This is a genomic window from Corynebacterium lubricantis DSM 45231 (genome assembly GCF_000379425.1).
GTDB lineage: Bacteria > Actinomycetota > Actinomycetes > Mycobacteriales > Mycobacteriaceae > Corynebacterium > Corynebacterium lubricantis.
In genome coordinates, this window is the sequence record NZ_KB902184.1 from 1 (window position 1) to 57,671 (window position 57,671).

The 57,671-nt window shown below is 54.7% G+C and carries 51 protein-coding genes and 2 tRNA genes (1 of these 53 running past the window's edge); 14 read left to right on the plus strand and 39 right to left on the minus strand.

Annotated elements, in window-relative coordinates; all coding sequences use genetic code 11:
* The 3 genes from A37O_RS14525 to A37O_RS0103010 form a co-directional block, all read right to left on the minus strand.
* Positions 1-1,989: CgeB family protein (locus A37O_RS14525; RefSeq protein ID WP_018296014.1), on the minus strand; the 1,989-nt coding region annotated here is incomplete at its 3' end.
* 311 nt (positions 1,990-2,300) lie between these two features.
* A complete protein-coding gene (locus A37O_RS0103000; RefSeq protein WP_156802479.1) occupies positions 2,301-6,203 on the minus strand; it encodes a glycosyltransferase in 3,903 nt (1,300 codons plus the stop codon).
* 58 nt (positions 6,204-6,261) lie between these two features.
* Positions 6,262-6,624 (minus strand): hypothetical protein, encoded by a 363-nt coding sequence (locus A37O_RS0103010; protein WP_018296017.1) that lies wholly within the window; start codon positions 6,622-6,624, stop codon positions 6,262-6,264.
* A 286-nt stretch (positions 6,625-6,910) separates the two neighbouring features.
* On the opposite strand from A37O_RS0103010, the gene A37O_RS0103015 reads away from it, so the two are divergent.
* Positions 6,911-7,786, plus strand: coding sequence for an ABC transporter permease (locus A37O_RS0103015; protein ID WP_018296018.1), 876 nt, complete (start codon positions 6,911-6,913; stop codon positions 7,784-7,786).
* Positions 7,770-8,606, plus strand: a complete 837-nt coding sequence (locus A37O_RS16020) for an ABC transporter ATP-binding protein (RefSeq protein WP_083912571.1) — start codon at positions 7,770-7,772, stop codon at positions 8,604-8,606. Before A37O_RS0103015 ends, A37O_RS16020 begins: the two co-directional genes overlap by 17 nt.
* Before the next feature lie 55 nt (positions 8,607-8,661).
* On the opposite strand, the gene A37O_RS0103025 is transcribed toward A37O_RS16020, so the two are convergent.
* From A37O_RS0103025 to wecC, 6 genes are all read right to left on the minus strand, one after another.
* Positions 8,662-10,896 (minus strand): glycosyltransferase, encoded by a 2,235-nt coding sequence (locus tag A37O_RS0103025; protein ID WP_018296020.1) that lies wholly within the window; start codon positions 10,894-10,896, stop codon positions 8,662-8,664.
* A gap of 189 nt (positions 10,897-11,085) precedes the next feature.
* On the minus strand, positions 11,086-13,671 hold the full coding sequence (locus tag A37O_RS0103030; RefSeq protein WP_169332142.1) for a heparinase II/III domain-containing protein: 2,586 nt from the start codon (positions 13,669-13,671) through the stop codon (positions 11,086-11,088).
* 321 nt (positions 13,672-13,992) lie between these two features.
* Positions 13,993-15,390, minus strand: coding sequence for a glycosyltransferase family 4 protein (locus tag A37O_RS16025; protein WP_169332143.1), 1,398 nt, complete (start codon positions 15,388-15,390; stop codon positions 13,993-13,995).
* A gap of 137 nt (positions 15,391-15,527) precedes the next feature.
* Positions 15,528-16,817 (minus strand): glycosyltransferase family 4 protein, encoded by a 1,290-nt coding sequence (locus tag A37O_RS16030; RefSeq protein ID WP_245533776.1) that lies wholly within the window; start codon positions 16,815-16,817, stop codon positions 15,528-15,530.
* A gap of 101 nt (positions 16,818-16,918) precedes the next feature.
* Positions 16,919-16,995: transfer RNA gene (locus tag A37O_RS0103040), tRNA-Ile, on the minus strand.
* Positions 16,996-17,078: 83 nt separating this feature from the next.
* Entirely contained in the window at positions 17,079-18,305 is a 1,227-nt protein-coding gene (gene wecC / locus A37O_RS0103045; RefSeq protein WP_026196087.1) for a UDP-N-acetyl-D-mannosamine dehydrogenase, read from the minus strand.
* Between the two features lie 311 nt (positions 18,306-18,616).
* On the opposite strand from wecC, the gene A37O_RS0103050 reads away from it, so the two are divergent.
* Both A37O_RS0103050 and A37O_RS0103055 read left to right on the plus strand, forming a co-directional pair.
* Positions 18,617-18,692 (plus strand) — tRNA-Asn (locus A37O_RS0103050).
* Between the two features lie 52 nt (positions 18,693-18,744).
* Positions 18,745-19,944, plus strand: coding sequence for a multidrug effflux MFS transporter (locus A37O_RS0103055; RefSeq protein ID WP_018296024.1), 1,200 nt, complete (start codon positions 18,745-18,747; stop codon positions 19,942-19,944).
* A gap of 3 nt (positions 19,945-19,947) precedes the next feature.
* On the opposite strand, the gene wecB is transcribed toward A37O_RS0103055, so the two are convergent.
* Positions 19,948-21,120, minus strand: a complete 1,173-nt coding sequence (gene wecB / locus A37O_RS0103060; RefSeq protein WP_018296025.1) for a non-hydrolyzing UDP-N-acetylglucosamine 2-epimerase — start codon at positions 21,118-21,120, stop codon at positions 19,948-19,950.
* Between the two features lie 188 nt (positions 21,121-21,308).
* Here wecB and A37O_RS0103065 point away from each other — a divergent pair, with 188 nt between their 5' ends.
* Positions 21,309-21,569 (plus strand): hypothetical protein, encoded by a 261-nt coding sequence (locus tag A37O_RS0103065; RefSeq protein WP_026196088.1) that lies wholly within the window; start codon positions 21,309-21,311, stop codon positions 21,567-21,569.
* Positions 21,570-21,577: 8 nt separating this feature from the next.
* On the opposite strand, the gene A37O_RS0103070 is transcribed toward A37O_RS0103065, so the two are convergent.
* The 5 genes from A37O_RS0103070 to A37O_RS16395 form a co-directional block, all read right to left on the minus strand.
* A complete protein-coding gene (locus A37O_RS0103070) occupies positions 21,578-22,528 on the minus strand; it encodes a Ppx/GppA phosphatase family protein (protein ID WP_018296027.1) in 951 nt (316 codons plus the stop codon).
* The gene (locus tag A37O_RS0103075) at positions 22,525-23,094 is read right to left on the minus strand and encodes a DUF501 domain-containing protein (RefSeq protein ID WP_018296028.1); all 570 of its coding nucleotides are present in this window, start codon (positions 23,092-23,094) and stop codon (positions 22,525-22,527) included. The genes A37O_RS0103070 and A37O_RS0103075 overlap by 4 nt, the downstream gene beginning before the upstream one ends.
* Before the next feature lie 26 nt (positions 23,095-23,120).
* Positions 23,121-23,612 (minus strand): FtsB family cell division protein, encoded by a 492-nt coding sequence (locus A37O_RS0103080; protein WP_026196089.1) that lies wholly within the window; start codon positions 23,610-23,612, stop codon positions 23,121-23,123.
* 95 nt (positions 23,613-23,707) lie between these two features.
* A complete protein-coding gene (locus A37O_RS0103085; protein WP_018296030.1) occupies positions 23,708-24,442 on the minus strand; it encodes a DUF981 domain-containing protein in 735 nt (244 codons plus the stop codon).
* Positions 24,443-24,711: 269 nt separating this feature from the next.
* The gene (locus tag A37O_RS16395) at positions 24,712-24,867 is read right to left on the minus strand and encodes a hypothetical protein (protein ID WP_156802481.1); all 156 of its coding nucleotides are present in this window, start codon (positions 24,865-24,867) and stop codon (positions 24,712-24,714) included.
* A 169-nt stretch (positions 24,868-25,036) separates the two neighbouring features.
* Here A37O_RS16395 and A37O_RS0103090 point away from each other — a divergent pair, with 169 nt between their 5' ends.
* On the plus strand, positions 25,037-25,576 hold the full coding sequence (locus A37O_RS0103090) for a hypothetical protein (RefSeq protein ID WP_018296031.1): 540 nt from the start codon (positions 25,037-25,039) through the stop codon (positions 25,574-25,576).
* A gap of 67 nt (positions 25,577-25,643) precedes the next feature.
* On the opposite strand, the gene eno is transcribed toward A37O_RS0103090, so the two are convergent.
* Positions 25,644-26,921, minus strand: coding sequence for a phosphopyruvate hydratase (gene eno, locus A37O_RS0103095; protein WP_018296032.1), 1,278 nt, complete (start codon positions 26,919-26,921; stop codon positions 25,644-25,646).
* A gap of 124 nt (positions 26,922-27,045) precedes the next feature.
* Positions 27,046-27,855, minus strand: coding sequence for a lytic murein transglycosylase (locus A37O_RS0103100; protein ID WP_033377733.1), 810 nt, complete (start codon positions 27,853-27,855; stop codon positions 27,046-27,048).
* A 217-nt stretch (positions 27,856-28,072) separates the two neighbouring features.
* Between A37O_RS0103100 and A37O_RS0103105 the strand changes: the two genes are divergently transcribed.
* Complete coding sequence (locus A37O_RS0103105) at positions 28,073-28,504, plus strand: hypothetical protein (RefSeq protein WP_018296034.1); 432 nt, start codon at positions 28,073-28,075, stop codon at positions 28,502-28,504.
* On the opposite strand, the gene A37O_RS0103110 is transcribed toward A37O_RS0103105, so the two are convergent.
* Positions 28,501-29,142, minus strand: coding sequence for a MazG nucleotide pyrophosphohydrolase domain-containing protein (locus A37O_RS0103110; protein WP_033377730.1), 642 nt, complete (start codon positions 29,140-29,142; stop codon positions 28,501-28,503). The genes A37O_RS0103105 and A37O_RS0103110 overlap by 4 nt on opposite strands.
* A 33-nt stretch (positions 29,143-29,175) precedes the next feature.
* Positions 29,176-31,071, minus strand: a complete 1,896-nt coding sequence (gene dnaG / locus A37O_RS0103115) for a DNA primase (protein ID WP_018296036.1) — start codon at positions 31,069-31,071, stop codon at positions 29,176-29,178.
* A 187-nt stretch (positions 31,072-31,258) separates the two neighbouring features.
* Here dnaG and A37O_RS0103120 point away from each other — a divergent pair, with 187 nt between their 5' ends.
* Positions 31,259-31,723 carry a guanyl-specific ribonuclease gene (locus A37O_RS0103120; RefSeq protein WP_033377731.1) on the plus strand — a complete coding sequence of 155 codons (465 nt, stop codon included), beginning with the start codon at positions 31,259-31,261 and terminating at the stop codon, positions 31,721-31,723.
* Positions 31,716-31,979, plus strand: a complete 264-nt coding sequence (locus tag A37O_RS0103125; RefSeq protein ID WP_018296038.1) for a hypothetical protein — start codon at positions 31,716-31,718, stop codon at positions 31,977-31,979. The genes A37O_RS0103120 and A37O_RS0103125 overlap by 8 nt, the downstream gene beginning before the upstream one ends.
* Before the next feature lie 20 nt (positions 31,980-31,999).
* Here A37O_RS0103125 and A37O_RS0103130 read toward each other — a convergent pair whose 3' ends face one another.
* On the minus strand, positions 32,000-33,274 hold the full coding sequence (locus A37O_RS0103130; protein WP_018296039.1) for a deoxyguanosinetriphosphate triphosphohydrolase: 1,275 nt from the start codon (positions 33,272-33,274) through the stop codon (positions 32,000-32,002).
* 105 nt (positions 33,275-33,379) lie between these two features.
* On the opposite strand from A37O_RS0103130, the gene A37O_RS0103135 reads away from it, so the two are divergent.
* Positions 33,380-35,398, plus strand: a complete 2,019-nt coding sequence (locus A37O_RS0103135) for a TPM domain-containing protein (protein ID WP_018296040.1) — start codon at positions 33,380-33,382, stop codon at positions 35,396-35,398.
* A 9-nt stretch (positions 35,399-35,407) separates the two neighbouring features.
* On the opposite strand, the gene A37O_RS0103140 is transcribed toward A37O_RS0103135, so the two are convergent.
* The 3 genes from A37O_RS0103140 to A37O_RS0103150 are packed head-to-tail and all read right to left on the minus strand — an operon-like array spanning position 35,408 to position 37,766.
* On the minus strand, positions 35,408-35,884 hold the full coding sequence (locus tag A37O_RS0103140; RefSeq protein ID WP_018296041.1) for a hypothetical protein: 477 nt from the start codon (positions 35,882-35,884) through the stop codon (positions 35,408-35,410).
* Positions 35,881-36,384, minus strand: a complete 504-nt coding sequence (locus A37O_RS0103145) for a hypothetical protein (RefSeq protein WP_018296042.1) — start codon at positions 36,382-36,384, stop codon at positions 35,881-35,883. The genes A37O_RS0103140 and A37O_RS0103145 overlap by 4 nt, the downstream gene beginning before the upstream one ends.
* The gene (locus A37O_RS0103150) at positions 36,384-37,766 is read right to left on the minus strand and encodes a glycine--tRNA ligase (RefSeq protein ID WP_018296043.1); all 1,383 of its coding nucleotides are present in this window, start codon (positions 37,764-37,766) and stop codon (positions 36,384-36,386) included. Before A37O_RS0103150 ends, A37O_RS0103145 begins: the two co-directional genes overlap by 1 nt.
* Positions 37,767-38,064: 298 nt before the next feature.
* Between A37O_RS0103150 and A37O_RS14530 the strand changes: the two genes are divergently transcribed.
* Both A37O_RS14530 and A37O_RS0103160 read left to right on the plus strand, forming a co-directional pair.
* A complete protein-coding gene (locus A37O_RS14530; protein WP_018296044.1) occupies positions 38,065-38,562 on the plus strand; it encodes an ArsR/SmtB family transcription factor in 498 nt (165 codons plus the stop codon).
* A gap of 132 nt (positions 38,563-38,694) precedes the next feature.
* Complete coding sequence (locus A37O_RS0103160; RefSeq protein WP_018296045.1) at positions 38,695-39,123, plus strand: Fur family transcriptional regulator; 429 nt, start codon at positions 38,695-38,697, stop codon at positions 39,121-39,123.
* On the opposite strand, the gene A37O_RS0103165 is transcribed toward A37O_RS0103160, so the two are convergent.
* From A37O_RS0103165 to pdxY (A37O_RS0103190), 6 genes are all read right to left on the minus strand, one after another.
* Entirely contained in the window at positions 39,120-40,211 is a 1,092-nt protein-coding gene (locus tag A37O_RS0103165; RefSeq protein WP_018296046.1) for a VIT1/CCC1 transporter family protein, read from the minus strand. The genes A37O_RS0103160 and A37O_RS0103165 overlap by 4 nt on opposite strands.
* Positions 40,208-40,882, minus strand: coding sequence for an isoprenyl transferase (locus A37O_RS0103170; protein ID WP_245533781.1), 675 nt, complete (start codon positions 40,880-40,882; stop codon positions 40,208-40,210). Before A37O_RS0103170 ends, A37O_RS0103165 begins: the two co-directional genes overlap by 4 nt.
* Positions 40,883-40,952: 70 nt before the next feature.
* Complete coding sequence (recO, locus tag A37O_RS0103175; RefSeq protein WP_018296048.1) at positions 40,953-41,693, minus strand: DNA repair protein RecO; 741 nt, start codon at positions 41,691-41,693, stop codon at positions 40,953-40,955.
* Position 41,694: 1 nt separating this feature from the next.
* Positions 41,695-42,621, minus strand: coding sequence for a GTPase Era (gene era, locus A37O_RS0103180; protein ID WP_018296049.1), 927 nt, complete (start codon positions 42,619-42,621; stop codon positions 41,695-41,697).
* 15 nt (positions 42,622-42,636) lie between these two features.
* Positions 42,637-43,461 (minus strand): pyridoxal kinase PdxY, encoded by an 825-nt coding sequence (pdxY, locus tag A37O_RS0103185; protein WP_018296050.1) that lies wholly within the window; start codon positions 43,459-43,461, stop codon positions 42,637-42,639.
* Positions 43,461-44,321: a pyridoxal kinase PdxY gene (gene pdxY, locus A37O_RS0103190; RefSeq protein ID WP_026196093.1), complete on the minus strand. Its 861-nt coding sequence runs from the start codon at positions 44,319-44,321 to the stop codon at positions 43,461-43,463. Before pdxY (A37O_RS0103190) ends, pdxY (A37O_RS0103185) begins: the two co-directional genes overlap by 1 nt.
* Before the next feature lie 182 nt (positions 44,322-44,503).
* Here pdxY (A37O_RS0103190) and A37O_RS0103195 point away from each other — a divergent pair, with 182 nt between their 5' ends.
* The gene (locus A37O_RS0103195) at positions 44,504-45,568 is read left to right on the plus strand and encodes a 2,3-butanediol dehydrogenase (RefSeq protein ID WP_018296052.1); all 1,065 of its coding nucleotides are present in this window, start codon (positions 44,504-44,506) and stop codon (positions 45,566-45,568) included.
* Positions 45,569-45,695: 127 nt separating this feature from the next.
* Here A37O_RS0103195 and A37O_RS0103200 read toward each other — a convergent pair whose 3' ends face one another.
* The 9 genes from A37O_RS0103200 to A37O_RS0103240 form a co-directional block, all read right to left on the minus strand.
* Positions 45,696-47,030 (minus strand): hemolysin family protein, encoded by a 1,335-nt coding sequence (locus tag A37O_RS0103200; protein ID WP_018296053.1) that lies wholly within the window; start codon positions 47,028-47,030, stop codon positions 45,696-45,698.
* Positions 47,030-47,614 (minus strand): rRNA maturation RNase YbeY, encoded by a 585-nt coding sequence (gene ybeY, locus A37O_RS0103205; RefSeq protein WP_018296054.1) that lies wholly within the window; start codon positions 47,612-47,614, stop codon positions 47,030-47,032. Before ybeY ends, A37O_RS0103200 begins: the two co-directional genes overlap by 1 nt.
* Positions 47,611-48,618 carry a PhoH family protein gene (locus A37O_RS0103210; RefSeq protein ID WP_018296055.1) on the minus strand — a complete coding sequence of 336 codons (1,008 nt, stop codon included), beginning with the start codon at positions 48,616-48,618 and terminating at the stop codon, positions 47,611-47,613. The genes ybeY and A37O_RS0103210 overlap by 4 nt, the downstream gene beginning before the upstream one ends.
* A 10-nt stretch (positions 48,619-48,628) precedes the next feature.
* Complete coding sequence (locus tag A37O_RS0103215) at positions 48,629-49,333, minus strand: 16S rRNA (uracil(1498)-N(3))-methyltransferase (protein WP_018296056.1); 705 nt, start codon at positions 49,331-49,333, stop codon at positions 48,629-48,631.
* Positions 49,333-50,460, minus strand: coding sequence for a molecular chaperone DnaJ (dnaJ, locus tag A37O_RS0103220; RefSeq protein WP_018296057.1), 1,128 nt, complete (start codon positions 50,458-50,460; stop codon positions 49,333-49,335). Before dnaJ ends, A37O_RS0103215 begins: the two co-directional genes overlap by 1 nt.
* Positions 50,461-50,479: 19 nt before the next feature.
* Positions 50,480-51,496, minus strand: coding sequence for a heat-inducible transcriptional repressor HrcA (gene hrcA, locus A37O_RS0103225; RefSeq protein WP_018296058.1), 1,017 nt, complete (start codon positions 51,494-51,496; stop codon positions 50,480-50,482).
* 47 nt (positions 51,497-51,543) lie between these two features.
* Positions 51,544-52,650: a radical SAM family heme chaperone HemW gene (hemW, locus tag A37O_RS0103230; RefSeq protein ID WP_018296059.1), complete on the minus strand. Its 1,107-nt coding sequence runs from the start codon at positions 52,648-52,650 to the stop codon at positions 51,544-51,546.
* A 25-nt stretch (positions 52,651-52,675) separates the two neighbouring features.
* Entirely contained in the window at positions 52,676-53,347 is a 672-nt protein-coding gene (locus A37O_RS0103235; RefSeq protein ID WP_018296060.1) for a hypothetical protein, read from the minus strand.
* A gap of 128 nt (positions 53,348-53,475) precedes the next feature.
* Entirely contained in the window at positions 53,476-55,338 is a 1,863-nt protein-coding gene (locus A37O_RS0103240) for an AMP-dependent synthetase/ligase (RefSeq protein ID WP_018296061.1), read from the minus strand.
* Between the two features lie 164 nt (positions 55,339-55,502).
* Here A37O_RS0103240 and malQ point away from each other — a divergent pair, with 164 nt between their 5' ends.
* Positions 55,503-57,638 (plus strand): 4-alpha-glucanotransferase, encoded by a 2,136-nt coding sequence (gene malQ, locus A37O_RS0103245; protein ID WP_018296062.1) that lies wholly within the window; start codon positions 55,503-55,505, stop codon positions 57,636-57,638.
* Between the two features lie 6 nt (positions 57,639-57,644).
* On the opposite strand, the gene A37O_RS16640 is transcribed toward malQ, so the two are convergent.
* Positions 57,645-57,671 carry the final stretch of a hypothetical protein gene (locus A37O_RS16640; protein ID WP_018296063.1) on the minus strand. Its footprint extends 114 nt past the window's final position, so 27 of the gene's 141 nt are visible here — the last part of the coding sequence; its start codon lies beyond the right edge, outside the window; it ends in the stop codon at positions 57,645-57,647.

Consider the following 57,671-nt stretch of genomic DNA (forward strand, 5'->3'; position numbering starts at 1 on the left):
ATTATTCCGACCCGAGAACAACGTCGAATGTCCAACCCTGACATCCTGAACATCAAAATAAATAAACGTCAACATCGAATCGAGCCCAGGAGTCGAACCAACAAACACTTCACCTCCCTGCACCTCAGGAAGCATAAACGGATCCATCAGCACAGGGTTATACACATACTCATGCGCACCCTCACTCAACGAAGATTCAATCCGAACTGAACCATCACCCAACCCCGAAAAACGCACATTAGAAGTACTCCCCGAATCCCCCAAAAGTTCAGATACTGGGATTGCAGTTCGACCTTGAGCAACATGCTCTGAACTCAAGACCTCTAGGTTTTCACCGAATGATTCAATTTCATTAAGGCTTTTTCCTTTATAAAGGTTCAAATCTGTAACGAATTCCAGTTGTGCATCACTCGCATCGGCTGTCCCTTCGAGGTATTCAAGGGTAGAGACTGCAAGTGCGGTCGATGTGAACTTTGGGTCAAGTGAACGTTTAGAAAGGAACTCTAAAGGCGTGATCTGTTCGATCATCCTAAAATAAGGAACCTCGTCCACGACTTTCCAAGAATCAGTCGACCGTTCAATCACAGTGCTTCCAGCTTCTGCCCGGAAGTAGGCGCCATGCCCAACTCTCGCCACCTTAGCCCACTCGAACACGTCTAGTAAATCATTGACGTATTCAGGACCATACCAACTATTAGGGTCGAGAAAGCCGACGAAATCGAAAGCTAGGCCACGTACAATCTCTGCTGCTTCTTCGTTATCTCTTGCAAGATAGATTTCGGAATCTGTAGGAGCCTGGACTGAAGAATCTGCGATTAATAGCAATAGACATGACGGAGTATTCTGTCGCTTAAAGTTGGCGACCGCCATCAACGCTTCTTCATTATTAATCACGTTACTTATGAAAAGTACATCCTTAGTGGAACCAAGTTCGTTGGCAACTTTAGCTCTGCTCAATATTTCTTGAAGTCTGTGCTTGTAAGTATGCTGCCGCATTACTTTTCTTAAGCCCATTTGCCGGAATCGGTTCAATCCGTTAGGAACACTTTTTATCTTTTCAATCTGTTGTTTAAGCGCAACAGAATTATCCGTAGCGAACACCAATTCGCCAAAAAACAAATAGAGCCCTCGCGAATAATTGCTCACAACCGCAGTGTTCGAAGCTAGAAGTTCAAACACCCTTCTGGCAAACATAGATTGACTTTGTTTTACAGAATTAAGATTGAGGCCGAACTCGTAGCCCTTATAAGCGACATCAATGTCATTTGGATTAAGTGTGCCTACAATGGATGACTGGTACTTCTCTGGGAAGATTTGTTCTTCTGTGGCATCATTAAAATTCCTGTCGTAGATGTCAAACTCACCGATACTTGACATCGCGTCGAAGAGTTCCGAAAAGTCTCTATTTCTTTCCACGTATTTGGAGTAATACGCCCCAGCAAACGAGCATCCAGCAATTCGCTCGAACTTTTCAACAGGATTGTGCACACGAGGCTGCGCAGCAAAAGGAAGAAAATAGACTTCTTCTTTTCCTAGATTTGATTTATAGTTCGGGATGCTATCAGTATCAGTGGTGAAAATAATATCGAACATTTTCGCTGTGCCAAGAAACGTTGAGAAATGCACTGGGTCTTCTTTATTCCAAAAAACTGTGGGAATTCCCCGTGCATTACACCAAGCGACGATACCTTGGAGTTCTTTCCCAGCCCGCTGAACAGAATTCCACCACGACCCATTCGAGCCGCGCCAGGCAGATTCTACAAATAGCAGATCTGGCTCAGATTCCTCGAGTTCATTGAACCAATTCTCCATCGTGAGTGGCACGAAGTTAGCTTCTGGAGCATAGGATTGCATCGAAAATTCATCCAAAATGCACGCTATTGTTGGTACTCGGTCGATCTGATTGTTTCGCTTTACCCACACGCCCTTCGTAATTAATCGTTGTTCCTCAATGTGAGCGGGGATTACTGACTCTTTCAGATTCGACATAAAGGATCTTTCTACAAAGATGCACATGAGCTGTGGCTGCGGAAACTTAAATTAAAAGATTTTGGCTTTCGGGCTCAAATCAATATCTAGAGCTCGCCAACTAATTAAGAGAAATTATCGTTAATCAAGTCATCTAAACTCCAGTTCGAGCGGATTTGCCAAAATTGATCATCGGATGCAACCCCGTAGTTGTCGCACCGAAGTAAATGGCCCAATCGGATACCATATTACCAATAGAACGCATTGCTTTCGACTTAGAAAACGAACTGATGTAGTTGTATTCGGGGTTTAGTCCGACTACCGTTACAGTTTCATCTCAATGGCGAAATATCACCAAAAATTGCGTTCATAAGCCTATCGGTGACGTCCTTTTGCTGAAATTTTGAACTTATGATTTCCCGGAACTCGTCCCCATTTCCATCCCAACTCAAAATCGAGTTGACCATCTCATCGATCGACGAGCTGAGCCATTCAAGAGGATAGATAAAATCTGCACCAGGCCAATGCAAGATTGCAGGGAACGCCCGCGATGCCGCGCCATCGGCGATTGTCAAATGAAATGACTCATAGTCGCTTGTCGACAATACAATCCCGATATTTCGGTACCATTCGGCCATATCATCGCCAAACTCGTCCAGAATTACGGTCCCTGGCGATTGATTATTCAACTCAGCAATTCTAAGTTCAATTTGCTGATAGTACGCCACTTCTTCCGGCCTATTACGAAGCCAAGGATAATCTGTCCACATTTTTCCTTTTATTCTGAGCCTATAACGTGAATCCAACTTTCGTAGACTCTCGAGCAGATCTAGTGCTAAGTCAATTCTTTTCCGCTGCGGCACAATCCCCACGAATCCTAGGGTAAATCGCGCATCGCTAGTTTTCGGGAGGTCCAATGCATCCACATCAACGGAGTTCGGAATAGTCACAGTTTTTTTGGAAGGAACCCCGTGTGTCAGCACTGCCGTGTCCCGGATCAGTTTGCCGACGAAAATGTATCGATCGACTGCACCGTGAACAGTTTGGGACAAATAAGGACGCGAAATCTCTTGAAGGTGCACTCGGACGACAAGACGCTGATGTTCTTTTACGTTCCTCGAATACCATCTAACATTCCCGAGTCCCCATTCGCAGAAAACGATATCCGCTTGGGCAAGTAAACTTCGCGACAAATCTTCATCATGTTTTGTGTGGTTTTCCCACTTATCAAAAAGTAAGCGAACGCCTTTGAGTTTGAGCTCGTCGATAAGCATACCTGCGAATTTAAGATCATGACCTGCGATCAGTACTGTCTTGCCTTGAACATTCAGCGATGCCGATGTTGGCTCCGATTCAGCATCCGTCGGGGTTTCGTTTCTCACATCGGGTAGTCGGAATGCAATTTCGCTCATATTAGATCCAAAGCGTTTGATCAATACCTCCTCGTCCACGACACCGGATTCGTTAGACGCAATGTAGTTTTGTGGAACCACGCCAGTTCCTACCTTGCCCCAGTCCCCAAACATTGAAGATATTAGAAAATCTTCGTAATAGGTCCTTGGCAGATCGGAAATGTACTTCGCCGAGTATTCAATTGAATCATCCAGATTAGCAATGTCATTTACAATTGCGATTTCGGGATCCGAATCTACATCGACCGATTGGGCGACTACGGCAGCTGGTGGATATGACTGCCGCTTTAGATCGCTTAGAATTGAAGCGGTAAGGCGTGGAACGATGACTGCATAAGTTGATCGTTGAGGTTCAGAAACGCAAACGCCAGCAGTCCTGAATGCTATCAGTAGGGCAGATTTAGCAGTATGCGCGCGAAATATGGTGCGCATTTGTCGCCAAATTTCGTGACGACGTTGATTTTCATCAGAAGTCCACGCAAATATCAGGGCGCCGATAGTCTCAGGATCATTAGAGGAGGCAATAGTTTCACCAATTGATTCTCGGATTCCTCTGCCTTCTGCAGATAAAACTACTCCGCCAGAAGCAGGAATTTCGACGATTCGTCGCGAGAACATTGTTGGAGAGTTCGTCACCGAATTAACATTTAAATGTGCGATATGGTTTCTGTAGGAATCCACAACATCGCGATAAGGCAGCGCCCCGCGAACGTATTTTTGAAAGTGCTCGGGGAAATGGTACGGAGAATTTTCCACAGAAGCTTGACGATCATAAATATCTAGCCCGAATTCTTCCGCAATTGAGAGTAGACGGAGAAGATCACTGGATCGTTCCTTATATCGATCGCCATAATACGTGCCCGCATGGGAAATGGAATTCCGAAATTCGTTGCGACGAGCGATCGGATTATGAATCAAGGGTTGCGCGAAAAAGGGCAAGGAAGCAACAGTTTTCACTCGTCCACCTTTAAGCGCGCGATATTTTGGAATCATGTTTGCGTCTGTCGTAAATATGTGATCGAATTTGATCGCCGTAGGAGAAAATCTCTTAAAGTGGACTGGGTCTTCTTTATTCCAAAAGATTGATGGAATCCCCCTTTCTTCCAGAAGATCAAGCAATTGCGATAGGTCGTCGATCTCAGATTCCGAGTAGTACCCGACACCACGATGCCAGTCACCACCATTACCTTCCCACGCGGATTCCACGAAGACTAGGTCGAGTTTCCGATTCTCAATCTGCTGGCGCCAGCTTCTCTTATCTAGAATCTCAATTTGGACACTTCCGCATAATGCTTCAGTGGTGAATTCATCAGCAATGAGCCCAACTACAAGCTCATTTAGTTTTTTGGCAGGTTCAACTGAGCCCTTGAAATGCTCTACTGCCTTAGTCTTAGTTTTAAGAACTATCTCACCAATATTCTTCCATTGGCGTTCCTTTGCAACCCAAAGGTGACTGGTGCGTGCTAAGACTCGCTTCAGTTCGTCATCATTGATCAACTCGACGAGCTTTTCCGCCAATTCGTATTCGTTCTCCGCGCTGAATAGCAGAGCGCGATCTTGATTATTGCCGGCAAGGTCGCGGTTTGGTGCCACGTCGGAAAGCACGGTAGGCCGCCCGGCTGCGTATGCTTCCAAAGGCTTAAGTGGGGAGACCAGTTCCGTTATTTCGTATCTTTTTCTCGGGCAAACCACAATGTCAAAAGTTGATAGCAATCTTGGAATTTGATTTTGAGGAAGTCTCCCTAAGAAATGCACGTTTTCCAGCCCGCGTTCTTTAGCTTCGTGCTTCAAAGCCTCCTCCTCAGAACCAGATCCAGCGATCACCACCTGGTGATCTACGCCTTTGTTAGTAAGAACTTGGCTTGCTTTTAAGAGGGTATCTAAGCCTTCGTACTCTACAAGGCTTCCTGCAAAGCCTATAGTGGGTAACTTGGGATCAAACTTCAGCCTTTTTGCGAATCCCTCGTCTTTTGGAATTGAAACATATCTTTCAATGTCCACCGCATTTGGTGCAATGATCAGCTTGTTTCCATTAATACCTCTACGTGTCAACTCATCCGCAACTTGTTGAGTGATGCACAGTACGTAATCAGCCTCACTTGCAACCAAAGTTTCTAAATCTCGCTGCAGCTTAAAGTGCTCGCTATCTTTAAAAGCCGGCTTCTTGACAGCTTCGGTGATTTCCCAAAGCCCACGAACCTCGTAGATAAAGGGTATTCCCACTCGCCTCGCAGAGATGAGAGCAGGTAATGCAGTTCGATGATTCGATGCAGCAAGAATAATCTCGGGACGATTTCGACGAGCTTCGCGAGTAAAGACATCCGAGCATTCCTCGATATAGTGATCGAGACTTTGCTGATTGAGATTTCCGCCTGGATTATGGATAAATGGAATATTTCCGAGACTAGACTCAACGCGCTCATTAACAGGCATTTTGCCATCGACGGTCGAATCCCATGGATAACCGGACCGTGCGACCACAACGACCTCGCCGCCTGCCGACTCTATTCCCTCAGCTACTCCGCGGGTTCGCGTTGAATACCCATTCGAATTAAAAATTGGGGTTGAATGGACTGCATACATGATTCGTCCCAGTTCAGGCAGATAGGCCACATCAGCAAGTCTGGGAGGTACGGAGATTGCACCGTTCCTCAACCTGACGGAGCCTTCGACCCGATCAACAGTCCGCTGCCCTGCTGCTGAGAATTCGTAATCGTGCTTCTGCGCAGTTCGTAGGATTTTCTCAGACTCACTAATTGATCCACGCTCGTACCAAGCCTTATTCAGTTCACTTTCGAAATTCGTCAAATCAATAATCTTCAAGTCTCAATACCTAACTTTCTAGGAGTTCTGCGCGGTCACTTTGGGAAATTTCTATGCGTTAGTGTTTGAAACCGATGCGCATCCAAGTTTTCTTAATGAGATTAAATGGCCTGCTAAGAAGTTGCCCAGCCTTCATAGTTCTTGAATTACGCAGCAGCACAAGTTTTGATCGTGTTTCTTCTAGCTCGGAAGTCAGCGCCGAAACTTTTTGACGTTCGTCCTTTAATGCAAAAAAAGACTCATTCAGTCGTCGCTTGAGGTCCTGAGTATCAATCGAATCCAATTTTTGAGAGTTCCCCGCGAACCTATTCTGGTTTCTAAGCTCGTTTAGCTCTTTATATGCAAGTTCTGGATCACGAAAAGCATAAGCAATCTTTTGTTGGTGCAATTCGCTGGTGGAGCGAAGTTCATCTGGAAACAAAGCCGAACTCCTTTTGGATTTTGTTGGTTCAGTAATTCAGGAAAATGTGCCAGAACAATGTCACAACTAATGCAGCCTTAAAGACTGGTTAGATTGCCACAGGTATTGTTAAGCCATACATATAGTTAAAACGTCAGGGAGTACTATTCCTCCGAGATATTAAGGGAAGAGTAGTGCAATTTCTCGCTTCACGAATTTTATCGCACGAAACCAATATGCGGAGTTTTATGCATTTGGTATTCAAATCGATTATTTTATGATATTACCTAGAGAAGTAGAGGGAGCAATGGAAAACAGGGAATCCGCTGAGCGCCCAGTCACACTGGTTAATGATAAAAACTTAATAGAAGTTTCGACCAGACCATCTCTTCCAGAGTACATACGCCAATTGTGGCAGAGGCGCCACTTTATCTTTGCAGAAGTACATTCAAAGGCATTTTCAACAAGCCAAGACCTTTTTCTGGGCCGTCTTTGGCTAGTCCTTGACCCAATTATCCAAGCCGGATTCTACGCCCTGGTTTTTGGCATCATATTGCAAGTAAATCGCGGTATCGATAATTTCATTGGGTACTTGATTATTGGGTTGGCGTTCTTTCAGATTATTACCTCGGGGCTTTCGGGAGGCTCTAGATTAATTCGAAACAATCGAAGCTTAATTTCTTCGTTTCGTTTCCCTCGTGCCTCATTAGCTATTTCAAACAATTTGAAAGATGTTGCAGAAAATTCTGTTTCATTGATTGTTGCGATTGCCATTGCTTTACTTTTCCAATTAGATAAGCCCATAAGCTGGACAATTGTATTAGTGGTGCCTCTTTATTTACTGGCCCACTTATTTTCTTTAGGCATCATGTTTTTCTCGAGCCGCGCAGTTGCATTAGTTCCTGATCTGAATTCACTAGTTTCACTAATCAATCGTGGCTTGTTCTTTGTTTCAGGTGTCTTTTTTACCATCGAGAGATTCAATTTCAATCCAACGCTTCAATCGATTATGGTGGCAAATCCCATTTATCAGTTCCTTCAAGCCGCGAGGTCAGTAATCATGCTTGGAACAGTTCCGCCATTTTCGGTTTGGCTTTACTTATTAGGATGGACCGTAATTACTCTCGTATTGGGATTTATCTATTTTTGGAGCGCTGAATCGAAATATGACCACGTTAAGTAACCCCACCGTAGTAGTACGAGATATTTCAAAAACTTACGAAATCTATAATGATGGAAGTACACGAAGCATCTTTGGCCGTAAAAAGCGCCAAAAGGTGCAAGCCCTTTCGAACATCAATTTCGTTGCGTCAGCAGGTGAATCGATTGGGATTCTGGGGCAAAATGGGTCAGGGAAATCAACACTTCTAAGTATTATTGCTGGTTCTGAAGCTCCTACTACAGGAGAGGTTCGAGTCTCGTCAGCACCAACGTTGCTTGGAGTTTCGGCAGCACTTCAAAGTAAAGCAAGTGGCAGGGAAAATATCAGAATCGGACTGTTGGCAATGGGTGTCCAACCAAAGGAAGTAGAGGAACTGGTTCCTCGAGTTCTTGAGTGGACTGAACTAGGGGAAGCCGCAGACCGTGCGCTAAGCACTTATTCATCGGGGATGCGTGCAAAGCTTAAGTTCGGCATTTCAACAGCAGTCAACCGAGAAATTTTGCTAATTGATGAAGCGCTCTCAACAGGTGATTCTACGTTTGCTCAAAAAGCACAGAAGAAAATGGACAGCCTGTTGAACTCATCCGGCACAGTCTTCATCGTTTCACACGCTCCGGGTGTGATTGAACAACATTGTTCTCGAGTCCTCTGGCTCCACAAGGGGGAAATCATTGGAGATGGCACGCCTGGCTATTTTGGACCGAAGTACCACAAATGGAGCCGCCGTGTGGCACACGGAAACTACGAGGGCGCAGAAGAACTGATTCAACAATTTCGCGATAGATACACGCCGCCCCTGATCATCACTGATTCAGAGGCAATCAAAATGCTCGATTCCTGATGGGATTCTTGATTAGACTTTCTCTCGAAAGAAGTTGAATTTTCAAATCAGTGTTCTACTTTTCAAAGATAGCGTACGCACTGTGTATATCAATTCGCGTTTCTAGCCTCTTATTCTTAATTAGGTTGACCGCGGTGCAGTAAAAGTTATTTGGGAGATTAACAGACACTGAATAATTTCGAAGTCCGCGTTTGAGTCGAACGATCTGGTAAACGCCGATTTCAGGATCTTTGTGAACATTAAATCCTTCGACATCAATTACAGGAACTTCTGAACGTCCACCTGAAGTTTCTAAGACTAACGATAGTAATAAGTTCCTCGGATCGACGCCCGACCCTGCACGAATCGAAAACTCCAAATCAAAACTTTGCAATTTTTCCGATAAGCCTACAGTTAATTTGCGCCCCATTTTAGTTGGCTCATTTAAAAGTGCAATCTTGGATTGCGCACTTATAGAGTCGACCAAAACAGGGAATTCCTTTAGAAATTCAGCGCGGTCGGCTGCAGCACCAATACGAACGAGCTCTCTCTGCAACCTATCGATTGGATCAGCGATCACAGACCGATTCAATTCAGTGTCTTGCTGGCTATGCCTTAGCCAAAGGAATGCTGATGCTGTGGCATCAGTTATTACCGGTCCGAATCTATCCGCCGTTTTATGAGGTGCGACAGGCGGCTCGGTGATGGAGTGGTCTTCCTCTTTCTTCAAAATGCTAAGCATGCCGATGGAAATGAGGGGACGATACGCGTCTCTCACAAAGGAAACTTCCTCCTCATTCCAAATTGCGACATATCCAGACGGCAAGCTAACGCGCATCCCTGCAAAACAGGGGTGAACATATTTTTCAATCATTCGGAAATAGTTCGCGCTCAAGATGTCATCATCATCAAGACGAAACATTCCAACCGCTTCCCCAGGCTTACACCTATCCTCGAAAATGGAATATGCCATCTTCACATCATCACCGAGAGCTACTTCTTCAAGAACTACGAACGAGAAGACCTCTTCAGCTTTAAGAAGTAGCTCTTTGTATTCTTGGGGCAAATTCTCTGAATAGCTAACCACGTGAACGAATCTGCTGTTTTCAGCGGCACGAGCGATTTGAGGCAACGAAATGGTCAAGAATAACCGCGCTCGAGAAATCAGTCTTTCATCGGAGTACAAATACTCTAAGTATTCTTCAGTGCTATTAAACCTTGATCCGTTGCTAGCCTTATAAGCCCCTGAATCTGGCATGAATACGCTAAACCGAGTGCTACCTATAATCAATGGTTTCTCAGAACCAACTTTTTTGGGAGCCTCAGAATACGCCATTTCATTTAGAAAGTCGTTGATCTTACGCAGTTCAGATAGTTTTTGATTCACTTTTGCCTCCAATTTGGATTGTGCAATTATCTCAAGCACTTTTTCGCTCGGATTCGCTTCACTTAATTCAATTTCTGCTCGAGTAACTTGTAGATCCTCGAGTGATCTGAATCGGGTTGCAATTGCTTCAAGCCCGTCTGCCCAAGTTTCAGACTGGATCAGATACTTAATCAAAGCAGAGCGTTCTCTACCGGGCATTGCAATGTGTCCCTTACCCCAGTTGCCGAGAAACGACCAAACATTTGCACCGTGACCAAATTGGGCGATATAGGGTGCCATCTGGAAGCCGAAATAGTTTTCGTCCCCAATATTTTGGATATATAAGACCGTGTTGTCGACGCTACGTATTGAAAGCCCTTTAAGTTTCGCAAGCTCGCCGTACGACAAAGTGCCATAGAGTAGCTTCTTATTAACTCTAAAATTGGTCTTTCCCAGTAGAATGTTTACTCTAGGATTTACGACAAATGAGAGTGAATCGGGAAACAAGCTTCCGATTTTGAGAGCTGGAAACCCCCCACCCGAGACTCCAAAGAAAATCTTTCGTCCGTTTCCAACAAAATGCCGAACTATAGACTCGATCGATGAATGAAAGTCATGATCTTTATTTCCCATCATGTAATTGGTAGTAATGGAGGAATCGTAGGCAACAGATGGATCTGCAAACGCTAACAGCGACATTCCATTTTTTGATGCAAACGTCCGGCCCTCAATTTTTGGGGCCTCCGAGTCATTGTTTGATGCCGAGGCAAAGCAAATCAAGGTGACGTCTGATTCACCTGATTCGTAAATAAAATCGACGATTTCATTGGCGACTGGATAGGTGTATAGGCCTGAAACCGTGGGGCACTCTAAAACATCGTCAACTGATTCCAAATAAAACTGCGGCAAGTCAGCGTATCGATCATAGCTTCGTAGACGTTCCACCTTTACTCCATTCCAGCTTTTCTTTCCGACGAATAGAATCTCACTTGCGGCTTGAATTCATTCGAGATTCCTCGAACTAGCCATTCTCAACTTAGGCAATCTTGTAAGTCGATTTGATAACTACTACCTAATTGGGCAATTTGATGGATTATTCCAACGAAGCTACCAATTAATAGAAATTGCAGCTCCTTAAAGCCTAACGGCTCGAGTGCCAAATGCTTTTCGCTCTCCGCCGGTTTCTCTTTCGAAGTAAATTCTCACGCGATATATTCCGCTTTCTAATTCACTCCACGATGCAGTCCCGTCCTTAACAGATACCAACTTCCCCAATCGTTCTTTTCCGGAGATTAGCTGCGCCCAAACTCTTGTTTCTGGCTCTTTTGCCACCGCGACTCCAACACTTTTCGTTTTTGCATCACTTGAAATAGCATTTGGCAACACCGAGGAGTCGCTTCCAATTGAATTATTCAGATTCTCTAGGAAACCGCGAAAAACCCCGCCAAGTTCAGAATGGGTTGTACCTGGCAATAACAGGAGCTCCGGGGCATAACCCAACATATGCAGATCGTCAACCAGTGGGACAACATGATCCCGATAGTGATGATCCCCTTTACCCACTAAAATAGAAACTTTTGTCGTCCTCGTTCCAGATTGCAAAAGCGTAAATGCCGTCTGGTTTAACCAACTAACGTCGGCGTCTGTAGTTCCGCCTGCAATGTAACGTAGGATATTTGGGTGAGGATTCTTCAGGAAGCTCCCAATCTTATACTGAGGCGCACCAACAAGAACTTGCCTTATTCCAAGAGTAACTCCGTGAAGAAGAGCTGCGCTTCCCCCTTTTGCAGTACCAATGGAAATAACGTCGTTAAAGGTCAAATTCAAGTCGTGGACGAGCTGTTTGATGAGGGACTGAACACTTCGAAATTCAGCCATGTTTCTGTTGCTGGCGAGGTAGTAGGACCCCTGGTCGCCAAAATCATCCAGGATGTAAACGACGGCACCCTTAAATTTTTTCATCGAAGCACGGTAGTTGTACGTAAAGTCGTACTTCTGTCCAACAGCGGTAAAGACGATGGCCAGTTCCTTAATTTGCTCATCGTCCCCAAAGTATTCAAATAAATAGTTAACCGGCTTTTCAGCAAAATAAGTCTGCCAATTTGACTGTGGTGTAATGCCTCTGTCAAGTAGTTTGAAGTTTTCAGATCGAAGGTCCCACCGAATATCCAACGAATTTGCGCTAAATACGACTTCAATCGCAGATGCAGCTTTCGCTTCCCCCATCGTCGGAAATGTCCACCCTTGAACATAAGGATGCCGCTGGCCAATCACGTGCCTTACTTGTGTTGGCGTGGCATCGAACCAAGTCAGCTCCCCCAATTTTTGGTCGTCGCTTCGGTCAAAGATTTCTAAGCCATTGCCGCGCAAAATAGGTGTAGTGTCCTCTGGGATATGCCAAAGAAAAGTGTACTTACGCTCGTTCTGGGAGCGTACGCTATCGAAAATCTCAACTTGCCCGGGTGCCGAGTGGCCCTTGAAAACACGCCTACTCCATTCAACTCCCGGATACCGTGTAGTCGCACCTTTTACATCGAGAGTATCTGGGGTTGAATCGATATCTACCAAGTTAGTAGCAGCTTGACCGTCATCGACACGTGGTAGACCTTGATCGTCGACTAAAAGCGTATTGTGCGCTGCACTTGAGAATCCATATTTCGTCAAAGGGTCAGAGTATTCGTAGCCATTTGGGCCGGCTTCTGAGATTAGTTCTCGTCCATTTGCAAAGTAATACACGCTCATTTCGTCAGAATGCTTATGGTAGTCAGCATTGTATGCCGCACTAAAAAATAAGTACTCTGCTTGCGGAGTCCAATCAGAACGGTACACACCGTAGCCACTAGTTGTAGAAACAAATGTTTTGGAAGCTGGGGGTGCAGAAATTCTTCCAAACGAATGAGCTGCCATCATCGTATTCTCGCCAAAAACGCTCCTCACCTGTGACTCTGAAATCACCCCAAGTTTAGTGTCGCTTACAGGCACAAAGTGATTTCGAGGAGTTAATGCGAACGCACCGTAATGATCAGCCTTTGCCTTAATCTCTTTAAGATGCGCTAAGTTTGTTGTTTCGCCGATGGACTCGAGATACTGCACGACCTGACCGAGATATCGAGAAACCATAAGATGATAGGTCGGCGTGTTTTCTTGGTGAATTCCGTCTTCATCGAAGCATTCGTTAAAATACTGAATAAGTCGATTGACTGCCACACTGTGTGTCTCAAGACTATTCGAAGTGGTAATTCCATAGGCCTCCGCTACTAATATCGCAATGTTTTGAAACATCCCATGATTATTCTTGCCTGCGTAGAACTCCGAAGAAGCTAAGAGATTTACCTCATCTTTTATGAACTCAAGGTACTCGTCAATTTTGAACAAAGAAGAACTAGCCATTACGGAATGGAAAAACACAACAAAATTGATCACGCGTTGTGCAGTAGTTTCATCATGGTAGGCCATGGTTGAGGTCGAGTTTCGATACTCTAAGCACCAGGTTTCAAACATTCTATTGAATTCGGTGGCAAGTGTCCTTGTTTCCGACTCATCTAAAAGATTCCATGCCGCACCCCAATCACGGATGAAGAACCACCCATGCGTTTTTCTACCAAGACTGCGGGGAACTTGGCTTGACCAAAATTCTCCATTGTCGTATGCAGCACTTGATGCAGGATCTAGTTGAAGATCTCCAGTTTCGAAATAATGTCGTACATTTTTCAATGCCACAGCGGGAGTCGGACGGGCTACAAACGACTCGACTGATTCTCGGTGACTCTCACTACTAAGGGGCATTATTTTCCTAATTGACTGGTTGTTAGAAATTAATAATTATACGTTTGGATTCTAATTGAGGATCTGATTACGGATCTGGACAGAATCGCACATTATTGCAAGATATAGCTTCTCTAGCATTCGTAAATTAAAGACTAAGCTTCGTTGGTTGCACTAGTAGTAGGTGACCAAAAGAACTTTCGTCTCCAAGAACTACCAGTGAGGATCCGAACAGAATTAGATTCCGTTTTCATTAGAGGCTGTCGATTGATGCGATTAACAACCTCGATACATTTCAAGTAAAAGCTCGGCATTCTTCTGCCAAGTTCGATCGCTCACCCAACTGATGGAATCTTCACCTGGAACCTTTCCAAACGACTCTTCAATCGCCCTCGCTAACTCACTCCAATTATCCGCTTCGACGTATGTTGCGTGCCCTCCGGTGATTTCCCTAAGCGCAGGTAAATCAGAGGCTACGATGGGTACTCCAAGTGCTTGAGCAATCAACGTTTTTATCGGTGTCACATTTTTTGTAACCTCTAGGCCTTTTCTTGGAACGGCGAAGACATCCAGTGCTGCGTACCACTTCCATATTTCTTCAGGAGGTTTTCGCCCAGCAAAAATCACTCTTTGCGATATTCCTAATTCTCTTGCAAGTGACTCTAGTTGGGGTCTCGAATCGCCCTCGCCCACAATCAAACAATGTGCATCCTGTATTTTCTGAGCCGCAAATATCAGGCCGTCAAGACCTTCGTAATCCACCACAGAAGTTACGGCCCCAAAGATTTGACCTTCTGGAAGCTCCAGTTCGGAGCGAATAGCCTCTCGATCGAACTTTCGACCAATAATCTCAGAATCTACCGCATTTGGGAGGACCGTGATTCGCTCGGGAGAAATTCCTCTTTCTACGATACGGCGCTTAGATAACTCACTCAGAGCGATTACATGACTTGCGGACAACATCGCCGAATCTTCTTGGCTTCGTGCCATTCCATAGAATTCCGATCGTTCCGCAAGTTCTTGATCTATTTCATCACGCTTTGAAAGCCAAGTATTTTCAAGTTCTCCTCGCACTTCATAAACCCACGGGATTTCCAGAATCTCAGCGGCGCGCGCAGCAACAATAGCATTCTTATAGTCCGTCGTCGTATGCAGTAAATCTGCACGAAACTTGCGGCCTTCGTCCACCAAAAGTTGTACTGCGAGGTCGTCTCGGCTTTGCAAACTCATCGGATATTGCCATGAAAGCATCCGAGAGTATTCAATTCCTTCAACTGTTTGCACTCGGCCTTTGGGAAGTTTTCCCACCAGAACAGGGTATGCAAGACGCGTGACAGCACGCACCGCTACTCCTTTTCTGCTCAAAGCCTTGAGACTATTCTGACTCCGCTGTGTATAACCAGACTGTGTAAATGGCAGACTATTCGTTAGCAGATAAAGAACTCGTGGTGCCTCTGTACCACTGTTGGATTTATTGATTACTTGGCCATTGGGAATGCGAACTTCCAGTTGCAGTATTTTTTCAATGGTTCTTCGTTTGCTAAACCTCTCTGAGGACCTGGATACATCTGCAATCTCTATAGCACGCGAAAACTCTCCCAAATCTAGGAACCGTTTCATCTGACTTGGCTCACCACTATCAAATTTTGGAAGGAACGCACTCAATTTGGACACGAACGCACTATTACTAGTTCGCAATCGTTCAGCGAACTGAACGTAGAGGTTTTTGGGATTCTCGCGCAGCATTCCATACATTGCGCTTCCAAGTAGTGAACCCATTTTGAGCCAATGCAAGAATGAATCACTCCGAGTCATGATTGAGTCACTTTAGAAATAAAATCATGGAGTGTCTTTGGTACAATCACTTCTCTTTCTTGCTTAACCCATTGAGCCCCCGCATCTCCGACATTGAGTAGATCAGGTTTCTTCACAAAGCTCTCCCAAAGCGCCGCTAATTCACGTGGGGATTCTGGACGTACGACATGCCCGGCATCTAAACCATCAACTATTTTAGCTGTTTCCCCATCTGCTACTGCAGTGATGTGAAGTCCGATCGACATCAATTCATACGTTTTCGATGGGACCGCTTTATTTAGCGCTGGCCAGTCCGTTAGATGGACAAGCGCAGTATCAGCCCAGGAATAGTGCGAATCAAGTTCATCAGCGGGATGTCGATACACAAATTCAATGCTGCCAGGGATATCCCGGGCTAATTTTCGAAGCTCGGCTTTAGCAGCCCCAGCTCCAACAAAACGGAGGCGGATGCAAACTCCTTGGCTTAGTGCGATCCGAACCGCATTAATCGCATTCTCGAGATTTTGAGCTCGCCCAATTGTTCCAGCATATAGCACGTTCAAGGAATTCAACGGTCTTCCGCTTGTGGGTGATACCTTCATTCTGGTCAAGGGAGGAAATACATTCCTAATCACGACGCTGCATTGACAGTATGAATCCTTCGGATCAGCATGGCGCTGCTGCAGCTCCCTTTCTAGAGCTGCAGAAGTGACTATTAAACCAGATGCATATTTTAGTACTCCACGCAGTGCAACTCCAGTTAGTGCTTTCATTACTTGTAATGGCCCCATCGAGAATACTTTCTCTCGGATAGAAGCTTTGCCAGTGCTTTTGTTCCAACGCGAAGATTCTCGAAGTAAATCTGGCCAGGCATCGCGCAAATCAATTACGTATGGTTTTTTAAAACGCATCGACGCAAATGCTGTTACTACGGCAGTTGGTAGAGCCGGAACAGTTCCAATAATCAGATCTGGGGTATAGGAACTCATAGGCCCAGACCGCCTACTTATAACCCTCAATGCCCCTAAAGCCACGGCGGCTTGGTTTAAGATCTTCCGCGACAACGATTGACCTGCAGGAAAATATCCAGTCCGAAGTATTCGCTCACCCGAAGGACCTATGGTCAAGTCACTAGCGGAATTCATCTGCCTTTTCTTCCACCACTCGTTGAGCGCAATTTTCCGCTCATAGTGCGGAGGTGGTGCGATGACTGTTACCTCATGCCCGCTATCTACCAAGAGCTTAGACAGCCAAGACCATCTTCTCTGCGGGACTCCATTTTCAGGTGCCCAGTACTGGGAGATCACTAAAATATTCAATAGTATCGCCCCGGATTAAAATTTAATAATCATTTACTTAAGAATTAATTACTGGGCAAAACAATAACATGAAAATCATGTAATTGACTTGGTGGGGCCAGCGGGGCTCGAACCCGCGACCAACGGATTATGAGTCCGCGGCTCTAACCGACTGAGCTATAGCCCCCAGTGCGCTGATTATAACCATTAGAGCCTGCACTGTTTAAACTCGGTCCCTGTTAATAAGGACAAGGACCGAAACTGTTTAAACTAGCGCCAAACTCCCCTAGTGTCGATAATTGTTTTGCCTGCTAGCGTCGATCGATCAATCTTCTTGAATTCCTTATGATCAACAAGCAGCAGAACCACATCAGCCTCGGATATCGCTTTGTCCAGATCTTGAAGTTTGATATTCACAAAATCAGCCAAAGAAACAGGGAGGTCTCCGATATTTGGCTCAACAACTCGTATATCAAGATCCGAGTTTGACTCTGCAAGTTCTCGTACAATGTTCAACGATGGCGATTCTCGTAAGTCATCGATGTCGGCCTTAAATGCAATTCCTAACGCGGCAATTACCGGCGATTCGATCTTCGAAATTGCATCCTCAACTTTCCCCAACACATATTGAGGCTTTCCGTCGTTGACGTCCCTTGCCAGCTTGATCATTTTTGCTTCCTCTGGAGTCGAAGAAACTATGAACCAAGGATCCACCGCGATGCAGTGTCCACCGACTCCTGGTCCTGGCTGAAGAATATTCACACGTGGATGGTGGTTCGCAAGTTCAATCAGTTCCCATACGTCGATCCCTAGGCGATCACTGATCAGCGAGAGTTCGTTTGCAAAGGCAATATTTACATCACGGAACGAATTCTCGGTAAGTTTGGCCATCTCCGCGGTTGTGGCATCAGTTTCAAGCAGTTCAGCGGTGCAAAATGTACCATAAAGGTCAACAGCGAGCTTTGTACCTTTTGGTGTCAGACCACCAATTACTCGGTCATTGTTCTCCATCTCTTCCATGATCTGACCCGGAAGAACCCGCTCAGGACAGTGAGCCACAAAGATTGCATTCTCGTCGTCTTCATTCAAAGACAGATCGGGGCGAAGTTCAATAATGTATTCCGCCATCGCCTTCGTAGTCCCGGGAGGAGAAGTCGACTCCAAGACCACCAATGCCCCTGGACGAAGATGTGGCGCCATCGCCTCGACAGCTGAATTAATGTACTTCGTATCAACTGCATGATTCTCTTTAAATGGCGTTGGTACGCAAACGATGTATGCGTCCGCTTCAACTTGATCCGCACGCGCTTCAAGGAGGCCGTCTTTGACAACTTGCCGCAGTAGAACATCGAATCCTGGCTCCACAAATGGAACTTCACCCCGATTAATGGTGTCCACGTAGGACATGTTTACGTCCACCCCGGTAACTTTCACACCTTTTGAGGCAATAAATGCTGCCGTGGGGAGTCCAATATAGCCAAGTCCCACGACACACACACACTATTGAACTTCGTGGGAGTTTCTACCGATACAGACACAAGTCACCTTTCGTACAGCAATATTTCAGAATACTTTACATGGACAGCATAGGTTTTATCAGTTATGCATTTCAGTACCAAAGCAAAATAATAACACCTTGGACATGTATTCGCTCGGCTTACAGACTTCTATTCGCCCAACTTCGAAGGCCGTCCAAATAACTAGATTCTTTCAATTTCCATATCTGAGCAGGCGATTTGTATTGAATGACAAACGCAGGCTAAAGTAACTAATCGTTGCAGAGAGCAAGACAGCAACAGAAAATTTAATCCCGCATAGCTCAGTTGGCAGAGCATTCGACTGTTAATCGAAGGGTCACTGGTTCGAGCCCAGTTGCGGGAGCCACTACCCGGAACGTGCGCGTTCCGGGTTTTTTGCTTTCAGAATGCGAGGAAAGATGGTTCAATCAAAGTCACCCAATGGAATCTCAACGCCGATCCTAATCAGCCTCGCTTTGTGCAGTGGGTACGCGCCGTTCGCTATTGACACGTACTTGGTGGGCATGCCGGCGATCACGGATGAGTTTCAGACCACAGCCTCGCTCACCCAATTCACGCTCACCGGCTTTTTGCTCGCCCTAGGTCTAAGCCAGTTGATCATCGGTCCGCTCTCTGACAGTGTAGGGCGTCGAAAACTCCTCCTCGGGGGCCTACTCGGTGCCGTGATTGCCTCCGTAGTCTGCGCACTCGCGCCAAATATTTGGGTGCTCATTTTGGGGCGTGTTCTGCAAGGAGCTTTCGGAGCAGCCGGTGTCGTCCTCTCCCGGGCAATCGTTGGCGATCTTGGCCGAGGGATAGGCATAGCTCGCGCCTTCGCCTTATTGATGTCTATTCAATCGCTGGCTCCGCTGTTGGCCCCCATTATTGGTGGCTTGCTCATACCGTCGTTCGGTTGGCGGAGCGCTTTCTGGTTCCTCGTCGGCCTTGGAGTTGTGTCTTTCTTCCTCGTTCTCGCCTTAGTAGCAGAATCATTGCCCCCGGAGGAACGAACCTCCGGAGGTGCCGCAAACACGGTAAAAGACATCAATTCGATTTTGAGGACTCGCGATTATATTTTCCCGCTAATTGTGTTCGTTGGCTCATTCGCAATGATGTTTGCGTACATTGCAGCCTCCCCTTTTGTACTTCAACGAATCGGAGGATTGAGCGAGAGCGCGTACACCATCGTATTTACAATCAATTCTTTCGTCATATTGATTATGAATATGGTCAGTCGAAGTCTCGTACCAAAATATGGTCCACAGAAACTTATTTCGGTCGGTGTACTCCTCGGTTTCATTGCCGTAGTTTGGCTCTTCATAGGAGTCGTGTTCTTAAGTTCAGCACCAGAGGCCATAATCCCCGGGTTCATGTTTGTTGTTGCGTCCTCAGGTCTGATCCTGCCCAATGCTTCAGCTATTGCCGTTGAAGCATCAGGTGATAAACGCGGAACTGGCTCGGCACTGCTAGGTGCATTTCAGTTTGGCTTAGCGGCAATAGTTTCCCCGCTCACCGGCATCGGCAATGGCACAACAGCGATGCCCATGATCATCATCATGGGCATCGCAATAATCGTCCAGATTTTAGCACTTACTCAGATTCGCAAGATGCCAAGTTAGGACCTACAAACTAGAATCTGGCAAGTCAGGAACGAACTCCCCAATCCGTTCACCCACTCCTGTCAATTCCGCGATTGCCGCAACAGCACGGGCTGCTGCGTGACCGTCTCCGTAGGGATTTACTGCGTTAGCCATCTTCTTGTAAGCCGCCTCGTGGTCAAGCAGATTTTGAGCTTCAGCCACGATCAATTCTCGGTCGGTGCCCACTAGCTTCACGGTTCCTGCCACAACGGCTTCTGGGCGCTCCGTGTTCTCTCGCATAACCAATACTGGTTTGCCCAATGCTGGCGCTTCTTCTTGGACTCCGCCCGAATCGGTGAGTACCAAATGCGACGCGTTCATCAAGGACGTGAACTGGTCATACGGCAATGGATCTGTGATGGTTACGTTCTTTAGACATTCAATCTCAGGCATCACCGCTTCACGAACCTTTGGGTTCAAGTGTAGCGGCAAGACAAATTGGTGATCAGGATACGCCTTCGCCAGATCTTGTACCGCCCCACCAATCTCCTGCATTGCATGGAGGTTTTCGCGCCTATGCGTAGTAATAAGAACGATGCGCTGATCGCCGGAGACAATCTTTTGGAGGCGTTCGTCGTCGAAGGTAACTTTCCAGGTGGAAGCTTTGAGGAGTGAATCAATCACGGTATTACCGGTGACAACGATGTCCTTGGACCGGAAGTTTTCTTTTCGGAGATTCTCCTTCGCTTCATTTGTTGGAGCCAAATGCAGGCTCGTCACCTGCCCGATGATGCGTCGATTAGCCTCTTCTGGGAACGGCGAGTGAATATTTCCCGAGCGAAGGCCTGCTTCCAAATGCACAATCTTTACCTCACGGTAAAAGCCCGATATCGCAGCCACCGCTGCCGTCGTTGTATCACCCTGGGCAATAATTACGTCCGGCTTCTCCTGCACAATTAACTCTTCCAAGCCAACGCTTGCTCGAGAGCCAAACATATTCAGGCTCTGCCCATGCTGCATCAGCTCAAGATCGAAATCAGGTTCAATGTCAAACATCTTATGAACCTGTTGCAGCATCTCACGGTGCTGACCGGTGGAAACTGCAAGCGAATTAAAACGGTCATCCCGGTTCAATCGCGATATGACCGGCGCGACTTTAATCGCTTCGGGCCGAGTTCCGTACACAGTCATAATTTTTGGCTTGAGCGAAGTCATTAATGGCACTCCAGAATGGTCGATGAATACTTGACAGAAAAACTAACACATTGAAAATTCAGCTCAACCTCAGGGATGTATTAGATTCTTAACAAACTATATAGCGTTACTTAGACTCTGTCCTTTTATGCCCGAAAGTTCGTTCGGTCGTACATGCGTCACATGGCCATGCCTGTATTATGGCAACCATGATTCAATTCGTCGTCGGAGCAGCTGCCGGTTACGTTCTCGGCACGAAAGCCGGCCGCAAGCGCTACCACCAGATCAAAGACGCAACTCAAAAGGCCATCAATTCTCCCGTAACAAAGCAGGTGGTTCAGTCCACCCGCAAGGCACTTGCTGATCGCCTAGATCCCAATCCACGCATGAAAGAAGTGAAGAATTTGCGCGGAAAAAAGGGCTCCAAGATCAGTGATGACACAATAATCTTAGAGCCCGACCAGGACTAAATAAGGGTCTACAGTTCCGCTAGACCTGCAACGATTCCGTCGAGGATATCTTTTTCGCTGATCACGAATTGGCTAACGCCAGTGTTCTTTTCAATCGCGTTCATGATTTCCTCGACGATCACTGAACCGGAGCCGATGACGTCGGCACGGCCTAGATGAATCACGGGATTTGCTGCTCGAGCATCTGAAGGTGCCTCGATGAGTTGCCCGGTGATTAGACGCAAAGCGTCGAATTTTAGCTGGGACATATGGATCTCTTTGGGATCATAAGTTTCCAGTCCCTGCGCCAACGCCGAGAGCGTAGTAAACGTACCTGCACACCCAACGAAGGTACGTGCCTTGGCGAAAGGCACGATATGCGAGGTATCTTCGAGCCGCTCCGCGATGTAATCGCGAGCAACCGACTGCTCAGATTCAGTCGGTGGATCAGTGCGCATAATACGTTCAGTAAGTCGCACGCATCCCATTTGAGTTGAATGCGATCCAAGAATAGTTCCGTCGGCTTCGCCAACGATAAATTCGGTGGATCCGCCGCCGAGGTCGATTACGCAATAGGGTCCACGGTCGTTCGGAATGTCTACGGTTGCGCCACGGAATGAAAGTGCTGCTTCTTCCTCGCCGGAGATAACTTCAGCTTGCGCACCAGGGGTGATTTGACCTAGGAGCCGTGCAGTCATTTCGAAGAAGTCATCGCGGTTCGAGGCATCCCTAGTTGCTGAAGTAGCTACCATCCGGACGGCTCCGACGCGTTCTTTCTGCATCATTTCAACAAATTCGCGCAGTGCTTCCTCGGTACGCTCGATTGCCTCTGGGTTGAGTTCCCCAGTTGCATCGACTCCTTGGCCAAGCCGAACAATGCGCATTTCGCGCGCGATCTCTAGGTGTTGTGCTGACGAAACATCGGAAATAAGCATGCGGATCGAATTCGTACCGCAATCTACGGCTGCAACTCGCGTCATAGCAAAGGCTCTCCTGTCATCTCAGTGACCGCCTGATTAACTGATTCAGTGATGCCTAGGCTATCTGCCGTCGGCCAATCTTGCGGGATAGCAGTGCCACGCAGCTCTGGAGTGTGGTCTGCGGCGAGCGCGACAGACTCAGTGCCGAGGCGGAAATGATCAGGACCTTCGGCAAGAGCGTAGGCGATAAGAACATGCAGGCATTTCACCCGATCCGGCATTCCCCCACCGGAGAAATCCGTGCCTAGATCCTCGATCTTGTTGCGCTCAGAGAGGTAGTGCTCGTGGGCTGCTTGGTAGTCTTTGGCAAGTTCCTCATCCTCTCCTAGCCGGCGTTCCATCCACTTCATTACTTGGGCAACCTCAAGACGGGAAGCCTCGGCAGTGAGACGCGGGTCAGTGAGGTAATACAGGGTTGGGAAAGGAGTTCCATCGTCGAGCTTAGGCGCAGTTTTCACTACCGCTGGCTGCTGATCCGGCGTGCGGTAGGAAATCTCGAGCACGCCGCGCGCAGGGCGCCCGAGCTGCTCTTGAACAATATCTAGGTCGGCTTGGCTGACAGTCATGGGAGCTATTGTTCCACAAGACTTAGCTAAGGCTGCTCTGGGGACGAAAGAGAGTCCCACACAACCCTCGTCCAAGGGATCGGCTCAGGCGGCACGTTCTTTGGATCCGTGGTCACGCCGTCCTGCTTATCCATTCGGGGATCTACAATGCGCCAGGCAGTTTCACCCCGATCAATCATGCCAAGACGCCGACGCGCTTCCTGCTTGACATACTCCTCGTCGGAGTATTTATTAATGTCTTGTTGCAGCTGGTCACGGCGCTGTTCCTGCGCAGCGATCGACTCATTCAGCCTGGCAATTTCGCTGCGCCCTTCGTAGTACGTACGAAGAGGAATCGCAATTGCCATGAGCACAACAAGAACGACGGCAATGATGATTGCAAGGCCAACATAGTCACCCTTGAGAGTGAATTTTCGTTCCCGTTTTGGCTTTGGTTTAGCGTTTTCGGCATCACGCGACACCACCGGAACCGACGTGGGTATCCGGCGGGGACGACGTGAGGATGCTTGAGAAGCCATGATGTAAGTAGTCTACTCAACTGTCACTCGAGTAACTGTTTCCGGCTCGCGTCGAGTTATTTATCCAGGAAAGCCGAAGCTTTCTATTGTGCTTTCTACATCGTGTTCACGATGAGGCCGATGTGGGTGTAGAAGTTCATCGCACCGAAGAGCACGAATATGACACCGGCAATGAGCCACAACCAGTGGACCCACGTACCCAGAGTGCCAGCCTCTTCACCGCGGGCGACCTTATTGTTTGCAATCGGCATGAGGATAGCCCCAAGGCCGACCATCGCGAACAAGATGCCCATAAACGTTGCTTCTAGGATTGGCCAAGCGCCGAAGTAACCAGAAATTGGCTCCTGTGGAGGCGCAGCGAAGAGTTGGTAGACAATTCCAGCCAGGGCAATTGCGAAGAGGGCTAGACCCAGACCAACAATGAAGATCGAGGCCGGCTTTAGCGTCTGCGCGATGGTACGACTCATGTTGTCACTTTCCAGGATCTTGTCCTGGCGGCGCCAAAGGTAGAGTGCAGCAGCGAGCATAAGTACACCGAACGCCAGTGAAGTCTCGCCAAAGATGACGTTATCGAAGGCAAAGTCTGGAGCCAGTGGCCATGTCAGAGTCATGTGAAGGCCGGTTGCCGTCAGGATAAATCCAAGGACGCCAAAGGTTAAGGCCCAGCCATCAAGGCTGATCTCCTTTCCGTCCTTTCGAACGGCCCTGTTGAACAGTACTAATGCCACCAAACCAGCGCCTACGGCAATGGACATGATGGTGTTATAAGTAGGGAGAGTTTCCCAGGCTATCGCCCCGGGCGTGGACACTCCCATGAAGAAGTCACGCATTTTCTTACCTTTCGTAATTTATTTGAACCTTAAATTAAGTTCTATTTCGACAGTAAGCCTAAAGTGTGACTTTTGCAATATTGCGCTAACGCCAACAAAAAATGCCTAGCCCGGTTTCGGGCTAGGCATTCGTCGTAAAGCTTTTTATGCGTTGAAACGTGGGAACGCGGAACTGCCCGCGTACACTGCAGCGTCGCCGAGCTCCTGCAAGCCGATTTGGATTGCGACCTCCTTCTAGGCTTCGTCATCATTGCCATCACTTGAGCCGTTTAGATCCATGTGCCGCCAAGATTACCCGAGCCCATTTGCGCGGCAATTTCGATGCTGCCGGATACACCAGAAGATCGCTGACCTTTGCCTGTACTTAAACAAGCAAAAATGACCACTGCTCCCGCAACCAAATCCGAAAAGAATAATTGCTTCATCAAGTAAATGGCACATAATAACACTTAGCCAAGGTGGTTTTGTCATAGATGCAGCAATGAGTTTGCTCACTCGAAATGTTGTGGCATTCCCGCCACTAAGTAGTTAAGATCGGCAATGTAAGCATCCATAAATGGATCTTATGCATACATTTACATTAGGAGCTTTTCAATGCATATTCGTAAGATTGCGGCCGGCACGGTTGCAATTGCCCTATCCGTCGGAGCTTTCTCAGCTCCACAGGCTCTCGCAGTAGAGCCTGGAAACGAACCTGTTACATCTGAAGAGTTGGAGCAAGGAGCTCAGGAAATCTCCTTCGAATCTTCTAAAGGCTCTTACATCACCCCAGGCGAAACCATCACCCTGACCGCTGACACTGTTGGCGAGGGGATCCAGATCAGAAATGCATACGTCGAGACCGCAGCTGGTGAAACCAGCGTCAAGTGGAAAGTGGCTCGCTCCGTGAATGACGAAGGCCTGCCAGTGCTGACTATTACAGCACCAGATGCTCCAGAGAACCAGTCTGGTGCTATTCAGGAATACGGCGAGTACAAGGTACACATTCGGACATCGAACTGGAATAGCTACCTCTTCGAGATCAACTTTGCTGCCGAGCACCCTGCTGAGACTCCTGAGTTTTCTAGCTCTGAGCTGTCAAGCCAGTTCAACCTCCCTGATTTCAGCGAGCTTTTCGGACTCTCGAGCCGCTAAGTCTCAAGAAAACGCCAACAAAAAATGCCTAGCCCGGATTCGGGCTAGGCATTCGTCGTAAAGTTTTTTATTCGTTGAAACGTGGGAACGCGGAACGGCCCGCGTACACTGCAGCGTCGCCGAGCTCCTGCTCGATGCGCAGCAACTGGTTGTACTTAGCTACGCGCTCGGAACGAGCTGGCGCACCAGTCTTGATCTGGCCGCAGCCCAGAGCCACAGCGAGATCCGCAATGGTGGTGTCCTCGGTCTCGCCGGAGCGGTGGGACATCATGGTGCGGTAGCCGTTGCGGTGAGCGAGATCAACAGCGTCGAAGGTCTCGGTCAGGGTACCAATCTGGTTGACCTTGACCAGCAGAGCGTTCGCAGCCTTGCGCTCAATGCCCTCAGCCAGGCGCTTAGGGTTGGTAACGAAGAAGTCATCGCCGACGATCTGAACCTTATCGCCGATCTTCTCGGTGATGGAAACGTAGCCTTCCCAGTCATCCTCATCCAGAGGATCCTCGATGGAAACGATTGGGTACTCTGCCACGAGGTTCTCGTACACAGCGATCATTTCCTCAGGGGTGTGCTGGCCGCCCTCGAAGTTGTACTTGCCGTCTTCATAGAACTCGGAAGAAGCAACGTCGAGTGCAAGAGCGACATCCTTGCCTGGCTCGTAGCCGGCCTTCTTGATTGCCTCGAGGATGAGATCCAGTGCTTCCTTGGTGGAATCAACGGAAGGAGCGAAACCGCCCTCGTCGCCCAGGCCGGTGGAAAGGCCACGGCCGTGGATGACGTTCTTCAGGTTGTGGTAGACCTCAGCGCCCATGCGCAGTGCCTCGGAGAAAGTCTCAGCGCCGATCGGAGCAATCATGAACTCCTGAACGTCCACGCCAGAGTCTGCGTGGGAGCCACCGTTCACAATGTTCATCATTGGAACTGGCAGGATGTGAGCGTTAGGGCCGCCGATGTAGCGGTACAGTGGCAGGCCGGCGGACTGAGCAGCAGCCTTAGCAACAGCCATGGACACGCCGAGGATGGCGTTTGCGCCCAGGCGGGACTTGTTCTCGGTGCCGTCCAGAGCGATCATTGCCTGGTCGATCAGGCGCTGATCATCAGCCTCGAGGCCAGCGATCTCGTCTGCGATTTCCTCGTTAACGAACTCAACAGCCTTGAGCACACCCTTGCCCATGTAGCGGTCTCCGCCGTCACGCAGCTCGTGTGCCTCGTGTGCACCGGTGGATGCGCCGGAAGGAACACCAGCGGTGCCCACCGAGCCATCGTCCAAAAATACCTCTGCCTCAACGGTTGGGTTTCCGCGGGAATCCAGGATCTCGCGAGCAAATGCATGAATGATGTCAGCCACTGTAATTTCTCCTCTTAGGGGCTAGAAAAGTAAAAGCTTTGTCCTCGTCCCATTGTTCCAGAAGTTTGTGGTGCGCGGGCGGTTCAACCCCAAAAGTTAAGTAGATTACGTCACTGAGTGAAAACTAACGCACGGCCGGCTGCGCGATGGCGTATGCTGCGGCAGCATCGCGCACCTTGAGCACGTAATCGTTGGACTGGTTATAGGACAAAATGGCCTGCTGCCAGCCTTCTGGCGTGGAGAGATCGCGGTCATCGGCACACAGCAGATTTGCTGCGGCGAGTGCTGCGTCATCAATCTGCTGCGGGTCGGCCTGGCCACTGCCGTCGGCGTCGCGCCCATATTTCGCCCACGACTGTGGGATAAATTGCATTGGGCCGACGGCACGGTCATACGTTGTGTCGCCGTCGTATTTTCCACCGTCGGTGTCTGTGATTTCGGCGAAGCCTGGGGAGCCGTCGAGGGCAGGGCCAACGATGGGCGGAGTGGCGAAACCATTCTCGTCGAGGTGGCCCTGATTTAAGGCGTTGCCGGAGTATTTGCCGTGGCGGGTTTCTACCCAACCGATACCTGCGAGCGTGTTCCACTTCAGGTTGCACTGCGGCCAGGCATCGCGAGCGATCAGCTCGGCGTTGCCGTAGGCGCGGACGGCCTGCGGGTCGACATTAATACTGTCGGCGATTGGCGCGGCCCACTCTTCGAGATTGTCTGCAGTACGCCCCGGGCCATGCACGTCGATGAGATGTGGCGGAGCGCCCGCGGCCGGCGGAATATTATCCGGCACGGGGCGGTAAGACTTAGCGGACTTCACTGGGTCGAATGCGCTGAGCAGCCAGCCAACCAGCGCTACCACCATCACGATTGCGAGCACGACGGCGGCGATGGCTGCACATCCGCAGCCCGCCCTCTTTTGCCCCCGTGTTGGTGAAGTCATGAGGGTCGACATTACCCGGTTGGGTAAGAGAACAACGAACCACAATCACTGACGAAGCGCGATTCACATTTGCTTCACAGAGAAAATTCGAGGGCGCGCCAACGTCACAGTTAAATAACAATGTTCACTTGGAAAACTTTAATCACACACGCAACAGCTATGGTCAGTGTTTGTTGTTTCCCATGTGTCACAAACCCATTTTTGAGAGGACTCTCCCATGGCAAAAATCGCACGCATCGGCGCAGCAATCGCCGCAACCGCTTTGACCGTCGGCCTTGCAGCTCCAGCAGCGCAGGCACAAACTGGCATTCTTGACCTGGTCAAGATTGTTAATGGAGGCGTAGACAAGGTCAGCTGCAAGGATCTTGGCACCGCTCTGCGCACTACCAAGCTCGTCGATGGCGACACTACCCGCAGCGAACTCGTAGCTAACCTGAACAAGGCAATTGGCGGCGACTCCACGCTGAAGCTGGTTACCGCATCGACCATCAACAAGGTCGGCGACCGCGCGCTCGAGTGCAAGATTGTTAAGGCCGACCAGCTCACCCCAGTCGAGCAGGCTATCGAGTTCTCCTCGCAGCTCTCCGCAGAGGCCGGCCTGCCCGAGGTACGTAACCTGCTTCCTGCCCTGCCAGCGCTCGCGTTCTAGTTTTTCTTCTGGTCTTCCTTCGAAGACTTCCGCTCCCGCGCTTTCCCTTCCTGCCACAGGCGGTCCTGCTCCTTTTCGGACACGATGCCAGTGGAACCGTCAAACAGGTAGGGGGCGCGGGATTTCATTTTCTCGGTGAAGCTGGCCGCGACGTCCTGAAAGTCGAAGGCGCCTCGTCGTGAAGCGATCTCTGCATGGAATAACACCTGCAGCAACACATCGCCGAGCTCCTTCTTTAAGGTCTCGTCGCTCGCACCAGTTCGCACGGCATCGGCGAACTCGCGGGCCTCCTCCTCGAGGTAGGGCAAGAGCGACTCGTGGGTCTGGCCGATCTCCCATGCGCCACGATTGCGGGAGTTGTGCATGGTGTCCACGGCTTCCTGGACCTTGTCATCCAGGCTGGGGACTGTGTAGACCGACTCGCCACGCGCGATGCGACGACGGGCCTCATCAGAGTTCGGGTCGGTGGTGAGCAATGTACCCCACCCCGTCAACGACTCGCTCGTGGGCAAATCGGACAGGGACCAACGAACAGAGACGGGCACTTCGCCCGTCACGGAAATCGGCGACTCCAAACGCGACACGGCACCCATGGGAATCATGTCGGGCCACCGTGGATCAAGAACTACTACAGCCATGCAACACATCATAGACGGCTGACACGACTGCTTTTAGTTCCCCCGAAACGCGCGGTCGTTGAGCTCGCGACGAGCCTGCTCAAGGGCCACTAGGTCAGAGAACAGCGAGTTGTAGGCTACCTCGTCATCCGAGGGGCGCATGCGCTGGAGCTGGGATTTCAGCTGCGCGATCTGATCCCCTACCCGAGTTTCCTGCAGGCGGGAAAGCACCGAATCCGCATAGGCGCTGATGTCGTCGGCGTGGATGGGCTCGACGGCGAGCTCGGAGACAAAGTTGCGCCCGGCGAGGTCGAGCATCTCCCCTGCCACCGCGGCGAGCCAGTCCACGCCTTCCTGCGCACGGGCGGTGCCACCGGCCTTCGCAATCGCCTCGCGCACCTGACGGTAGGCCGGGTTAGTAAAGGCGTCCGGGTTAATCCCGTCGAAATACGTGCCCGCCTGCTCCGGGAATTGCAGGGCCACCTTGATGGATTCGCGCTGTGGCCACAGCACCGGATTGAGTGAGTCCGGCGGGGTCAGCGAAGGCTGCGCCGTGGATACCGGCTGGTTATTAACCGGCTGACGCGAGAGCAGCCGTTCCTTCTTCTTGGTGGGATGCTTGGCCTCGTTGCGCACCTGGGTGAGCACCTCATTGGGGTCGGGCCAGCCCACCCAGCCCGCCAGCAGGCGTGCGTATTCGGTCTGCAGAGACTTATCGCGAATCTGCGCCACAATCGGCACCGTGCGGCGCAGGGCCTGCAGGCGTGACTCGGCGGTGTCCAGGCTGTAATCCTTTAAGATCGACTGAATCACGAACTCGAACATGGGGATCCGGCTGGCCACTAGGTCGCGCAGGGCCGAATCCCCTTTGGCCAGGCGCAGGTCGCAGGGATCCATCCCGTCGGGGGCCACAGCAACGAAGGACTGGCCGGTAAACTTCTGATCTCCTTCGAAGGCGCGCAGGGCCGCCTTTTGTCCGGCCTCGTCGCCGTCGAAGGTGTAAATCAACTCTCCGCGGAAGTAATCGTCGTCAAGCATGATGCGCCGCAGGATGGACAAATGCTCCGAGCCGAATGCCGTGCCCGAGGAGGCAACCGCGGTTTTCACACCGGCGGCGTGCATGGCCATCACGTCGGTGTAGCCTTCCACCACCACGGCCTGGTGGCCCGTGGCGATGTGCTTTTTAGCCAGGTCCACGCCGAAGAGCACCTTGGACTTCGAATACAGCATCGTGTCCGAGGTGTTCATGTACTTGCCCATGTTGTCATCGTCGAAAAGCTTGCGGGCGCCGAAGCCAATGACGTTGCCGGAGAGATCCTTAATCGGCCACAGCAGGCGGCGGTGGAACTTATCAATCGGGCCGCGCCTGCCCATGGTGGATATACCGGCCGCCTCCAGCTCCTTAAAGTCGAAGCCCTTGCGCAGCAGGTGCTTTGTGGTGGTGTCCCAGCCGCCCGGCGCGTAACCGCACTCGAACTCATAGATGATCTCCTGGCCGAAGCCGCGGTTGAGCAGGAAATCGCGCGCGGGCGCCGCTTCAGGGGTTTCTAGTTGTTCGCGGTAGAACTCGTGGGCCGCTTTGTTGGCGGCGATGAGGCGGGCGCGGGTACCGGGTTTAACATCGCGCGCGCCGGTGGATCCGCCCTGGTAGTTGATGTGGTAGCCGATGGTTTCGGCGACCGACTCCACTGCCTCGGGGAAGGTCAGGTGTTCCATTTCCATGAGGAAGGAAAACACGTCGCCGCCCTTGCCCGTGGAGAAGCAGTGGTAGTAGCCGCGCGCGGGGCGCACGTGGAAGGACGGTGTCTTCTCGTCCTTGAATGGGCTGAGTCCCTTCATCGAATCGTGCCCGGCGGGTTTGAGTTGGACGTACTCGCCGACGATTTCTTCGATGTGAGCGCGCTCGCGGATTGCCTGTACGTCGGAATCCGGAATTCTGCCCTTTGCCATATCGGCAATACTACCGCGCGGGTCAAATTACTAATGTGCCCAAAATCACTTCTGGCGATTAATGCATCATGGGCTGGTCATAGCGACGCATTCCGGCAGGGCACAAGATGAGCCTGCAAGTAATCCCATTTCTTGCATTGCATCGGCAATGCGGGAAGTTTTTGCCGGTCATGTCACAATGTGGGCCATGGCTGAGCAGTCTTCCCCGGGCAAGAAATCAAAGAAATCTGTGCCCGCAATCATCGCGGGCGTCGCCCTTGTTGCTATCGCCGGATTCTTTGGCATCGACCTCGCCGGTGACTCGTCGAGCTCCTCGAGTGCTACGCAATCGTCGTCAAGCGCCCCTAGTGCTCCAAGCGATGAATGCGCGCTTGCCACCCTGCCTGCCGAGGCCCACGACACGCTCGACGATATCTCTACCGGCGGCCCCTTCGACTACCCCGACAACGACGGGACCCGCTTCGGCAACTACGAGGGCAACCTGCCCGACGAGCCTTCCGGCTACTACCGCGAATACACGGTGGAAACCCCCGGCCTGAACCACCGCGGCGCGAAGCGCATTGTCACCGGCGGCGGCAGCGAAACCGATCCTGAGGTGGTCTTCTACACCGACGACCACTACGAAACCTTCTGCGAGGTGCCAGATGCATAACCAACGGCACAATCGTGCTTTCAACCCAATCCTGCTCACGGGCGAGATCGATACCCTCCAGGACCTCTATACGGGCATCGCCGACGTGGTTTACTCCACCGAGCGCCCGGCACCCACCAACCTCGATGGGCTCGCCGATATGTTGCGAGAGTCGCACGTGCGCAAGGTAATCACGTCGCATTGGTCGCTTGACGACGATGACTCGCGCAAAGTCGGCCAAGTGTTTAAAGACCTCGGCGTGCACTTGGTGCGCTAGATTCTGGGGAGTATGCTCCCCTAGCCCATAAAGAAACCAGACAATCCCGAGGCGCGCTTCGCGGTACGCTCGAGGCGCGACTCTGTCATCGAGGCGATCTGGTCGATGACCACGCGGGCGCGCTGCTGATTATTCTCCGCTTCCTCCCACCACTGGCGATAAATGGTGTCGAGTGTGCCCGGCGCGCCCTGGGTGATGTAATCGTGCACGCGATTAATGCGGTCGCGCTGGCGGTTCTGACGGCGAATGTGCGCGGGCATATCCATGACGTAGAGCACCGCGATGGTTTTCAGCAGGCGCACCTCTGCCTCCGCATCGGCTGGGATGACGAGCTGGCCGTGCATCCGGCCCAGCTGTGGTTGATTGGAGTTCAGCGTTGCTGTGGTGACTGCGCCAACATAGCGGCCGACGAGCTCACTGGTAAGTTTCTTCAGATTGGTCCAGCCGCGCAGTGTGTAGTCATAATCCGCGCCACCTTGAATGATCTGCAGGCCGCGGAGTCGGTCGGCGGCTTCGAGCAGTTCCTCGGCGGTGCCACCGAACGCGGCCGCACCCTTGTCCGCGAGGTTGGCCAGCTCGACCAGATCCCACAACACATTCAGGCTGATGCGCCCGGAGATGATGCCGTCTTCCACGTCGTGCACGGAGTAGGCGATGTCGTCGGAAAAGTCCATCACCTGCGCTTCCATGGGAGGCCGATCATTTGTGTGGCCTTGGCGCACCCAGGCGAGGATCTCCGCGTCCTCGTCGTAGGAGCTGTATTTGCTGTTTTTCGTGCCGTCCGGGTTTGTGGCCGTCCACGGGTACTTGCAGGCGGCATCGAGCGCGGCACGGGTGAGATTGAGACCAAAAGAGCGATCGTCATGAAGCACTTTCGGCTCGAGCTTGGTCAGGATGCGCAGGGTCTGGGCGTTGCCCTCGAAGCCGCCAGCACCCTCGGCTAAGGCGTTGAGGGCCGTTTCGCCGTTGTGTCCGTACGGCGGGTGACCGATGTCGTGGGTCAGCCCGGCCATGTCGCACAGGTCGGGATCGAGGCCTAGGCCTGCGCCGATGCCGCGGGCAATCTGGCCGACCTCCAGGGAGTGCGTCAGCCTTGTGCGTGGAGTATCACCGTCTTGCGGGCCGACCACCTGAGTCTTGTCAGCCAGCCTGCGCAGGGCCGCGCTGTGCAGCACGCGAGCGCGGTCGCGAGAGAAAACGCCCCGGTGATCGGACTCCGTATTGTCGTACAGGGAACCCTTGGGACCTTCGGGCGCAAAGCGCTGCATATCAGCGGCTGAATATTCGTAGGCCATAACAATTTTTAGCCTACTTCGTTCGTGCGCAAATACCTGGCGGACACAGCATGCTATTCCTTCACTTTCAGGCACTATTGCCCAAGTCCCGGTAAGTTGTACACCATGAACGCGCGTTATTTGAAAGTACTTCTCACCGCCCCCGTCGTCGGCGGTGCACTCGGGTTGGCCGCCTTCGCCGGCCCCGCTGCTTCCGCGTGGGCCACACCGGCCGTGTCCATCCAAGCACAGGTTGGACAGGCTGAACAGTCCACCGAATTGGCTCCAAGCCGGCTGACCGACACTGTGACAGACGTGTCCGGTGTGCTCTCGTCGACCGACATCCAAGCTATCGACGACGCCATCCGGCAACTGCAAACAGAGAAGAACCTACAGGCCTACGTGGTCTACCTGCCGTCTTTCGGAACGTATACCCCCGAGCAATGGACGCAGGAAGCCGTGGCAGCCAATGGTGGGGGTAACACCGCGGTGTTAGCCATCTCCCCTGAGGAGCGCCTTTTCGGTTTTTATGGTGGCTCGCAGTGGAACGATGCCGACCTAGACACGGTTTATAACGCCACGTATGAGCGGCTGACCCAAGATGATTGGGCGGGTGCCGCCGTTGAGGGCCTGACCTCTGTTACTGCGGGAGGCGGAAACGGTGAGAACGCGGCCTGGCTGGCAGCCGGTGGCGGCGCGGTTGTTGTCGCCGGTGGTGGTCTCTGGGCGTATTCACGCCGGAACAAGAAGAAGCAATCGGCAGCCAACCTCGCCGACGGCCGTGAGATCGACCCGAGCGATATCCGCGCGCTCAACCGGCTGCCCACCGAAACCCTCGAGCAGCTCGCGCAGGACACCTTGGTCTCTGTCGACGAATCGCTGCGCTTGGGCCAAGAGGAACTCACGCTGGCCAACAATGAGTTCGGCCCTGAGCGCACTCGTCCATTTACCGCGGCGATGAACTCGGCGAATTCTGCCCTGCAGCGCGCCTACAAAATCCAGCACCGTCTCACCGACTCTATCCCCGAGACCGAGCCCGAAAAGCGCGGCATGCTCGTGGACATCATTTCCTCGGCCGGTCAGGCCGACCAGGAATTGGGGCGCCGCGCGGAGGAATTCTCGGAGATGCGCGATCTGCTCATTCAAGCCCCCGATGTGATTGACACGATTACCCAGCGCACCGTGGCTATCCGGACCCGCATTGAACCCGCTCGGGCCACCCTGGCTGATCTGAAGTCGCGCTACAACGACAACATGCTTGAATCCATCTCCGACAACGTGGACTTGGCCACCGCGTCACTGGCGGAATCCGAGAAGGCACTGGATACCGCGCGCGAACTAGAGGCAAAGCCAGCCGGACAGCAGGGCGCGCTTGTCGATGTCATCCGCACCGCGGAGCACGCCGTCGAAGTGGCCGACCACATGTTGGAATCTGTCGAACACGCGGATGTCAATATTCAGAACGCGCAGAATAACCTACCGGCTCTCTTCCAGGAGATTCGCGAAGAAATCGACCAGCTGGGCCAGCTCCAGGGCGCTGCGTCTTCGGGCGCGCAGATTAATGTGGAGAAAGTCGAGGTGCTACGCACCCGCGCCGCGCAGGTGCTGGAGGAATCCCAACAGGTGTCCACTACGGATCCGCTGTCTGCCTATACCAATCTGACTCACCTGGACGCGGACCTCGACGAAGCCATCGCCGAGGTCCAGGGCATCGCACAAGACCAGCAGCGGATGCTGGGTATTCTGGACCAGCAGCTCAGCGCCGCGTCTGCCCAGATTCAAGGTGCAGAAGACATGATTGCGTCTTATGGCCGAGTCGTAGACTCGAACGCTCGTACTCTGCTGGCCGAAGCGAAGCACCAGCACGCCAGCGCCGTAAATAGCCGTGTGCAAGATACTCGCGGGGCCATTGACCTCGCCCGCGCCGCAACCGAGACGGCACGGCGTGCCGCCGACGCGGCGAAGAACAACATCAACCAGCACCGCCAGCGCCAAGCCTCCAGCACCTTCGGCGATGTTGCCCAAGGCATCATCATCGGCTCGATGCTTTCCGGCGGACGTGGCGGTGGAGGCTTCGGAGGGGGCGGCGGCTTCGGAGGAGGCGGCGGCGGCGGGGGCGGTGGCTTCCGCGGAGGATCCTTCTAGGAAAAATTCCTAGGTCAGGGTCCGGCGCACCGGCGAGTCCACCAACACCAGCCCCCACGTCATAAATACAAGATCGATGGGGGGCGCGTCGTCGACAGCTGGACCGTCGAGGACCTCCACCTTGCCCGAAATGAGTGGGCGCACCGTGGCCACGACATTATTGCGCGTATCGGTGATCTCGCGCTGCTTGCTCCACCACTGCGTGCGATCGAGTAAATACTTGCGCCCGTCGCAGGTGGCCTCGAGGTGCGAGATGGTAAAACCAACCTGCACCATGCGGTACAACTTCCCGTTGTCGGAGGTAGCGCGCACGGTGAAATGCTGTGGGCCGGGGCTGTACTCGATGAGGAGACGCCTGCCACCCACAATGAGCACATCCGAACGTACCTGGGCGATCGAGCGGCCGTAGGAATCGAACAATTCATTACCGTCCCACACCCACTTGTCACCCGAGGTGTCCGAGAAAATGCCCGCTTTGTTGGTCACGTAAACCACACAATGACAGCCACGATAGACAGCAGCACGAGCGTCGCAATGAGCGCGTTGCTTGTGCCCATGGTCTTCTTCTCAAGCACAAGGCGTGAGACCCACGCCAGGGCCACGATGTCCGTGAGCGGGAGGTCAGTCTCGCCCTCGAACTCGAGGTTGGCCTGGCGCACGCCCTGGCTCTTCCCGGAGAACTGAGCGACCTTCTGGCCACGCTCGTCATCGATGATCCAGTCGCTCGATTCCTCGTTGATCAACTGGTATCCGCGGCCCTCGACGGTGACGGGAATATGCTTCTCGCGCTTTGTTGGGCCCGAACGCACGATCTCCTTGCCGTCCACAGTGGCCACAGCACCGGAAACCTCTGTATAAGCTAGGTCCCAGCGCTCGCCATCGACCAGCGCCGAGCGCTCGTCGAAAATTGCGAGCGTTTCTGGGCCGTCTTCCACCATCAGCTTTGGCTTATCGCGGTCCTTGCGATCCCAAGACACCCAGTGCATTAGCAACCCACCAAGCGAGCTGCGAGGTACGCCTCCAGCTCGTCGAGCGAAACGCGCTCTTGTTCCATTGAGTCGCGCTCGCGGACGGTGACGGCGTTGTCCTCGAGCGAATTGAAGTCATAGGTCACGCAGAACGGGGTACCGATCTCATCCTGGCGGCGGTAACGACGGCCGATGGCGCCGGAAGTGTCGTAGTCCACGTTCCAGTTCGCGCGCAGCTTGTCAGCCAGCTCCTTCGCCGGACCCGAAAGCTCGTCCTTCTTCGACAGCGGCAGGACGGCAACCTTCACTGGTGAGAGGCGACGATCCAGCTTGAGCACGACGCGCTTGTCTACACCACCCTTGGAGTTTGGAGCCTCGTCCTCGTGGTAGGCATCGATCAAGAAGGCCATCAGTGCGCGACCGAGACCCGCCGCAGGCTCAATGGTGAATGGAATCCAGCGCTCTTCATTTTCCTGGTCATAGTAGGACAGGTCCTCGCCGGAGCCCTCGGAGTGCACGCGGAGGTCGTAGTCCGTACGGTTCGCAATGCCTTCGAGCTCGCCCCACTTGGTGCCTGCGAACTCGTAGGCGTACTCGATGTCCACGGTGCGCTTGGAGTAGTGCGAAAGCTTTTCCTTCGGGTGCTCGTAGAGGCGCAGATTCTCCTCACGGATGCCCAGGTCCTTGTACCACTGGAATCGGTTGTCAATCCAGTACTGGTGCCATTCTTCGTCGGTACCTGGTTTGACGAAGAACTCCATCTCCATCTGCTCGAACTCGCGGGTACGGAAAATGAAGTTGCCCGGGGTGATCTCGTTACGGAAGGACTTACCAATGTTGGCGATGCCGAATGGAGGCTTCATACGAGACGACGTCATAACGTTTTTGAAGTTGACGAAAATTCCCTGTGCGGTCTCTGGGCGCATGTAGTGCAGACCCTCCTCGTCGTTCACAGGACCGAGGTAGGTCTTCATCAGACCAGAGAACTCGCGTGGCTCGGTCCAGTTACCTGGCTGGCCCGTCTCCGGATCGTTGATATCAGCTAGACCATTGACTGGCGGGTGGCCATGCTTCTCTTCGTAAGCCTCCAGCAAGTGATCGGCGCGGTAGCGCTTGTTGGTGTGCAGAGACTCCACCAATGGGTCGGTGAATACTTCGACGTGACCGGAAGTCTCCCAGACCTGTCGTGGCAGGATGATTGACGTATCTACGCCCACAACGTCAGAGCGGGACTGCACCATGTGGCGCCACCACTGGCGCTTGATGTTGTCTTTGAGTTCGACACCGAGCGGACCGTAATCCCATGCGGAGCGAGTACCGCCATAGATTTCGCCTGCAGGGTAGACCAAACCTCGGCGCTTACACAGGTTTACAACGGTATCAATCACGGACGCGGCCATGGAAAGGGTTCTCCTCTGGTAGGGGGATTAAAACTTTTCCCTAGTTTAGCCGTCGATGAGATTCTCTTCAGCAGTCCCCCTTAGACTTGACAAACTTGCTAATCTTGTTTACATATCAATGTTACTGAATACCGCCCCGGGTATCCCCCCCATCTTAGGGTTACTTAAAAATTCATTTAACGCGGCACATTTCGGTAAACTATTGTTGTATAAACTAAATATTAATCAGTTGTCCACCGATATCCACGCATAGAATGCCCGGCTACAAGTGGTTGAAATTAATGAAAGAAGCAAGAGCATGCCAGAACGTCAAGCGGTCGGAGACGCCGACATTTCCGCCGCTACCCGGGTTATCAGTGCCCTGGATTCTCCTCTGCGGATGAAAATTCTCGCCCTCTTAAATGAGCGCAGCCATGTCGTGCACGAACTTGTTTCTGCGCTGGAAAAGTCTCAGCCCCTAGTCAGCCAGCACCTTCGCGTGTTGAAGAAAGCCGGCCTGGTCAACGCCGATCGCATGGGCCGTGAGGTCGTCTACAGCCTGGCAGCCCCTGAGGCGATCGAGCTAATCCTGAACGCTGCTGCAATTGCAGGCGATCTGGAAGTAACAGAACCTGCCGCTGTGTTCGACGCTGAAAGAGACGACTTGAAAGAACTACGCTCCCAGACCGCAACCACGGTGCCTTCCACTCCGGATTCCAATGGGGTCGCGGCAGCTGCCCTCATTGGCGTACCGAATGAAAACTCCGCCGATGTGGATCCAGGAGTGGTTCCACAAACGCCAAGTCCGATTAACTAAGGCTTAACTAAGGTTTCCACGCGGTTAGGTGCTATTTTCTGTAAGCTATTTGTTGTTTCCGCTTACTCAGTCTCTTAACCTCAGTCTCTTAACGATGTACCTCAACGGCTACACGTGTTGGCAAGGAGCCCAATGTCCACACGCAATTCAGTCCCTAAACTGGGCGCCCGCAATACTCGGCAGCGCACCGCAATTGTCAATGTCCTAAGAGAGATTGACCGCTTCGCGTCGACGAAAAAGATCCACCAAGAACTCGAGCAGCGTGGCGAAAACGTGGGTCTGACCACGGTGTATCGTACGCTGCAATCCTTGGCGGAGATCAAGGCCGTTGATGTGTTGCACATGGCAAATGGTGAAACACTCTATCGCCATTGCATGACCGACGACCATCACCACCACCTGGTGTGTGGGGTCTGTGGGCGCACTGAGGAAATCAAGGGCGGGCCTGTTGAGCAGTGGGCGCGCGAGACCGCGCAGGCCTACGGCTACACGCTTACGGGCCACGATGCCGAGATCTTCGGCACCTGCCCGTCATGCCAGGCACAAGCGCAAGCCAATTAGCCCACTATCTGGCCGAAGAAGGCACCCAGCACGTAGGTGATGCCCGCGGCACCCAGACCGATAGCCAGTTGACGCAGCGCGCGCGTCAGTGGTGGCTTACCGCTCAAAATACCGGTGATGCTACCCGTGATCAGCAGCGCAATAGAGACCAAAACCAAAGCAACTACTGCGCCAACGGCTGGGCCTGCACCAAAGATGAACGGGATGATGGGGATGAATGCCCCCACCGCGAAGAAGCAGAACGACGAGATCGCCGCAGTCCAGGCACCACCGGCGCCCTTAAAGGATTCGTGCTCCAACTCGTCGATACGCGTGCCCTGCTCGAGCGCTGCGAAATGATCCGCCGCGCGACGCTCGGCCTCCTCTTGGCTCATCCCCCTGGCGCGGTAGACCAGCGCCAACTCGTTTTCGTTGACATCGAGCTTATTGACCATCTGGCGGGTCCCGGGGTCGGGAGTAGAAGCGTCGAGAAGCTCATTCTGCGACTTCACCGAGACGTACTCGCCTGCCGCCATCGATAGCGCGCCGGCGAGCAGGCCGGAAATACCGGTGAGCAAAATGTAGTTTGAGCTCACGCCGGAGCCCATCACGCCGATCACCAACGCGAGGTTGGACACGAGACCGTCGTTGGCTCCGAAGACTGCGGCGCGGAAGTTGCCTGACATCTTTTCGCGGCCCTTTTGGGCGAGCGCGCGCACTACCTCGGCATGCATGGCCTCGTCGGCGGCGATCTGATCGGAGGCGTCCTCGTCGTCGAGGTATGGGCTGCGCTGCTCCGCTGACTGCATCAAAGCCAGGGTGAACACCGAGCCGAACTTGCTGGCCAAAAATGCCATGAAGCGGGTATTGAGATCCGGGGACTGGGGCATGCCCACATGCTCGCCGAGCTTGTCCTGCCAGTAGCGCTCGTGGCGCGACTCCGCATCAGCGATGGCAAGCAGAATCTCGCGCTCCTCGCCGTCGCGCTTCTTCGCCAGCTCGCGGTACACCGCGGCCTCGGCACGCTCGTTAGCGAGGTAGCGACGCCACTTCTTAACCTGCTGCTTTGTTGGGGTCTGTTCTATTTCGCTCTCCGCGAGTGCGTTCATTTGGTTCCTCCAAATCTGCGGTCCCGCTTCGCGTAGTCCAACACAGCGTCGTACATATCCTGCGGGGTGAAATCGGGGAACAGTTTATCCTGATACACCATTTCTGCATAAGCGGACTGCCAGAGCAGGAAGTTAGAGGTGCGCTGCTCGCCCGAGGGGCGCAGGAACAAGTCCACGTCGGGCATGTCGGGGCGATAGAGGTAGTCCGACATGGTCTGCTCGTTGAGCTGCTCGGGGCGGATCTTGCCCTCCTGAGCATCCTTGATCAGCTTGCGTCCCGCATCTACCAGTTCGGCGCGGCCGCCGTAATTCACGCACATCACCAAGGTCATCGCGGTGTTGTCTTTGGTGAGTTCCTCGGCGATCTCAAGCTCGCGGATGACGCTGCGCCACAGGCGAGGGCGGCGACCCGCCCACACAATGCGGACGTTCTTCTCGTGCAGAACGTCGCGCTGGCGGCGCAACACGTCGCGGGAGAAGCCCATAAGGAAGCGGACCTCGTCGGCTGCGCGACGCCAATTCTCCGTGGAGAACGCGTACGCCGAGAGCCACTTGACCTCGCCGAGGGCCAGGCACGCGTCAACGCAGTCCATGAGGACGGCTTCGCCCTTCTTGTGGCCCTCAGTGCGCTTGAGACCTTGGTTTTCGGCCCAACGCCCGTTGCCGTCCATCACCAACGCGATGTGCTTGGGAATGAACTCTGCTGGAATTTCTGGTGGAGGTGTTACGTTCACTCCACCATTATGCCTGTTCCATGATCTTGAGCGATTTAACACCCTGTTCCAGATGCCACTGCAGGTGCGCGGACGTCAGTCGATGCACCTGGGCGCTGATGTGTGCATCGGCCAGATCGCAGGCAGAGGCGAGGTGTCCGTTTTGGAGCAGCCACATCACGTGCAGGGTTTGTTCTTGAACTTCCGCCGAGCCCTGTGGGCGACAGTTATTGCACACCGCCCCGCCGATGCCCGGATGGAAAGTATGGTGCGGGCCGGGCTTGCGGCAATTCGCGCAGTCAAAGAGCGCGAGGCCCCAGCCGGAGTGCTCAGTGGCGCGCAGGATGAATTTATCCAGCACTAGAGTCGTGTGCTCATTGGATTGCAGCTCGCCGAAGGCTTCGGTGACTGCGTTGAAAAGGAACGGATCATCGTCGGCACCCGCGTAGGCGAGCCGCTCAGCCGACTCCAAGATGGCGCACCCGGCGGTGTACTTGTCGTAGTCGTCGATGATGCCCGAGCCGTAGTAGTTCACGGTGTCGGCCTGCGTAATCGTGGCCAGATTACGCCCCGGGTAGAGCTGGACGTCGATGTCCACGAAGGTCTGTAGGCGCGAACCGAAGCGCGACTTCGACCGGCGCACCCCTTTAGCCACGGAACGCACCAGACCGTGGTTTTGGGTCAGCAGCACAATGACCCGGTCGGCCTCACCAAAATCGTAGGACCGCACCACCACGGCGCGATCGCGAAACGACTCCCGGGTGGCCATCTTAAAAGCCCAACCTGCCCAGGGACTTCGGGTCCGACTGCCAGTTCTTCAAAATCTTAATACGCAGGTCAAGGTGTACGTTTTGGTTCAGAAGCGCCATGATTTCCTTACGCGCACGCTGCACGAGCGAACGGAAACGACGCCCATCCGAGCCCTCGATGATGCGCTTCTGGCCCGGGCGCTCCAGGTACAAAATGGCGTGAATGACCAGCTTGTCGGGGTTGTCTTCGTCGGGAAGCATCTCGTCGATCTCCACTGCCACGGAGTGTGGCAGCTCCTCGCGCAGACCCGACAGCGCGGCCTCGCGGATCAGCTCAGAGATCCGAGTTTCCATGTCCTCGTCGGTGACGTGATCAACGGGGTAGAAACGCGGGCCCTCCGGCAGGTTCTCGGTGATCACATCCATGAGCACGTCGAGCTGCGTCGCCTTAGTGGCCGACACCGGAACAACGTCAGCGTCGCCGCCGAGCATGTCGTGCAGCTCCAGCAGTTGCGCGCCGACCTCGTCCTTGCCGGCCTTATCCAGCTTGGTCACCACACCGATGATCGGGGTTTTCGGCGCCACCTTGCGCACGTTCTCAAGGATCCAACGGTCACCCGGGCCGATCTTCTCGTCGGCAGGGATGGTCAGGCAGATCACGTCGACATCGGCGTAGGTGTCCTGCACGACCTCGTTGAGGCGCTCGCCCAGCAGGGTGCGCGGGCGGTGCAGACCCGGGGTATCCACGAGGACGACCTGTGCGTCCTCGCGGTTGACGATTCCACGAATTGGCCGGCGGGTGGTTTCTGGCTGGTCCGCGGTGATAGCAATCTTCTGCCCCACCAGCGCGTTCGTCAGCGTTGACTTCCCCGTGTTCGGACGGCCAACAAAACTAACGAAGCCAGAACGAAAACCTTCCGGCGTATCCGTGAATGAGTCTATATCCATAATGCCTTAGTGTAGTCAGTCAACTAGCCTGGCCACGAACCGCAACGGCGGATTCGCAATCAGCTCCTGCTTCTCAATCAGCGGCATCTCAGGCAAGCCACCCGAAACCGTCGCCTCGACCATCCGGAACAGCGTGCCGGCCATGTGCTCGAGTGCGGCCTTCGGCCCTTCGCGGTGCGTCGCCGTAAACAGCGCCGCCGCCAGATCGCCCGTACCCACGGTCTTGCCGCCCATCCGCGGCGTCTCCACGTACCAGACCTCATCCGGGTACACGGCCAGCATGCCAATCTTCCCGTCGCCGGCCTCGCACGAGGTCACAATCGTCCGGGGATGCAGGTGTCGCGCGGCATCAATCGTCTCGCTTATCGACGACAGCTCCCGCCCGACCAACAGCCCCAACTCCCATTGGTTGGGAATGATGAAATCGGCAACCGGGATCACGGTATCGCGCAACAAATCCGGGATCTCCGAGAGTACAAACGAGCCGCGTTCCTTGTTGCCAATCACCGGATCGCAGATATAGACGGCATCCGGGTTCGCCTCTTTGACCCGCCTGGCAGCATTGACGATGACTTCCGCGGTATCGGGGCTGCCGAGGTAACCGGAGAGGCATGCGTCGATAAGCGGAAAAACCTCTCGCTCCTCGATGCCGGTGATCACCGCATCGATCTCACTCGCGGCGAGCATCGGCCCGCGCCACGTGGGGTACTCGGTGTGGTTGGAGAAGTTGACCGTTTTCACGGGCCAGACTTCGTGGCCGAGGCGCTGCATGGGAAACACCGCGGCCGAGTTGCCCACGTGGCCCAAGGCCACCGTCGACTGGATCGAGAGGATATTCATTAGAGTGCGCGCGCCGTGAACTGCATGCGTGGGTTGGCGTAGAACTCCTGGGCCTCGACGAGCTTGAGCTCGCGGGAATCGGCTTCGTGGGTGAGCTCAAGCAGGTCAAAGACGCTGGACGCAGTCTTGGCCAGGGCGTCGGCGGCGTCGCCGGACTCGATGTAGTGGCCGGTGAACAGGGCCGCGGTGACGTCACCGGAGCCGTTGCGCTTGAACGGGATGTGCGGGGTCTGGATGATCCAGGTGCCCTTCGGATCGGAGACCAGCATCTCGATGGTGTTCTCGTCGCGGTCCGGGCGCAGCACCGAGGTGACCAGCACGGTCTGCGGGCCCATTGCCTTGGCGGCGTCGACGGCCTTGAGCGTGGAGTCCAGGTCCCCTGCCTCAAGTCCAGTGAGGTAGCCCAGCTCGAACTGGTTCGGCGTGATGATGTCCGCAACCGGAACAACCTTGTCGCGCAGCAGTGGCGGAATGTTGTCGGAGACGTGGCAACCGGACTTCGCATTGCCCATCACGGGGTCGCAGGCGTAGACGGCGTTGGGGTTCTCCGCCTTGACGGCTGCGACAGCATCCACGATCACTCCGGCGATCTCGTCGCCGCCCTGGTAGCCCGACAAGATCGCGTCGATCTCGCCGAAAACTCCGCGCTCGCCGATTCCCTTGATCACTTCGGCAACGTCTGGGGCCGGAATCATCGGGCCACGCCATGCACCGTAGCCGGTGTGGTTGGAGTAATTCACCGTGTTCACGGGAAGCACTTCGTGGCCGAGGCGCTGCAGCGGGAAGACTGCCGCAGAGTTGCCGACGTGGCCGTATGCTACCGCCGACTGGATCGAGAGAATATTTTTCATGCCATACATCATGCTTGCTGGCTGGTTCGAAACAAAGTCCACCCCCGGTTAATTTTCATAGACCAGAGGTGTCCTTAAGATCACGAATAATACATAACACCATAAGCAAAGTACATAGGTACACTTGGAGAGGTACACGGAAACCCTAGAGCGGGCGCCGAGTCTGCTCTTAACACTTGAGGAGAATGACTATGCGCGCAGCGCGTTACTACGGCAACAAAGACATCCGCATCGAAGAAATCGACGAGCCAACCGCCGGCCCAGGCCAGGTCCTGATCAAGGTGGCATGGTGTGGAATTTGCGGTACTGACCTGCACGAATACCTCGAAGGTCCCATCTTTACCCCACCTCACGGCCACCCACACCCCATCTCCGGTGAAGAAAACCCCGTCACCCTGGGCCACGAAATGTCCGGCACCATCGAGGCTCTCGGCGAGGGTGTCACCGACCTCGAAGTCGGCCAGAAGGTCGTCGTGGAGCCCTACATCATCCACGATGACGTGGACGAGAAGACCGACCCACACTACAACCTCTCCCCTGATATGAACTTCATCGGGCTCGCCGGTCGCGGCGGTGGCCTCTCCGAGAAGATCGCTGTTGAGCGCCGTTGGGTCCACCCCATCGCTGATCACGTGGAACTCGACGAGGCTGCACTAATCGAGCCTCTGTCCGTGGGCCACAACGCGTTCAAGGCCTCGGGCGCGAAGGAGGGCGACGTTGCTTTCATCGGTGGCCTCGGCCCCATCGGCCTGCTCACCGCTGCGGTACTCAAGGCCTACGGCCTGACCGTTGTCGCCACCGAGACCTCTTCGCTGCGCCGCGAGAAGGCAGTGGAGACCGGTGTTGTCGATCATGCTCTCGACCCAACCCAGGTCGATGTTGTCGAGGAAGTAAAGAAGCTCACCGATGGCGTCGGCGCCGACGTGGCCTTCGAGTGCACCTCCGTCAACGTGGTCCTTGACCAGCTCGTCGAGGCTCTGAAGCCTGCCGGCACCCTGGTCATCGAGTCCATCTGGTCCAAGAAGGCCGAGCTCGATGTCCACGCCGTTGTGATGAAGCAGCTCACCATCACCGGCATCATCGGCTACGCACACGATCACCCCGAGACCATCAAGCTGGTCGAGGAGGGCAAGGTCGATCTGAAGCCATTCATCACCGGCAAGATCGGTCTCGACGGTCTGATCAACGAGGGCTTCGACACCCTGATCAACCACAACGAGACCGCGGTGAAGATCCTGGTCTCACCGGACCTGTAGTTCCGGCTGCACGTTAACGGATCCACATTGACGAAAACCGCGGTCGGCCATTAGTGACACTTAATGGTGACCGCGGTTTTCGTTGATCTGCAACCGTTAATGTACGCCCCTGAAACAGCCCGCCCACCTAGTCCGAGAAGTGGTGATCGATGAACGGCTCGTTTTGTTCCGGCACATCGATGACCACGCTGGTCACCTTCATCCGGCCTCGGCGGTCCCGTCCGCCCTCTGCGGTGAAGTGCAGCCCCTCGAACTCGACACCGGAGCCCGGCAGAGGCACGCGGCCCAGGCCATAGGAGATCAAACCGGCGACGGTGTCGACTTGGTCTTCGACTTCTTCGTCGAACTCCAGGTCGTAATCCAATTCGTCGTCGAGGAAGGACTTCAGATCATCCAGTGAGAGGCGCGCAACCGCGCGGTATTGGCGCTCACCGATCTCTTCAATCGGGGCGACTTCGCTCTCGTCGTACTCGTCAGTAATCTCGCCGACGATTTCCTCGAGGATGTCTTCCATGGTCACAAGGCCGGCGATGCCGCCGTACTCGTCGACAAGCATGGCGAGGTGGGTGTTGTCGCGCTGCATCTCCTGGAGCAACTCGTCGAGAGGCTTGGACTCAGGAACGAAGAAGGCTGGGCGCACGATGTCGCCCACCTTCACCCCGCGACCGCCGTCGGTGCGGTGGTAGGTCTCGCGGACGATGTCTTTGAGGTAGGCGATGCCGACGATGTCATCGACGTTCTCACCGATGATCGGTACGCGGGAGTGTCCGGAGCGGATCATCAGGGTGGTGGCCTGACCAGCGTTTTTGTCGGCCTCCAGCCAGATCATCTCGGGGCGCGGCACCATGACGTTCTTGGCATAGGTGTCGGCCAGGTCGAAGATGTTTTGGATCATGCGCTGCTCGGTCACCTCAACGATGCCGTGCTCCTGGGCGATGTCGACCATCTCGCGCAGCTCCACCTCGGTGGCGTACGGGCCGTCGCGGAAGCCGTGGCCTGGGCTAAACAGGTTGCCCAGCCAGATCAGCAGCTTGGATACCGGTCCAAGAATCTTGTTGATCGCGGAAAGCAGCTGCGCCGAACTCAGCGACACCGAGTAGGGGTTGCGCTTGCCCACCGTGCGGGAGAATACGCCCACCACGCCGAAGCTCAGCAGGGAAACAGCTGCAATCGCGGCGGTGATTGCCCAAGCATCAGACTCGATGATGTCCATGGCCATCATCGCAGCGAACACGGCCGCGGTAGCATCGAGGATCGTGCCCAGCATCACCAACAAGTTGATGTGGTTCGCCCGGTAGTTCAACACGCGCAGGAGAGCATCCGCGCCGCGGACCTCCTCCTTGACCATGTTTTCCACGCGAGCCCGCGAAATGGAACTAACCGCGGCCTCAACCGTGCCCACAAGGCCCGAGGCTAAGAGTGCAATGACGGCGACGATGCCGTAAATGACCCATACTTCCACTAGCTACCGCCCTGCTCTTTCTCTTGCTCTTCCACCAAACCGTCGAGGGCCTCGCGGTCTGCGGCGGTGGGGAAAGCGTGCTTGCCCGCAGGCTTCGGCTGGTAGGACACGTCTTTTTGAGTCAGGTAGTCGTACCAGTCGGCCAGGACCTCGTTCTGCAGCGCGAACATCTCGCGCTCATCTTGCGGTGTGGCATGGTCGTAGCCCAAGAGGTGCAAGGTGCCGTGCACGGTTAAGAGTGCGAGCTCGTGGCCCAGTGAGTGCCCGGCGGCGCGGGCCTGCTTGTCGTCGTACTCGGGACACAAGATGATGTCGCCGAGCATGGCAGGCCCTGGTGCCGAAGCGTCGGGGCGGCCGCTGCCCGGGGTGAGCTCGTCCATGGGGAAGCTCATCACGTCGGTGGGACCGGGCAGGTCCATCCAGCGCTCGTGCAAATCCGACATGGTGTCTGAATCCACCAAGGTGATGGTGACTTCGGTGTCGGGATGCACATCCATGGCAGATAGTGCGAAAGACGCTACGTCGATAAGCATCTCTTCATTGACCCCGTCAAAGCCTGACTCGTTGAGGACCTCGATACTCACTTTTCTTCCTCCTCGCGCTGGGCGGCGCGCTTCTCTTCCTGTTTAGCGTCGAATTCGTCGTAGGCGTTGACAATGCGGCCCACCAGCGCGTGGCGCACGACGTCGCTGGAGCCCAGCTCCGAGAAGTGCACGTCCTCCACACCGCGCAGGATGTGGCGCACAAGCCGCAGACCGGAGATCTGGCCGCGCGGCAGGTCCACCTGGGAGATATCGCCGGTGACCACCATCTTCGCGCCGAAGCCGAGACGGGTGAGGAACATCTTCATCTGGGCTGGTGTGGTGTTTTGAGCCTCGTCGAGAATCACGAACGCGTCGTTGAGCGTGCGACCGCGCATATACGCCAGTGGCGCGACCTCGATGATGCCTGCCTCCATGAGCTTCGGAATCATCTCGGGATCGAGCATGTCGCGCAGCGCGTCATAGAGCGGGCGCAGGTACGGGTCGATCTTGTCGTTGAGCGTGCCCGGCAAAAAGCCTAGCTTCTCGCCGGCCTCAACGGCAGGGCGCGTCAAAATGATGCGCTTGACTTCCTTGGATTGCAGCGCCTGGACGGCCTTCGCCACCGCGAGGTAGGTCTTGCCCGAGCCCACGGGGCCGATACCGAACACGATGGTGTTCTCGTCGATCGCGTCGACGTATTCTTTCTGCCCCAGCGTCTTCGGGCGCACGACCTTGCCGCGCCGCGAGATGATTTCGGAGCCCAGGATGTCGGAGACCGACTCCGGCGAGTGCTGCTCCATGATCTGCACGGCCTGCGTCACGGCATCCTTGGAGACGACAACTCCGCGACGAGCCATGGACTCCAATTCGCCTATGACCTTGGTACCTTGGCTCACTTTATGTGCGGGTCCGGTCAACGAGACGCGCGTACCGCGTGCAAACACATCTATGCCGAGCAGGTTGGACAAGACCTTGAGGTTTTCGTCCGAGACGCCGAAAATTGTATGTGCGTAGGCCGAATCCACATCGACTGTGTGCGAAATGACTTCGGGGGATGATTCCATGAGCGTCACTCTACCAGCGCGAACTCAGCACGCCGATGGCAGCAAGGCCAACCGCCGCGGCCGTCGCGGTGCGCAGCACCTCGGGCCCCAGTTTCACAGGGGTCGCGCCGAGTAGTTCCAGCTCATCGGTGCCGATGCCGCCTTCGGGGCCGACGATGAGGTAGATCTCGTTGGCAAGAGCAATATCGCGTATCGACGATTCCGCGTCCTCGTGCAGGACAAGTGCCTGCTTCCCCGCGATGATGTCCTTGAGCTGGTTGCTCGTGACCGGATCATGGACCTCCGGGATGAAGGTCCGCCGCGATTGCTTCGCGGCCTCGCGGGCTGTCGCCTGCCACTTCTCCACGTTTTTAGCCACCTTCGGGCCCGTCCACCGCGCAATGGTGCGGTGCGAGATCCAGGGGATGATCGCATCGGCACCGGTTTGGGTGGCTAAGTCAACGGCGAGTTCGGCGCGCTCGGATTTCGGGATGGCTTGCACCACCGTCACCCGTGGGGTCGGCGCCTCGTCGACACCTTGCTCTAACACCTCACCCTTGAGCAGTTCCTTGCCCGACGTGTCGGTGACGCGCACGCGCGCCCACGTGCCGCGGCCGTCGATGAGCATGATCTCTTCGCCGGGTGCGATGCGCTTGACGGTCACGGCGTGGCGCCCCTCTGCCCCGGCGAGTTGGCCGGTCAGGGGTGCCTCGGTGATGAAGTGTGGCAGCGACATTAGCGCTTGAACTTATCGCGCAGGCGGCTGAAGAAGTTGCCGTCGCCGCCCTCGTCCTCAACGGCGGGCTGATCGCCGTCACGGGCAGCGCGCAGCTGCTCGAGGGCCTCGCGGGCCTCGTCGGAAAGATCTTGTGGCACGGTGACCTGAACATCGGCGACCAGGTTGCCGCGGCCCTCGGCGCGCAGGCGTGGCATGCCCTGACCCTCGAGGGTGATCTTCGCGTTTGGCTGGGTGCCTGCGGGGACGTCGATGGTGTACTCCTCGCCGCCGAGGTCCACACCTGTCAGCGAGGTGCCTAGTGCTGCGTCGAGCATCGGCACGCGCAGCTTCATCTGCAGGTTGTCGCCCTCGCGCTTGTACACAGGGTGGCGCTGGGTGGAGACCTCAACGTAGAGATCACCAGCTGGGCCGCCACCGTGGCCGACCTCGCCTTGACCGGCCATGCGGATGCGCATGCCGTCGGCGATGCCTGCAGGAATGGTGACTACCAGGTCGCGGCGCGCACGCACGCGGCCCTGTCCGGAGCACTTCTTACAAGGGTCGGGGATGATCTCGCCGAAGCCATCACACTTTGGGCAGTCCATGGTGGTCATGACGTTGCCCAGGAAGGAGCGCTGCACCTCTTGGACCTGGCCCGAACCCTGACAGTTGTCACAGGTAACGGGCTTCGCCTTGGACTCGGAACCGGTGCCCTCACAGTGGTCACAGACAATCGCGGTGTCGACGCGGACGTCCTTCTTCACACCCGAGAAAGCCTCCTCGAGGGTGATCGAGGTACGCAATAGCGCATCAGAGCCGTGCTGGACGCGGGAGCGTGGGCCACGGGATCCGCCGCCGAAGAAGGCTTCGAAGATGTCGCCGAAGCCGCCGCCGCCAAAGCCACCGGCACCTGGCTGGCCTGCGCCCTGCTCCATCGGGTCGCCGCCCATGTCCACGATGCGACGCTTTTCTGGGTCGGTGAGCACCTCTTGCGCCACCGAAGCCTCACGGAACTTCTCCGCGGCCTCCTCGGAGGGGTTGACGTCCGGATGGTACTTGCGGGCAAGTTTGCGGTACGCCTTTTTGATTTCCGAATCGGAGGCGTTCTTGTCCACCCCGAGAATCCCGTAGTAGTCACGAGCCACTGTGTATAAAGTCCTTTCGTTATTCGCCGGCCAGTACGCGCGAAATATAGCGCGCCACTGCGGCAACTTTCTGAATCGTACCGGGGTAGTCCATATATGTCGGGCCGAGCACTCCCAGTCCGCCGAGTGTTTCACCGTCGGAACCGTACCCCGCGGTTACCACGGCGGCCTGGGACAGGCCCGCTTCTTCGTTTTCGCGCCCAATGCGCACGCTCACGTCACCCAGATCGGGCACGTTTGTGAGCAGCTTGAGCACCACAACCTGTTCTTCCAACGCGTCAATGACCTCATGTAATCCCTGCGGCATATGCGTCAGGTTCGCGGCACCCGCAATAATGAGGCGATCGGTGGGCTGATCCACCAAGGTCTCGAGCAGCACGGTGGCCGCCCGCATCACGTGATCGGCGATCTCGGGTGGTGCGCTTGCAGCAAGTTCAGCCACGGAAGTCGAGGCATCGGCGAGTGTTTTGCCCTGCAGCGCCGTGTTGAACATGTCGCGCAGTGCCGCCACGCCGGCGTCGTCGATAGGCCGTGCGAGCTCGACATTGCGCTGGTCCACGCGGCCCGCATCGGTGATCAGCACCAACAGCAGGCGTTGTGGCGCAAGCGCCACCACCTCGCAGTGCTTGACCCGCGAGACGTTGAGCGTGGGTAGCTGCACCACGGCAGCCTGCCGGGTGAACTGCGCGAGCAGCTGCGCCGAGCGACGCAGCACGTCTTCCAAGTCCACGCCGCGCTCGATGAACTCGACGATTGCGCGCCGCTCCGCTCCCGAGAGCGGCTTGACCTCGTGGATCGTATCCACGAAAGCGCGGTAGCCCTTCTCCGTGGGCATGCGCCCCGAGGATGCGTGTTGCTGCTGAATGTATCCTTGTTCTTCCAGCGCCGCCATATCGTTACGCACGGTCGCCGGTGAGACTTGCAGTTGGTGCCTATCTACCAGCGCTTTCGAGCCAACTGGTTCTTGCAGGGCGATGTAGTCGGCCACGATGGCACGCAAAACTGCCTGCCGTCGCTTCTCCGTAGCATTCGCCATTGTTAGCACTCTCCTTCCCTGACTGCTAACACTACTGTAATCACGAATCACTCAGCTGCCAAGATGTCGGTCACGATACCGTCGGCAAGTAGCCTTCCGGTCTTCGTCACACGCACTCGCTTATCGACGATCAGCCTGCCCGCTTCCTCATGCCTACGCACCACAGGGAGTGCACTGTCATTGATCCACTCCAGCGGGATTCCCTCCTTCAGGCGCAGGCCAAGCATGATCTTTTCCATATGCTCGTCGTCCGCCGTGAGCTGCTCGCGCTCGGCGATGGGCAGCTCACCCGCCGAAAGCAACTGGTTGTATTTCTCGGGGCGCTTCACGTTATAGAAACGCTCGTTACCCATGTAACTGTGCGCGCCCGGGCCCGCGCCCCACCAGCGCCCACCGCGCCAATAGATCAGGTTGTGCTGACACTCCCCGCCCGGTTTCGACCAATTGGAAACCTCGTACCAGTCAAACCCCTCGGACTCTAAGGTGTGCGCGATCAGCTCGTAGCGGTCTGCGAACGTATCCTCGCTGGGTGCCGGGAGCTCCCCGCGCTTGACCTTGCGCGCCATGGCGGTGCCGTCCTCGACGATCAGGGAGTACGCCGAGACGTGATCCACCTCGGCCGACAAAATATGGTCAAGCGTCTTTTTCACGTCGTCTTCGGTTTCGGTTGGTGTGCCGTAGATCATGTCCAGGTTCACGTGCTCGAATCCCGCACGTTTTGCCTCGCGGGCGGCCTCGACGGCCCTGCCCGGGGTATGCGTGCGGTCAAGGATTCTCAAAATCGGCGTGGACGCGGACTGCATGCCCAGGCTCACGCGGGTAAATCCAGCCTCGCGGATTCCCTCGAAAAAGCCCGGATCGGTGGACTCCGGGTTGGACTCGGTGGTCACTTCCGCACCCGGTGCTAGCCCGAAGTTGTCCTTGACGGCCTTCAAGATCCGGCCCAGGCCGTCAGCGCCCATCAGGGACGGTGTGCCGCCGCCGATAAACACGGTGTCGGCTTGCGGACCATCTGCCAGGGCGAGTTCACGCTCCAGGTTGTCGAGGTATTGCTCGTAGGAGGAATCGACCTCAGTGGGTGTGTAGGTGTTGAAGTCGCAATACCCGCAGCGGGTAGCGCAAAAAGGGACGTGGATATACACACCAAAAGACATGGTGAATAGAGTACCCGTTAAAACCCTAAGCGCCCTTACGCGAGCGCTTCGCTGCGACCTTGGCCACCACCGCGTCGATACGCGAACGCTCCGCCAGGAATGCTGGCGGGTTCGAGCCGCGCATCGAGCGGGTAAACGCCGGGTGTTCCTTCGCCACGACCTCGATCCAGCCGTCGACGGCGACACGGACAATATCGCCGACGCGCGCGTAGAGGTGCGGCAGGGAGACGATGCCGAGTTCACGGGCAACCATCTCGGTCTGCTCGAGAACATACTCGACGACTTCACCGAGGTGCTGGACCACGAGATCGGTGCGTGATTCTAAGGCGTTGTGGATATCGTTGACACGCACGAGCGCCCCGAAGACCGGGAACAGATCGCTCAGGCCTTCGCCGTCGAGGATTTCCGGTTCGGGAACTTTCTCCTCCTCGGAGGCCGAGGCGGAGAGGACACCTGCGCGCACACCGGAGGTCAGCGCTTGGCGCAGGCCGACGAGCTCGCCGACGATGCGACGCGAATCTACACGCGCGTCCTCGATGATCTCGTTGAATTCGGCCAGGCAATCCTCGATGAGTTCGCCGTCATAGTCCGCGATGGCCTCGGCCAGGTGCTCGATATACTCCGCAACTTCGTCGCCGATGTTGTAGATTTCCTGGGTCAGCTCACGGTGACGCAATTGAGCGGCAATTTTTTGCACCGAGGGCTCCCTTCGACGTTTCAAGACCTCAAGTAGTGGTTGAGGGTTGTGCGCTTACGCATAGCGACTCTATGCCACTTCGGCCACCTTTTCGTGATGGCGCGCCGAAGTGTTCTCACAGCTAAATTTTAACGTTCGTACAGTTGCTCGATGTCCTTGGAAAAACGCTCCGCGACGACGTTGCGCTTGACCTTCATCGTCGGAGTGAGCTCGTTTTCCTCCTCGGACAGATCGCGCTCCAGGATGCGGAACTTCTTAATCTGCTCCGCGTGGCTGACCGTGGCATTCGCCATGTTCACGGCGTCCTGGACCTCAGCGTGCAGCGCGTGGTTGGCCACCAAGTCCTTGAGCTCCGTGCTCTCCGGAATGCCGTTCGCCGCCTTCCAGCGCCCCAGTTCCTCCTGGTCGAGGGTGACCAGCACACCGATATACGGTTTACCGTCGCCGACGACAAGAGCCTGAGAAATCAGCGGATCCTTGCGCATGATCTCCTCGAGAGGCTGCGGCGAGATATTCTTGCCGCCAGCGGTGACAATCAGGTCCTTCTTGCGACCGGTGACCGTAATGAAGCCGTTCTCGTCGATCTCGCCGAGGTCGCCCGTGTTGAACCAGCCGTCCACCAGCGCTTCGCGCGTGGCCTCCTCGTTGTTGATGTAGCCCTTGAACACACCGTCGCCCTTGATCAGGATCTCGCCGTCTTCGTTAATCTTTGCCGCGTAGCCGCCAAGGGGGCGACCCACGGAACCGATCTTGGTGTGCTTACCAAAGTTCACGGCAGCAGCCGCGGTGGTTTCGGTCAGGCCGTAGCCCTCGTAGGCGGGCACACCGATGCCACGGAAGAAGTGGCCCAGCTCGGTGCTCATCGCCGACCCGCCGGTAATGGCGTATTGCACTTCCCCTCCGAGCGCATCCTTGATCTTGGAGTACACAAGCCTATCGGCCACCTTGCGCTTGGCTTCCAGCACCCGCGAGGGCCCCTTCGGGGTATCCAGGGCCCTGGAGTACTCGATGGCGGTGGCTTCTGCCTGCTTGAACACGGTGCGGCTGACCGGTCCGCCATCCATGGCCTTGTGGTAGGCCGCATCGCGGACCTTTTCGAACACGCGCGGCACACCGAGGACCAGGTGCGGGTGAGTGCGCTGTAGCTCCATGGTCAATGAACCGGTGTCGGCCCAGTGCGTTTGCGTGCCACCGCCGATTGTCAGGGCGATGGATACGGCACGCGCCAGCACGTGTGCCATCGGCAGGTAGGTCACGATGCGGGTGCCAGGTCGCGCGATCTCACCGATGCGGTGCGAGAGCAGGGCGCGCACCTGGTGGATCCAGTTCTTGTGGGTAAGAATGCAGCCCTTTGGCTTACCGGTGGTACCAGAGGTGTACACCAGCGAGCCCAAGTCATCGTGCTTGATGGTGAGCACGCGCGCATCGACCTCGGAGTCGGGGATGTCGCGGCCCTCGAACTTGAGGGTGTCAACGGCAGAGGAGTTGATCTCCAGCAGGCGACGCAGCTTGGTTGGCGAGCCCATGATTGGGGCGCGGCCTTCGTCGTCAAGCACTAAATTCGTCAACACATCGGTATGCTCGCGGGTCTCGGCGATCGCGAGTACGGCCTCGGAGTCTTCAACGATCCACTGGATCTGCGAAGCCGACGACGAGGGGTAGATGGGCACGCTGGCGGCGCCGGCGGCCCAGATGGCGAAATCGAGCAGCGCCCACTCATAGCGGGTGGCCGATAGCAGCGCGACGCGGTCGCCGGGCTGCACACCGAAGGCCATGAGCCCCTTCGCTACCGCGTAGACCTCCTCGAGGAATTCACCGGCAGTCACGTCGACCCATTCGTAATTCTGTGGGCGCGAGTACAACACCAGGTGAGGGTTGGATTTGCACAGCCCGATCAACGCGGTGATGCAATTGTCGTCCTCGGCAAGGTGAAAATTCGCGGGGGTTTCATAAAATCCACGGGTGGCCGCGCTTGCCTCTGCATTGGACATAAATTGGAGCCTTTCTGCCTTCTAAACCTCAGGTAATTCTCTAATAATTTCACGCAATTTTGATCGATAGTACGCGCTTCCCATTGTGCTCACAGGTCGCGGATAGGGTTGGTGAAACGCCGAAACATCACGCGAATCGGTTTTCTTTGGCAATATGGACACTCGTGATCAACGTAGAGCTTCTAAACACGCTCGCTAGTGCCTACGGGTTGTCGACGCGCTACACCAGTTCTGACGGGGAGGAAATCATTCCTCCGTCCGAGTCTCTGGTTAAACTCCTGCGCGCCGGTGGTCTTTCGCTTAGCGACGAGCCCACCGACAACGAATTGAACGCGGCTATTGAGCGTCACCGCCTTGTCCAGGCCACGCGCCCACTTCCGCCCTCAGTGATTGCGAAGGAGGGTGAGGAGAAGAGCTTTAATATTCACGTCCATGACGGCTCCCCCGCCAACGTCTGGATCGAGCTCGAGGATGGCTCGTCGACTCAGGCGTACCAGGACGAGAATTGGACCGCTCCCGTCGAGTTCGATGGCATCACCTGGGGCGAGGCCACCTTCCACATTCCGGGCGACCTGCCACAGGGGTGGCACACTCTGCACCTGGAATCGGAAGAGGTCAATGAGACCGCCGCGCTGATTATTACTCCTGCGCGCCTGTCCACCACCGACACATATATCAACAACCCCGTCTACGGTGTCATGGCGCAGCTCTACTCCGTGCGCTCGAAGGAATCCTGGGGCCTGGGCGACTTCCACGATCTGGGCCATCTGGCGGAAATCCTCGCCTCGCGCGGTGCGGACTTCCTGCTGATCAACCCGGTGCATGCAGGTGAGCCTTTCCCTCCCGTCGAGGACTCCCCCTACCTGCCGACTACTCGCCGGTACGTGAATCCGATTTATATCCGCGTCGAGGATGTCCCCGAGTACGGCAATCTCGAAGCCGATGCTATCGCGGAGATCCAGGAACTCATCGCGCCGCTCAAGGCGATGAACTCCTCGGCCGAAGCCATCGAGCGCAATCCAATCTTTGAGGCGAAACTCAACGTGTTGCGCGAGATCTTCTACACGGAGTTCACTGCTCCGCGCCTTGCGCAGTTTGACGAGTTCATCGAGCAGCAGGGCCAGGGCCTCAACGACTTTGCCTCGTGGTGCGCGCGCCGGGAACTCGACCAGCGAGCAAACGCCAGCGCACATGCGCTTGAGGGCGAAGTGGCAGAGCTGGAACGGTTCTACATGTGGCTGCAGTTTCTTGCCGACGAGCAACTCGCCGCAGCTCAGAAGCGCGCCGTTGATACCGGGATGAAGATCGGCGTGATGACCGACTTGGCAGTCGGTGTCCACCCAGGCGGCGCCGACGCCCACAACCTGGCCGAGGTATTGGTTGCCGATGCGTCGGTGGGCGCACCCCCAGACAACTACAACCAGCAGGGCCAGGATTGGTCCCAACCCCCATGGAACCCAGTGCGCCTGGCCGAGGCGGGCTACCGCCCGTGGCGCAACCTGTTGGCCACGGTGCTGCGCAATTCCGGCGGCATCCGCGTCGACCACATCCTGGGTCTGTTCCGTTTGTTCTGGATGCCACGCATGGAGCATCCACGCAACGGCACGTACATGAACTACGACCACGACGCGATGCTGGGTGTGCTTGCCCTCGAGGCCGAGCGCGCTGGCGCCGTTGTTGTGGGCGAGGATCTGGGCACCTTCGAGCCATGGGTCCAAGACGTGCTCGCTGAGCGAGGCGTGATGGGTACCTCGGTGTTGTGGTTTGAATCGTCGCCAAGCAGTGACGCTCCGCGCAGACAGGACGAGTACCGTCCGGCGGCGCTATCGTCGGTAGGCACCCACGACCTTCCGCCGACCGCGGGCTACCTCCAGGGCGCACACAACGAGCTGCGCGAAAAGCTGGGGCTGCTCGAGGACCCTGTCGAAGAGGTCGACGCTGAAGACGCGCTGTGGCAGGGTCGCGTCCTCGATGCGGTGCGCGATGCGGGAGATTTCGGCGATGCACAAACACCTGAGGGAAGCTTCACCGAGGTGCCTCGCGACGAGCGCGGCAACGTGGAAGATCTCCTGGTTGCCCTGAACCGCTACATCGCGGGCACGTCGTCGGCGCTGACCTGTACCAACCTGGTGGACATGGTTGGCGATACCCGGATTCAGAACCAGCCGGGCACCAACGCGGATCAGTACCGCAACTGGTGCGTGCCACTGACCAATGGTTCGGGCACCCCGGTCCTCATCGAGGACCTCGAGGGCATGGAGCTGTTCAACCGAGTGGCTGAGGCTTCCAAGAGGAGCTAGCGGAGGCTAGAACATTCCCACCAGTGCCGCGAT

What these genes read in the sequence shown, in the direction of transcription:
- A37O_RS0103015 (WP_018296018.1), top strand. Translation starts at nt 6,911, where the DNA reads ATGGAAAACAGGGAATCCGCTGAGCGCCCAGTCACACTGGTTAATGAT.
- A37O_RS16020 (WP_083912571.1), top strand. Translation starts at nt 7,770, where the DNA reads ATGACCACGTTAAGTAACCCCACCGTAGTAGTACGAGATATTTCAAAA.
- A37O_RS0103055 (WP_018296024.1), top strand. Translation starts at nt 18,745, where the DNA reads ATGGTTCAATCAAAGTCACCCAATGGAATCTCAACGCCGATCCTAATC.
- wecB (WP_018296025.1), bottom strand. Translation starts at nt 21,120, where the DNA reads ATGACTTCGCTCAAGCCAAAAATTATGACTGTGTACGGAACTCGGCCC.
- A37O_RS0103065 (WP_026196088.1), top strand. Translation starts at nt 21,309, where the DNA reads ATGATTCAATTCGTCGTCGGAGCAGCTGCCGGTTACGTTCTCGGCACG.
- A37O_RS0103070 (WP_018296027.1), bottom strand. Translation starts at nt 22,528, where the DNA reads ATGACGCGAGTTGCAGCCGTAGATTGCGGTACGAATTCGATCCGCATG.
- A37O_RS0103075 (WP_018296028.1), bottom strand. Translation starts at nt 23,094, where the DNA reads ATGACTGTCAGCCAAGCCGACCTAGATATTGTTCAAGAGCAGCTCGGG.
- A37O_RS0103080 (WP_026196089.1), bottom strand. Translation starts at nt 23,612, where the DNA reads ATGGCTTCTCAAGCATCCTCACGTCGTCCCCGCCGGATACCCACGTCG.
- A37O_RS0103085 (WP_018296030.1), bottom strand. Translation starts at nt 24,442, where the DNA reads ATGCGTGACTTCTTCATGGGAGTGTCCACGCCCGGGGCGATAGCCTGG.
- A37O_RS16395 (WP_156802481.1), bottom strand. Translation starts at nt 24,867, where the DNA reads ATGAAGCAATTATTCTTTTCGGATTTGGTTGCGGGAGCAGTGGTCATT.
- A37O_RS0103090 (WP_018296031.1), top strand. Translation starts at nt 25,037, where the DNA reads ATGCATATTCGTAAGATTGCGGCCGGCACGGTTGCAATTGCCCTATCC.
- A37O_RS0103100 (WP_033377733.1), bottom strand. Translation starts at nt 27,855, where the DNA reads ATGACTTCACCAACACGGGGGCAAAAGAGGGCGGGCTGCGGATGTGCA.
- A37O_RS0103105 (WP_018296034.1), top strand. Translation starts at nt 28,073, where the DNA reads ATGGCAAAAATCGCACGCATCGGCGCAGCAATCGCCGCAACCGCTTTG.
- A37O_RS0103110 (WP_033377730.1), bottom strand. Translation starts at nt 29,142, where the DNA reads ATGGCTGTAGTAGTTCTTGATCCACGGTGGCCCGACATGATTCCCATG.
- dnaG (WP_018296036.1), bottom strand. Translation starts at nt 31,071, where the DNA reads ATGGCAAAGGGCAGAATTCCGGATTCCGACGTACAGGCAATCCGCGAG.
- A37O_RS0103120 (WP_033377731.1), top strand. Translation starts at nt 31,259, where the DNA reads ATGGCTGAGCAGTCTTCCCCGGGCAAGAAATCAAAGAAATCTGTGCCC.
- A37O_RS0103125 (WP_018296038.1), top strand. Translation starts at nt 31,716, where the DNA reads ATGCATAACCAACGGCACAATCGTGCTTTCAACCCAATCCTGCTCACG.
- A37O_RS0103130 (WP_018296039.1), bottom strand. Translation starts at nt 33,274, where the DNA reads ATGGCCTACGAATATTCAGCCGCTGATATGCAGCGCTTTGCGCCCGAA.
- A37O_RS0103135 (WP_018296040.1), top strand. Translation starts at nt 33,380, where the DNA reads ATGAACGCGCGTTATTTGAAAGTACTTCTCACCGCCCCCGTCGTCGGC.
- A37O_RS0103145 (WP_018296042.1), bottom strand. Translation starts at nt 36,384, where the DNA reads ATGCACTGGGTGTCTTGGGATCGCAAGGACCGCGATAAGCCAAAGCTG.
- A37O_RS0103150 (WP_018296043.1), bottom strand. Translation starts at nt 37,766, where the DNA reads ATGGCCGCGTCCGTGATTGATACCGTTGTAAACCTGTGTAAGCGCCGA.
- A37O_RS14530 (WP_018296044.1), top strand. Translation starts at nt 38,065, where the DNA reads ATGCCAGAACGTCAAGCGGTCGGAGACGCCGACATTTCCGCCGCTACC.
- A37O_RS0103160 (WP_018296045.1), top strand. Translation starts at nt 38,695, where the DNA reads ATGTCCACACGCAATTCAGTCCCTAAACTGGGCGCCCGCAATACTCGG.
- A37O_RS0103165 (WP_018296046.1), bottom strand. Translation starts at nt 40,211, where the DNA reads ATGAACGCACTCGCGGAGAGCGAAATAGAACAGACCCCAACAAAGCAG.
- A37O_RS0103170 (WP_245533781.1), bottom strand. Translation starts at nt 40,882, where the DNA reads ATGGACGGCAACGGGCGTTGGGCCGAAAACCAAGGTCTCAAGCGCACT.
- recO (WP_018296048.1), bottom strand. Translation starts at nt 41,693, where the DNA reads ATGGCCACCCGGGAGTCGTTTCGCGATCGCGCCGTGGTGGTGCGGTCC.
- era (WP_018296049.1), bottom strand. Translation starts at nt 42,621, where the DNA reads ATGGATATAGACTCATTCACGGATACGCCGGAAGGTTTTCGTTCTGGC.
- pdxY (WP_018296050.1), bottom strand. Translation starts at nt 43,461, where the DNA reads ATGAATATCCTCTCGATCCAGTCGACGGTGGCCTTGGGCCACGTGGGC.
- pdxY (WP_026196093.1), bottom strand. Translation starts at nt 44,321, where the DNA reads ATGTATGGCATGAAAAATATTCTCTCGATCCAGTCGGCGGTAGCATAC.
- A37O_RS0103195 (WP_018296052.1), top strand. Translation starts at nt 44,504, where the DNA reads ATGCGCGCAGCGCGTTACTACGGCAACAAAGACATCCGCATCGAAGAA.
- A37O_RS0103210 (WP_018296055.1), bottom strand. Translation starts at nt 48,618, where the DNA reads ATGGAATCATCCCCCGAAGTCATTTCGCACACAGTCGATGTGGATTCG.
- A37O_RS0103215 (WP_018296056.1), bottom strand. Translation starts at nt 49,333, where the DNA reads ATGTCGCTGCCACACTTCATCACCGAGGCACCCCTGACCGGCCAACTC.
- hrcA (WP_018296058.1), bottom strand. Translation starts at nt 51,496, where the DNA reads ATGGCGAATGCTACGGAGAAGCGACGGCAGGCAGTTTTGCGTGCCATC.
- hemW (WP_018296059.1), bottom strand. Translation starts at nt 52,650, where the DNA reads ATGTCTTTTGGTGTGTATATCCACGTCCCTTTTTGCGCTACCCGCTGC.
- A37O_RS0103240 (WP_018296061.1), bottom strand. Translation starts at nt 55,338, where the DNA reads ATGTCCAATGCAGAGGCAAGCGCGGCCACCCGTGGATTTTATGAAACC.